This window comes from Bradyrhizobium sp. USDA 372, from assembly GCF_053629095.1.
This window is the reverse complement of sequence record NZ_JBRJHR010000001.1, coordinates 7,017,278-7,074,162: the sequence shown is the minus strand read 5'-3', so window position 1 is coordinate 7,074,162 and position 56,885 is coordinate 7,017,278. Positions and strand designations below refer to the sequence as shown.

Here is a 56,885-nt window from a genome sequence, read left to right as displayed (position 1 = left end):
CGCCGCCGAGAGCGCGAGGATGGCGACGAAAGCGACCAGCGGCGGGACGCCCCAGCGCTCGATAGCCAGCGCGACGAATACGGTGGTGAAGCCGATCACCGAGCCGACCGAGAGGTCGATGCCGCCGGAGATGATCACGAACGTCATGCCGGTCGCCACGATCCCCAGGAAGGCATTGTCGGTGAGCAGATTGCCGACCACGCGGGTGGAGGCGATGTTGGGGAATTGCATGGCGCAGAGCGCAAAGGCCGCAACGAGCACGATCGCCGTGATCAGGACGGGCGGCAGGCCTTTCATGCTTTGGCCCTCCGCAGCCACGTGACGATTCCGGCGAGACCGGAGAATTTCGGCGATTGCAGCAGCAGCACCGCGAGCACCACCACCGCCTTGACCAGCAGATTGAACTCCGGCGGGTAGCCCGACAGCAGGATGCCGGTGTTCATGGTCTGGATGATCAGCGCACCCAGCACGGCCAGCACGAGACTGAATCGGCCGCCGAACAGCGAGGTGCCGCCGATCACCACGGCGAGGATCGCATCGAGCTCGAGCCAGAGGCCGGCATTGTTGGCGTCTGCACCCATGATGTCGGCCGCGGCGATCACGCCGGCGAGCGCGGCGCAGACGCCGCACCAGACGTAGACGGCCAAAATCATTGCGCGTGTGCCGACGCCGGCGAGCTCGCTCGCCCGCGCGTTGCCGCCGGTTGCCTCGATCAGGAGACCTAGCGCGGAGCCACGCACGACCGCGCCGGTGAGGATGAGCATGCCCAACGCAATCACGACCGGCACCGGCAGGCCGAGCACCGAGCCATTGCCGAGCCACACCAGATCCGGCGAGGAGAACGTCACGATGCGTCCTTCGGTGATGAGCTGGGCGATGCCGCGCCCCGCGACCATCAGGATCAAGGTCGCCACGATCGGCTGCATGCCGAGCACGGCGACGAGAAAGCCGTTCCAGAGGCCGCAGACGAGGCCCGCCCCAAGTGCAGCCGCCAGCACGATCGGGAGACTATGACTGTCGGCTAGGCTCGCGGCGATCGCACCGCAGATCGCCATCACGGCACCGACCGACAGATCGATGCCGCGCGTCGCGATCACCAACACCATGCCGAGGGAGAGCAGCGCCACCGGCGTGCCGCGGTTGAGCACGTCGATAAGGCTGCCGAACAGACGGCCATCCTGCAGGCGCAGGTCGAAGAATTGCGGCGAGACCACGCGATCGACCGCGAGGATGACGATCAGCGCCAGGATCTGGGCAAGGCCGCGGCGCGGCAACAGCGCTGTCATGTGTGGGCCTCAAGCGCAACAGCGACGCTATCGGCGGCAATGGCGGCGAGAATGTTGCCAACGTCGATCGCCTCGCCCGTGAGCTCCTCGACATGGGCGCGGTCGCGCAGCACGACCACGCGATCGGAATACGTAACGATCTCATCCAGTTCGGAGGAGATGACGAGCAGCGAAAGCCCGTCGTCGCAGAGCTCGCGGATCAGGCGGATGATCTCGGCATGCGCGCCGACATCGATGCCGCGGGTCGGCTCGTCCAGCACGAGCAGCCGCGGCGAGGTCGCGAGCCAGCGCGCCAGCAGCACTTTTTGCTGGTTGCCGCCGGAGAGCAGGCCGACCGGGCGCTCCGGATCGGGCGGGCGGATGTCGAGCATCTTGACGTAACGGCGCGCGATCTCGTCCTGCTCGCGGCGCGACAGCGGCCGATGCAGCCCGCGCTTGGCCTGGAGCGCGAGCACGATGTTCTCGCGCACGCTGAGCTCGGCGACGATGCCGTCGGTCTTGCGCTCCTCCGGGCAATAGCCAAAGCCGTGACGAACGCCGTCGCGCGGCGACTGCAGCCGAACGGCTGCGCCCGCCACCCTCGCCTGCCCACGATCCGCGCGCTCGGCGCCGAACACCAGCCGCGCCGTCTCGGTGCGGCCTGAGCCGAGCAGCCCGGCCAGACCGACCACCTCGCCGTGACGCAGCTCGAGATCGAACGGCGCGACATAGCCGGCCTTTCCGTAACTCTCGAAGCTCGCACACACCTCGCCGGCCTGGCGCTCACGCGTTGCCGCCCGCGCGGTGGTTTCCGCCAGCTCGCGGCCGAGCATCATCCGGATCAATTCCAGCCGCGGCAGCGAGGCGGTCTCGCGCTCGCCGACGAGGCGGCCGTTACGCAGCACGGTGATGCGGTCGGAGATCTCGTAGACCTGGTCGAGGAAGTGGCTGACGAAGACGATGCCGATGCCGCGCCCCGCGAGCTGGCGCATGATACGGAAGAGAATCTCGACCTCGTGCCGGTCGAGGCTCGCGGTCGGCTCGTCCAGGATCAGCACCCGGGCGGAGAGATCCACCGCGCGCGCAATCGCGGTGACGTGCTGAATCGCCACCGAATAATTGCCGAGCGGCGCGGCGACGTCGATGTCGAGGCCGAAATCCGCGAGCAGAGCCTTGGCGTGGCGCCGCATCTCGCCTTCGCGCACGATGCCGAAACGCATCGGCTGGCGGTCGAGGAACAGGTTCTGCGCCACCGAAAGGTTCGGCAGCAAGTTGACCTCCTGGTAGACGGTCGCCATGCCCGCTGCGAGTGCTGCCTTGGCCGAGCGCGGCGCGATCTCCTCACCGCCGAGCCTGACGATGCCGACATCGCGCGGAAACACGCCGGTGACGACCTTGATCAGCGTGGACTTGCCGGCGCCGTTCTCACCGAGCAGCGCATGGATCTCACCGGCGCGCAGCGTGAAGTCGACCTCCTGCAACGCGCGCACCGCACCAAAGCTCTTGCTGATCCCGCGCACCTCCAGCAGCGGCAGAGCAGGATCAAGGCTGTTTTCCATCGCGACGTCACTCCCACCGGCGCCCGCGGACAGCGCGGACGCCAAGCCTACTCGTTCGCGCAGCGGTTTTGAAAGGGGGTGCCGGACCGCAAGACGACGCGGTCCGGCGGAGCCCACCTCAGTAACCGAGGCCCTTCTTGCTGTCGTAGATCTTCTGCGGATCATCGGCGGCGGTATAGAGCTTCGACTCGGTCTGGATCCATTTCGGTGGCACCGTACCCTTGTCCTTGAACGCCGCGATGGCATCGAGCGCGGGGCCGGCCATGTTCGGCGTCAATTCGACGGTGGCGTTGGCTTCGCCCGCGGCCATCGCCTTGAAGATGTCGGGCACCGCGTCGATCGAGACGGTGAGGATCTCCTTGCCGGGCTTGAGGCCGGCTTCCTTCATCGCCTGGATCGCGCCCACCATCATGTCGTCGTTGTGGGCATAGACCGCGCAGATCGACTTGCCGCCGCCTTCGGCCTTGATGAAGCTCTCCATCACCTCCTTGCCCTTGGCGCGGGTGAAGTCGCCGGTCTGGCTGCGCACAACCTTCAGGTTCGCGTGCTTGGCAATCGCAGTGTCGAAGCCCTTCTTGCGGTTGGCCGCGACGCTGGCGCCGACCGTGCCCTGCAATTCGACGATGTTGCAGGCCTTGTTGCCGACCGTCTTCGCCAGCCAGTCGCCGGCGACCTCTCCTTCATGCACGCTGTCGGAGGTGACGGCGGTGAGATAGAGCTCCTTGCCGGAGGGATCGATGTCGCGGTCGAGCAGCACGACCGGGATCTTGGCCTCCTTGGCTTCCTTCAGCACCGAATCCCATCCGGTCGAGACGACAGGCGCGAGGAAGATCGCATCGACATTCTGTGCGATGAAGGAGCGGATCGCCTTGATCTGGTTCTCCTGCTTCTGCTGGGCGTCGGCGATCTTGAGGTTGACCTTCCGCTTGGCAGCTTCCTGCTTGGACACGGACGTCTCGGCCGCGCGCCAGCCGGATTCCGATCCGATCTGCGAGAAGCCGATGGTGAGCTCGCCGGCGCTGGCCGGGGTCGCGAGCAACAAGGCGGCCATCGCGCTGGCCACAAAGAGGGCTTTAGGGGTCATCAGGCGTGTCTCCCAAAGATGTTATCCGGGGCGCCCATTGGTATCATGGCACCCACAGGCCGGCCTTCGGGCCAGCGGTGGGCACTATTTCACGGAAGTGCAGTTCCGACTAGTCATATTATTTGACTATTTGGATGAAAACGCACGTAGGTGGCGGCGAGCTCATTATGACACGCTCAGCGCGATTTTGTTCCCCTCATGCAACGAGGAGATGAAAAAATATGGCGGGCTCGTTTGAGCTTCAGCTGTCAGCACGGCGAAGATGCGACCTTCGCCCGCTTGCGGGAGGCGAAGGGCAGCAGCGCTAAATCAGCTTCCGTTGCGCCAGGTTCTTCATCAGCGCGCCGATGCCGAACGTCCAGGGCTCGCACTCGTCGCTGGTGCGCATGCGGTTGACGAGCTTGCCGAGCTGAGGCGCCGCGATCGTGACGATGTCATCGCGCTTGTGGGTGAATCCCTGCCCCGGCGCATCGCGATCTTTCACGGGCGCGAACATGGTGCCGAGGAACAGCACGAAGCCATCGGGATATTGATGCACCTTGCCGATGGTCTGCGCGACGAGATCGGTCGGATCGCGGCTGATCTTGCTGATCGAGGAATGGCCGTCGAGAACGAAACCGTCCGTGCCCGTGACGTTCAGGCTGATGTCCAGCCTGCGCGCGTCGTCGAGCGTGAAGGTGTCGTCGAATAGACGCAGCAGCGGGCCGATCGAACAGGACGCGTTGTTGTCCTTGGCCTTCGACAACAGCAGCGCCGAGCGACCCTCGAAGTCGCGCAGGTTCACGTCGTTGCCGAGCGCGCCGCCGACGATCTTGCCGCGGCTCGAGACGAACAGCACCAGCTCGGGCTCGGGATTGTTCCAGGTCGATTTCGGATGCAGGCCGGCGTCCATGCCGGTGCCGACCGACGACAAGGTGGGCGCCTTGGTGAAGACCTCGGCATCCGGACCAATGCCGACCTCGAGATATTGGCTCCAGGCGTTCTGATCGATCAGCACCTGCTTCAGGTGCATCGCCTGGTCCGATCCCGGCTTGAGCTTCGACAGATCGTCGCCGATCAGGCGCGTCACTTCTTTCCGGATCGCTTCGGCCGAGGCCGGATTGCCCTTGGCGCGCTCTTCGATGACACGTTCCAGCATCGAGATCGCGAAGGTGACGCCGGCGGCCTTCAACGTCTGGAGATCGACGGGCGCGAGCAGCCAGGGTTTTTGGGGATCGCGACGGTCCGGCGGGGTGTTGGCCACGATCGCCTCGAGATCACCGATGCGCTCGCCCTTGGTGGCGGCAAGCGCCTTGGCGGGATCGTCCACCTCGCAGAGCGCGCTGATGGTCGGAAACTTCGCAGTGACGTCGAACACGCCGTCGTCGCGCACGGCGACCACGGCCGGCCCATTCACTTGCGGCAGCCAGACGCGGCCAGCCAATGTTCCCCGCGTGGCGTCCTCGGGGAGAAGGTCTTTTACCGTCAATGTTGTCATGGCCGCGTCCTCGCTGTTTTTAGGGATCGGCCGCGTTCGCAGCGGCCGTTCCCGTTGGCGAAGACCAATAAACGTCTGGCGGGGGAAGTCCAGAGCGGCGACCCGCCGTGCAATTATGCCCCTGCCCGCGCCTTTCGTGCCGCAATCTGGTGCAGTGCCCAGCGCGCATTCTTACGGACATCGGGATCAGGATCATCGGCGATTACGGCGAGGAATGCCTCGCCGTCGGGATGGGCAATCTCGCCTAGCGCGGCGGCGGCCTCTTTGCGTAGGTTCGCCTGGTCGTGATTGATGCAACTACCAATCGGCCGCACCGCGCGCTCGATCTTCATCTTTCCAAGGCTGCGGATCGCCTTGAGCCGCACCTGCCAAAACTCGTCCGCGAGACAAGCGACGAGCTGATCAGCCGCGATTGCACCGTTCACGTTCAGACCCAGCGTCTCCGCGGCCATCTCACGGACCATCCAATCCGGATCCTTCAGCGCGCGGGTGATGGTCTCTGCCGCCGGCTTCATCTGAGAAAAGGCTAGCGCACTCACGGCGGCGCGGCGCACATGGGCATCGGGATCGTTGATCAGCGCGGTCAGCGCCGGAATCGATTCCTCCAGCTTGAGGAAGCCGATCACGCCGATCGCCTGCACACGTACGGCGGCGTCGGTGTCCTGGAGCGCTTCCAGAGCGGGCTTGAGTGTATCCCTGCGGCGCAGTTCCTTCAGTGCGCGCAGAGCGCCCATGCGGACGAAGGCGTGGGTATGCCTGATCAGCGGCAGGATCGCGTCGGCGCAGGCGGGATCCTTGAATTCAGCCATGCTGTCGGCCGCAGCCGCCGCGACGATCCTCTCGGGATCGACCAGCAGCTTGACCAGCGCGCTTGCCGCCTCCGGCCCGTCGAACTCCCCGAGCGCCATCGCGACCTGCTGGCGCACGCCGGCATCGGGATCGGCGACCATGTCGGCGAGATGAGCGACCGCGGCCGGGTCTCCGGAATGGCCGAGCGCGATGATGGCGACGCGGCGCTCGGCGGGATCGGCTGCCTGCAGCCGCTCGTCTGCATCTTCAAGGTCGTCGTAGGATTCGAACGGGCTCGACATGCTCACCTCAACAGATAGGGAATGTTGACGGTGACGGCGCCGGTCGGACAATCCGCTTCGCAGGGCATGCAGTACCAGCACTCATCATAGGCCATGTAAGCTTTTTTGGTCATGTCGCTGATGCGCAGCACGTCGAGCGGGCAGACGTCGACGCACACCGTGCAGCCCTTGTCCGCGATGCATTTGGCATCGTCGACGACCACCGGAACCGATGTCTGATAGGACGCGAGAGGCATTTGATGTCTCCTATTGCTGTGTTCTGGTGGTCAGGCGGAGGCGCGAATGCGCTGCTTGTCGTAGAGGTCTTTCTCGTCGTCCGCGATCGGCACGACGTAGGGCTCGACCGCCCGCTTCTCGCTGGTCATCTTGCCGTCTCGCTTGGAGAGCAGCGTGTGACAGAACCAGTTCTCGTTGTCCTTCTCCGGGAAATCCGTGCGCCAGTGATAGAGGCCCCAGCGGCTCTCCTCGCGGTAGAGCGAAGCGTGCGCGGCCATATCGGCGCAGTCCATGATCGATTGCACCTCGAGCGCGCGCAGCAATTCGTGCGCATTGCGCGCGATCATGCGCTCCTGCATGTCGTCCCTCGCCTCAGCGAGCCGGCGCATGCCGAGTTCGTACTTGCGCGTGACTTTCGGCGGCTGGAGATAGTCGTTGACCAGACGGCGGGTCTTGTACTCGATTTGGTTCGGCGGAATGCCGTCCTCGCGCTTGGTCGGCGCCATCACGCGGTCGCGCTCCGTCGCGACGTCGGCCGTGTCGAATTCCGCGAAGTCATGGCTGTCGGCAAACTCCATCGCGTCGATGCCGGCAACCGAGCCGTTGGTGAAGGCGCCGAGCATATAATTGTGCGGGACGCTCGCCATGTCGCCCGCGGCATAGAGGCCGGGCACTGCGGTACGGGCATTGTCGTCAACGAACACGCCTGAGGCGCTATGCCCGGAGCAGAAGCCGATCTCGGAGATGTGCATCTCGATGGACTCGCTGCGGTAGTCGACCCCGCGCCCCTGCTGGAACAGGCCGCGCGTCGGACGCTCGACCTTGTGCAGCGTGGACTCGATCTCGGAAATGGTGTCGGGATGGAGATGCTTGAGCTGGAGGAACACCGGGCCCTTGCCTGACAGCAGCTCGTTGTAGAACTCCAGCATCATCTGGCCGGACCAGTAGTCGCATTCGATGAAGCGCGATCCCTCATTGTTCGCCGTGTAGGCGCCGAAGGGACCAGCGACATAGGCGCAGGCGGGGCCATTATAGTCCTTGATCAGGGGGTTGATCTGGAAGCATTCGAGGTTCGCGAGCGCTGCGCCGGCGTGATAGGCCATGGCGTAGCCGTCGCCGGAATTGGCGGCGTTCTCGTAGGTGCCGAACATGTAGCCGGAGGTCGGCAGACCTAGCCGACCGGCGGCGCCCATGCAGAGGATCACGGCCTTGGCCTTGATCACCAGGATCTCGGCAGTGCGGGTGTTGACGCTGATGGCACCGGCAATCCGGCCGTCGGTCGACTTGAGCAGCCGCGTCGCCATGTAGCGGTTGGAAATGAGGATGCGCGCGCGGCGGAGCTGGCGGTACAGCGCCTTCTTCACGGTTTCGCCGTTCGGCATCGGCAGCACATAGGTGCCGATGTGGTGCACCTTCTTGACCGCGTAGTCACCGTTCTCGTTCTTCAGAAAGCGGATGCCGAAGCTGTCCAGCTCTTCGATGATCTTGTAGCAATTCTGCGCGTATTTATAGACCGCCTTCTGGTCGACGATGCCGTCATTAGCAATAGTGATTTCCTTGGTGTACTGCTCCGGCGTGGCGTAACCGGGAATGACGGCATTGTTCAGCCCGTCCATCCCCATCGAGATCGCGCCGGAGCGCTTGACATTGGCCTTTTCGAGCAGAACGACGTTGGCCTTCGGGTTTTTCAGCTTCGCCTTCAGCGCCGCCATCGGGCCGGCCGTGCCGCCGCCGATCACGAGCACATCGCAGGAAACCTCCGAAAGTCCGTCGACGATCTGATCTAGTGACATCACTTGCTCCTGGTTCGCCGACCCGCGGCGCCTGTGCATCAGATTTGTTCAGGTGGATGTCCGGCGATAGCAATTAGTTGTCGCCGGACAGCGATTTGGCCTCAGCGCTCGACAAAAGCCTTTTCAATCACGAAATGGCCGGGCTGGCTGTGGTTGCCCTCGACGAAGCCGCGCGCGGAGAACATCGCGTGGAGTTCCTCGAGCATCGCCGGGCTGCCGCACAGCATGATGCGGTCGCTCCCGATATCGAGGGCGGACTGACCGATATCGTCGAACAGCTGGTTCGAGGCGATCAGGTCGGTGATGCGGCCGCGGTTGCGGAACGGCTCGCGGGTGACGGTCGGATAGTAGACGAGCTTGTCGCGGATCAGTGGCCCGAAGAATTCGTGATCGCGCAGACCTTCGACGAGATGCTCGCCGTAAGCGAGTTCGGAGACCTGCCGGCAGCCATGAGCGAGCACGATGGTCTCGTAGTTCTCATAGACATCCGGGTCCTTGATCAGGCTGGCGAAGGGGGCAAGGCCGGTTCCGGTCGAGAGCAGCAGCAGGCGCTTTCCCGGAATGAGATTGCCGGTGATCAGCGTGCCCGTCGCTTTGCGGCCGACCAGGATGATGTCGCCCTCCCTGATCTTCTGCAGGCGCGAGGTCAACGGGCCATCCTGCACCTTGATCGAGAAAAACTCGAGCGCCTCCTCGTGATTGGCGCTGGCCATGCTGTAGGCCCGCATCAACGGCTTGCCCTCGACCTCCAGTCCGATCATCGCGAACTGGCCGTTCTGGAAACGAAAGCCGGGATCGCGCGTCGCGGTGAAGCTGAACAGGGAGTCGGTCCAATGCCTGACTGACAAAACCGTTTCCTTCTGAAATGAACTCATGGTCTCTCCTTGTCGATGACGCCAAGGTCATGGAGAGAGGGGGGCCCGGCAATTCAGAAGTGAAATTCCCGGTCGATTAGTTTCACATTTCGCGCGTTGTGATCGAAGACCAGGCACGCGGTCATGCCGGCGCCGGCAATTAGTTGCTATTCGCCGCGCCGGTGCCGGCATAGATAGAAGTCGGAGGTTCGTCATGACCATGACCTTGGTCGCACCGACCGTTGCCAACTATGAAGCCAGCGCCGATCTCGCCGCGCTTCTCGTCCGCACCACGCAGGACGACGCGCTCAGCGTGCCCGCCGAGAAACTCCGCCTCTCATGCAAATGCGCCCACTGCACCCGCGCCCGTTTCGACGGCCGCTTCCCGGAAGCATTTCCCGGGATTGCGATCACCGGGATCGGCGATCTCGGCTATGGGCTGAACATCTCGTTTTCGGACGGGCACAGCCGGGGGATATATCCGAAGCCGTATTTGCTCAGTCTGGCGGGGCGGTGACCCATCGACGGTCGTCATTCCGGGGCGCCCGAAGGGCGAGCCCGGAATGACGAAGAGCGTCAATCTCGCTCCATCTGGCACAGACATTGCTCCTCTTTAGAACAATTTGAACGTTCCGGAGGCAGACGATGTTGCAGGCGGCAAATGTGGTTCGTGGGACCGCCCCCCCGGCCCGGCCTGCAGGCAGTTCCTCCCTGCTGCTCACCGAGAACCAGCAATGGATCGGCGGTCCACCACCGCTGATGGACAAGCTCTCACCGCGCGAGCGGGAGTTGGTGCTGAAGCAGGGCCGCCGCAAGGTGCTCAACCGCGGCCAGACGCTGTTTAGCCAGGGTGGCAAGCATGATGGCATCTGGCTGATCGAGAGCGGCCGCATCCGCGTATTCTATACCTCTCCACTCGGGCGCGAGATCACACTCGCCTATTGGCACGTCGGCAATTTCGTCGGCGGCCCCGAAGTGTTCGAAGGCACCGTGCATCAATGGTCCGGCGTCGCCTCCAGCAATTGCAGCATCGTGCACTTGCCCGGAAAGGAGTTGCGGTCGCTTGCCGCAGAGATCCCGAACCTCGCGATCGGCCTGATCGAGGGCCTCACGTTCAAGGGAAAGTGCTATTCGGCGCTCGCGCAGATGCTGGGCACGCGCTCGATCACCCAGCGCCTTGCGCATCTGTTGCTGCACCTCGTTGAGCTTTACGGCGTCGAGGATGCTGACGGCACCGTCATTGCCGCCGCCTTCACTCACGCCGACATCGCCCACATGGTCGGCGCCACCAGGCAATGGGTCACGATCAGCCTGAAGCGCATGCAAGAGAAGGGAATCGTGTTGACCAAGCGGTCGCAGATCGTCGTCTGCCGTACCGACGTGCTGGAGGAGATGCGCGGTCACGCATCCGATTAGGAGAATTTGCAGCCAAGACCGATGCACAGGCAAGCGGCTTTATAGTGCAGAACTGCTCAAGGAGTATGCAATCACCTTTTCCGGGCAACTAATCGACCGCTGTCGTCATTCCGGATTTGCCCCGCCGGTGCCCTCAACCAATCATGGCAACCACAGCACATCCAACCGAAAGAGGATGAGAATGGTCCGCCATCTTCCCACGCTCTCGATCGCGATGTCAGTGACGTCGCTGGCGCTTCTCACCGCGCAGCCGGCCGCCGCGGAAACCGTCACGCTCGGCATCGGAACCCAGGACACCACAACCAACACGGTGACCGCCGGGGTCGTCATCCGCCAGTTGCGTCTGCTGGAAAAATACCTGCCGAAGGACGGCAAATACGCCAACATCAAGTTCGAGCTGGAGTGGCAGAACTTCACCTCAGGTCCGCCCGTCACCAACGCGATGATGGCGAACAAGCTGCAGATCGGCATGATGGGCGACTATCCGCTGATCGTGAACGGCTTCACTTTCGAGAGTAACCCCGAGAGCAAGAGCCGCCTGATCGGCATCGCCGCCTACAGCCTGTCCGGCTCAGGCAACGGCCTCGTCGTCCACAAGGACTCGCCCTATTACGACCTCGCCGATCTCAAGGGCAAGTTGGTCAGCGTTCCCTTCGGCTCCGCCGCGCACGGCATGGTGCTGAAGGCTATGCAGGATCGCGGCTACGCATCTGACTTCTTCCAGCTCGTCAGCCAGAGCCCGGAAGTGGGCTCAACCAATCTGCAGGAGAAGAAGATTGACGGGCATGCCGATTTCGTCCCCTTTGCGGAATTGCTGCCGTTCCGCGGCTTCGCGCGAAAGATCTTCGACGGTGTCGAGACGAACTTGCCGACCTTCCACGGCATCGTGGTTCGCACCGACTTCGCCCAAAAATATCCGGAGGTCGTCGTCGCCTACTTCAAGGCGCTGATCGCTGCCAATCAGTGGCTGCGCGACGATCCCAAGCTCGCCGCGGAAAAGATCCAGGAATGGACCGGCATCAGCAAGGAAGTCGTCTACATCTTCCTCGGCCCCAGCGGCAACATGACCACTGATCCCACCATCAAGCCGGCGCTGATCGATGCGGCCACGACCGACGTCAAAGTGCTGCAGAATCTCGGCCGCATGAAGGAGTTCGATCCGAAGAAATGGGTCGACGACAGCTACATCCGCAAAGCCTATGCCGATATGAAGCTCGACTATGATGCGCAGCTTGCGAGCACCAAGAACTATGAAATTTCGGGTGAAGATGGTTTCTGCAAGAAGCCGATCGCGGATCCCCGCAAGGCCGGCGAGGTCTGGGTCGATGACGCCGGTATCTTGCCGTTCTCGTCCGCGAGTTGCACACTCGGTGCCTATGCCGACTACAAGGCCAAGGGCAAAAAGATCAACGTCGCCTACGTCTTCGACACCACGCGCGGCATCAAGCTGTTCGCCGATCAGGCCTTCTTTGCGGTCGGCAATGGCGAACTCGCCCCGTTCCTGCTGAAGAAGGATGCCGAAGCCTATGCCGCCAAGATCAGCGGTAAGGTGCTCGGCTTCGACGACGCCCTAAAGGCCGCAGTCGGAGGCAAGACGTGAGCAGCCCCGCCCTCGTCAGACCTCCCGAGGACAGCATGCCGGCAACAGCACTTGCAGAGGCGGGCTCCTCGCCCGCTGCCATCACCCCGCCTACGACGCCGCCGTCCTTCGACACACTCGCCTTGCGCTGGTACCGGCTCAATCGGTCAGGTCTGCGCGCGGCCGCGATCGGCGTGATTTCGCTGTTCGCGTTCCTGCTGGTCTGGCACCTGCTCACGACCTATCGCGTCGTGTTCTTCGTGCGCTTCACCAACGTGCCCTCGCCGCTCGCGGTCTATGCGAGCTTCACCAAGGCGATCCACGATCCCAAATTCCTGATGCACATCCTGCTCAGCTGCCGGCGCATCTTCATCGGCTTCTCGCTGGCGGCGATCATCGGCGTGCCGCTCGGCCTCATTATGGGCCGCTTCAAGCTGGTTCATGAGGTAATCTTCCCGGTCGCGGAGGTGCTGCGGCCGATTCCGGCGATCGCCTGGGTGCCGATGGCGATCATGCTGTGGCCGACCAACGAGCAGAGCATCGTCTTCATTACCTTCCTCGGCTCGTTCTTCCCGATCCTGGTCAACACGTTGCACGGCATGTCGCTGGTCGACCCCGTGCTGGTGCGCGCCGCGCAATGCCTCGGCGCGCGCGAGCGCTCGATCTTCCGCGAAGTGTATTTTCCGGCATCGCTGCCTCACATCTTCACCGGGCTTACTGTCGGCATGGGCGTCGCCTGGGTCTCGCTGATCGCCGCCGAGATGATCTCGGGCCAATACGGCATCGGCTATTTCACGTGGGAGGCCTATTCGCTGGTCCAGTACGCCGACATCGCCCTCGGCATGATCGCGATCGGGGTGCTCGGGCTCGGATCGAGCCTGCTGATCCTGGGTGCAGGGAAGCTGGTAATGCCGTGGAGATCGACATGAGCGAATTAGTTGCGAGTCCGCCGAAGGGCCACATTGAGGTCAAAAACTTCTCCCTCGCCTACGAGACGATCGAGGGAGCGGTCCAGGCCGTGACTGACACGCAGATCCATGTGAAGCCGGGCGAGTTCGTCTCGATCGTCGGTCCTTCCGGTTGTGGAAAATCGACGCTTCTCAACGCCGTCGCCGGCTTCCTCAAGCCGACTACCGGCATCGTGACGGTCGACGGCGAGCGCGTGAACGGCCCTAGCGCCGAGCGCGGCATGGTGTTCCAGCAATATTCACTGTTTCCCTGGAAGACGGTGCGGGAGAACGTCGAGTTCGGGCTGAAGATGCGCGGCATGCCGCGATCGCAGCGCGAGCGGGCGGCGCGCACGCTCTTGGGGCTCGCGGGTCTGGAGGCGTTCGAAAAGCACTATCCGGAAAAGCTCTCCGGCGGCATGAAGCAGCGCGTCGGCATCGTCCGCGCGCTGGCTACGGGACCGAAGGTGCTGCTACTGGATGAGCCGTTCGGCGCCCTCGATGCGCAGACGCGCGTCATCATGCAGCAGATCCTTACCAACATGTGGCAGCGGTTGAAGATCTCGGTCTTGTTCGTCACCCACGACATCGACGAGGCGATCTTCCTCTCCGACCGCGTGTACTGCATGACCGCGCGGCCCGGTTCGATCAAGGCGGAGATCCCGATTCCGCTGGAGCGGCCGCGTCAGCAATCGATGATGATGTCGTCGGAGTTTTTGGCGCTCCGCCGCGGGCTGATGTCGCTGATTCGCGAAGAGAGCCTGAAGGCGATGGGCGGCGAGATCAACGACATGGGCATGCAGGGGCTGAACATCGAGCTGCAGGGCCATTCGCTGGCGGACGTGATTTAGCTTCCCGCTCGCAGCATTGACGGTCTCGTAGGTGGGCAAAGCGAAAGCGTGCCCACCATTCTCCGTCTGTTATAGAACTGGTGGGCACGGCGCTTACGCGCCTCTGCCCACCCTATGCCATGATCATTTGAACCAGTGCACCAGTGCGATGCTGATCCCCAGCAGCAGCATCAGCGACAGCGTCACGGCGGCCGTCACCCGGCCGCCGACATTGGCGAGCACGCGCACGTCGACGCCAAGGCCGAGGGCTGCCATCGAGACCACCGTGAGAAAGCCGGTGATCTTCGTCACGGGGCCGACCAGCGTGGCCGGCACGATCTCCAGCGAGCGCAGGGTCGCAAGCGCAAGGAAGCCGAGGATGAACCAGGGGACAAGGCGGAAGAAGCCGACGCTGGTCTTCCGGGCATCGCTCTGCCAGCGCGAGGCGACCAGCGACAGGCCGACAACGACCGGCCCGAGCATCAGGACGCGCATCAGCTTCACCAGCGTGCCGATCTGGGTCGAAACGAGGCCTGCCGGCACCGTGGCGGCAAGCACCTGCGGCACCGCGTAGACGGTGAGCCCGGCGAGGATGCCGTACTGCGTTGCGGACAATTGCAGCAGCGGGATCAGCAGCGGCAGGCCCAGCACCATCATCACGCCAAGGATCGCCGTGAAGGAGATCGAGGATGCAATCTCGTCGTTGCTTGCGCCGATGATGGGAGCCACCGCGGCGATGGCGGAATTGCCGCAGATCGAGTTGCCGCAGGCGATCAGGATCGACAGCCGCGTCGACAGGCCGAGCAGCCGGCTGAGGCCGAAGGAGACGCAGAGCGCGACCACGACGACCGCGGCAATGGAGGCGAGCAGCGCAATGCCGGAAGCCGCGATCGCAGCGAAGCTGATGGAGGCCCCGAGCAGCATGACCGCGACCTCGAGCAGCTGCTTGGCGCTGAAGGCGATACCCGCCTGCCAGCGCGGGGCCGGCTTCCAGAAGCTGCGCACCGCCATGCCGAGCAGGATCGCCATGACCAGCGCCTCGACATAGGGATGCTCGAACACGCCCAGTTCGGCCCGCTCGAGCAGGGCCGACACACCGGCCACGGCGATACAGAGGAGAATGCCCGGGATCAGCGCCGCAATACGGCTCGCGGCGGTGGCCGGCTTGGAATCGGCCGGGCTGGATGCTTGATTCTGCGACACAAATCTCTCCCGAAGGAGAAAGATTTATACGCAGCGCGACCCAATTGGGAAATATGTTTTCGACATATCAGGGCCGAGAGAAGTTCTGTCCTCAGCCCGGAATAAACGGCCTCAGAAGATCAGGTTCTTGGCCAGCGAGGCGACGCGGCTGAAGCCGTCATAGATGCCCGGCTCGAAGAAGGCGGCACGGGCCAGCACGATGCCGGCGACCAGCGACCAGAACAGGGTGGTGCCGGCCCGCAGCAGGAGCTTCGACGCACGCGACTTCGGCTGTGTGTCCGTTGCGGACACCAGTTGCTCGCCGAAGGGCTCAAATCCAGTGCGTTCCATGGCTGCCGATCCACCAATTTCTGGCGCAAATGTCGTCGTTTCGGCTCCAAACAGCAATGGAAGCGATTGGCGTTTTTGCCCTCGTAAGGGGAAACTCCTTCCTCCTGACAGGACCGCGGCAATAGTTTTCTTCTTCCCGCCGATTTGGATACCGCCACTCCAGTCACAACGCCCTTCCCGCGCCGGGATTCCCGGCCCGGGGCAAGGCGGCAGCGCCATCTTCCAGTCGATTGATGGCACCGCATTGGCGGTAGCCCATCTCGCTAAGCCGCCAGCCCGCTGTCTACTGGCGCAAACTCCAGCCCCAGACTCTCGGCCACCGCCTTGTTCGTCACCCGGCCGCGATGCACGTTGAGCCCGTTGCGCAGATGCGGATTCTCCAGGACCGCCGCAAAGCCCTTGTTCGCGAGCATCAGGCCGAACGGCAGCGTCGCGTTGTTCAGGGCCTGGCTCGAGGTCACCGGCACCGCTCCCGGCATGTTGGCGACGCAATAGTGCACGACGCCGTCGACCTCGTAGGTCGGCTCCGCGTGCGTGGTCGGGTGCGAGGTCTCGAAGCAGCCGCCCTGGTCGATCGCGACGTCGACCAGCACGGCTCCCGGCCGCATCGATTTCAGCATCGCGCGCGTGACGAGCTTCGGCGCGCTGGCGCCGGGCACCAGCACTGCACCGATGACGACGTCGGCGGCGAACACCTCGTCCTCGACCGCCTCGATGGTGGAGAAGCGGGTGCGCACGCGTCCGACGAAGAGATCGTCCAGTTCGCGCAGGCGCGGAATCGAGCGGTCGATCACGGTGACTTCGGCACCTAAGCCGGCGGCCATGCGCGCCGCCTGCGTCCCGACCACGCCGCCGCCGAGGACGACGACGCGAGCCGGCTGCACGCCGGGCACGCCGCCCAGCAGCAGACCGCGGCCGCCGGCCGAGCGCTTGAGGGCGGCGCCGGCGGCCTCGATGGCGAGGCGGCCGGCGACTTCGCTCATCGGGGCGAGCAGCGGGAGGTGACCACTCGCGTCCGTGACGGTTTCATAGGCGATTGCGGTGCAGCCGGAAGCAAGCAGGCCCTTGGCCTGCTCGGGATCCGGCGCAAGATGAAGATAGGTAAAAAGGATCTGGCCTTCGCGAAGCTGAGCCCATTCGCTCTTCTGCGGCTCCTTCACCTTCACGATCATGTCGGACTTTGCAAAGATCTCGCGAGCCGTCTCGGCAATGGACGCCCCAGCCCGCCGGTACACCTCGTCGGACGCACCGATGCCGCTGCCGGCGCCGCTCTCGACCATCACCTGGTGCCCGGCGGCGACATATTCGCGGACCGCCCCTGGGGTGAGCCCGACGCGATATTCCTGCACCTTGATCTCCTTCGGCACCCCGACGCGCATCTTGCTCTCCTTCGCCAATGCTTTGATTCCATTGTTGATCGTAGCGAGAGCGTCGGTTTGGTTTCGTGCAAATATCCGCTACCTTGGCGGCACCCGCGCCGGTTTCAGGCGCGAAAACGTCCTTTGGCGCTGGAAACGAAACCTTGGCCCTCGACCGGAAAGACCTCGCCATCCTCGCGGAACTCACGACCAATGCGCGAGCCAGCCACACCGAGCTTGCCAACAAGATCGGCTTGTCGAGCACGGCGCTGGCGCGGCGGCAGAAGGCGCTGGAGGATGACGGCTACATCCAGGCTTACCAGGCCGCGCTCGACCTCGGCCAGTTCGGCCTTACCACCACGGTGCTGGTTCGCATCGCGCTGGAAAGCCAGAGCGACGAGGCGCTGAAGGCATTCGAGGCAGAGGTGACGAAATGTCCCTCTGTCGTGCGCTGCTTCCTGATGTCGGGGACGGACGACTACATCCTCATCGTGCTCGCCCGCGACATCCAGGATTTCGAGCGCATCCATCGCACCGAGCTGTCCCGCCTGCCACGCGTGGCGCGGGTGCAATCGAGCTTCGCGCTGCGCGAGATCGTTAACCGCGCGGTGCCGACCGTCGTGTTCGGCGAGACGAAGCGCTGATCTCGTCGATCCAGATCGGGAGAACCGGTCAGGAACCAAGCAACTCCTCATCCGTTGGGCGCTATTGGCCAGCGGCGGCAACGCATTCTCGCGTCACTTGCCCAATTTGCCCGACTCGGCCTTTCCGCAGGGAAACCGACCATGGCCGACCTTACGATCCCCGAACGCATTCCGATCAACCTCGTCGTTAATGGCGAAAGGTACGCGCTCGAAGTCGTGCCTTGGACCACGCTTCTGGATGCGCTGCGTGATCGCCTGGAGCTGACCGGCAGCAAGAAAGGCTGCGATCACGGCCAATGCGGTGCCTGTACCGTGCTGGTCGACGGAAGACGGGTCAATTCCTGTCTCACCCTCGCCGTTATGAAGGATGGCGCTGAGATCACGACGATCGAAGGCTTGGCCGCGGACGGCGCGCTGCATCCCCTGCAAAAGGCCTTCATCGACCACGATGCCTTTCAGTGCGGCTATTGCACGCCGGGACAGATTTGCTCCGCCGCAGGCCTGTTGGCCGAAGGCCGTGCGCGCGATGCGGACGAGATCCGGGAGCTGATGAGCGGAAACCTCTGTCGCTGCGGTGCCTACCCCAACATCGTGGCTGCGATCCAACACGCAATGAGCCGGTCATGAACAACTTCCAATATTCCCGCGCAAGCGATGTGGCCGACGCCATCCGCCTGCTCGCCGCCGATCCCGGCGCGAAGCTGATTGCCGGCGGCACCAACCTGATCGACCTGATGAAGGAGAATGTCGAACAGCCCTCCCGGCTGATCGACATTTCCCGCTTGCCGCTCCGCGACTTCGCGGAGACCGCCGACGGCGGCCTGCGTATCGGCGCTTTGGTGCCGAATTCGGACCTCGCCTACCATCCGTTGACCGAGCAGCGCTATCCCCTGCTTGCCAGCGCCATCCTGGCCGGCGCCTCCGCGCAATTGCGCAACATGGCCTCGGTCGGCGGCAATCTGATGCAACGAACGCGCTGCCCCTACTTCTATGACACCACGACGCCGTGCAACAAGCGAACCCCCGGCACGGGCTGCTCGGCCATCGACGGCCTCAACCGCAACCACGCCATCCTCGGCACCAGCACGTCCTGCATCGCGACCAATCCATCCGACATGAGCGTGGCGCTGGCCGCGCTCGGCGCGCTCGTGCACATCGCAGGCCCCTCGGGGCAGCGCACCATCGCGCTGACGGATTTCCATCGGCTTCCCGATGACAAGCCTCATCTCGATACCAATCTCGGCAGCGGCGAGATCATTACCGCCATCGAGCTGCCGCCGCACGGCTTTGCCCGGAACTACAGCTATCTGAAGATCCGCGACCGGCTCTCCTACGCCTTTGCTCTGGTCTCCGTCGCGGCCGCGCTCGAACTGGAGGGCAACGCAATCGGCGAAGCGCGCCTTGCGCTGGGCGGCGTGGCTCACAAGCCCTGGCGAAGCCTCGAGGCCGAAGCCGCATTGCGCGGCCAGGCGGCAACACCGGATCATTTCGGGCGCGCCGCCGACCTGCTGCTGCAGGGAGCGACTGCCCGCTCCCATAATGGATTCAAAATCGAGCTGGCGCGCCGAGCCGTCCTGCGTGCGCTGATGCAGGCCGCAAGCGCCACGCCGCAGTCACAAGCTTACAAGAAGATCGCATGAGGTCCCGATGAACGCCTATGTCGGAACACCAACGTCGCGCGTCGACGGCCGGGCCAAGGTCACCGGGGCCGCCAAATATGCCGGCGAATTCGCAGCAGAAGGTCTTCTTCACGGCTTCGTTGTCGAGGCCGCCATCGCGCGCGGGCGCATCGCTCGTCTTGACACCAGCGAGGCTCTGAAGGTGAAGGGCGTGGTCGACGTGCTCACCCATGCACATCGGCCGCCCCTCGCCGACAAGGACGAAGCCTGGAAGGATGAGGTGGCGCCGGAGAAGGGCTCGCCCTTCCGTCCGCTCTATGACGACAGGATCAAGTTCAACGGCCAGCCGATCGCACTGGTCGTCGCGGAGGACTGGGAGACCGCCAAGTTCGCCGCAACCCGTGTTCGCGTCGAATATGAGCAGGAGGCGTTTGCGACCGATCTCGAATCCGAACGCGGCAAGGCTTCCAAAGTGGATCAGCCACACAAGCCGCGTGGCGATGCGGCAGCAGCCCTGACGCGCGCGGCCGTGCGCCACGAGGCGGACTACGTCATTCCGAGCGAGCACCACAATCCGATGGAGCTCTATGCGACGACGGCGGTCTGGGACGGCAGTGGCGGGCTTACGGTCTACGACAAGACGCAAGGCGTCCAGAACGTCCAGAAGTTTCTCTGCGGCGTTTTCGGCAAGAAGCCCGACGACATCCGCGTGATCTCGCCGTACGTCGGCGGCGCCTTCGGCTCAGGCCTGCGGCCGCAACACCAGGTCGTGCTGGCAACCCTTGCCGCGCTCGCACTGAAGCGATCTGTTCGCGTCGTGCTGACGCGGCAGCAGATGTATGGCCTGGGCTATCGTCCCATGACAATCGAGCGCCTTGCGCTCGGCGCAAAGCCGGACGGCACCCTCGATGCGGTCAGCCATGAAGCGATTGCCGTGACCTCCCGCTACGAGGATTTCTCTCGCAATGACACCGGCTGGGCCGAGCAGCTCTACAAGAGCCCCAACAGCCACTATTCCCACAAGCTGGTCGACCTCGACGTCTCGACGCCCTGCGACATGCGCGCACCGGGTGCGGCAACGGGCGTGTGCGCGCTCGAATGCGCCATGGACGAATTGTCCGTCGCGCTGAAGCTCGATCCGCTCGAATTGCGCCTGAAGTGCTATTCGGATCGCGACCAGACCGAAGACCTCCCTTACACCAGCAAGCAGTTGCGCGAATGCTACGCCCGCGGCGCGGAGGCGTTCGGCTGGAGCAGGCGCAATCCGGCACCGCGCTCCATGCGCGACGGCAAGGAACTGGTCGGCTGGGGCATGGCGACAGGTGTATGGGAAGCGCTGCAGATGCCGGTCGCCGTCCGCATCGTGCTGACGGCCAACGGCCATGCCGAGGTCTCCTGCGCTGCGTCCGATATCGGCACCGGCACCTACACCATCGTGGCGCAGGTCGCGGCCGATGCCCTCGGGCTGCCGATCGAGAACATCAGCGTCAAGCTCGCGGACTCGAGCCTGCCGCAGGCACCGGTGGAAGGCGGCTCATGGATGGCCGCCTCGAGCGCGCACGCCGTGCTGGGAGCAGCCGAAGAGATTCGCCGCGAGCTAGCGCGATACGCCAAGGCGATGCCTGCCTCGCCGCTTGCCGGGGTCGATGTGCCAGACATCATTCTCCTCGACGGCACGGTTGCTAAGGCCGCCGACCGCAGCCGCTCAGTTTCGATTGCTGATGCGATGCGCCATGGCCAGGTCGAGCGGATCGAGAAGGAGAAGCTGAACGAGTTCCCCGAGGACAAGTCGCACGCGCGCAACACCCATTCGGCCGTGTTCGTCGAGGTCAAGATCGATGAAGAGCTCGGCGTCATTCGCGTCACCCGGGTCGTGAGTGCGGTCGCGGCTGGACGCATCCTGAACACCAAGACGGGCCGCAGCCAGATCATGGGCGGGGTAGTCTGGGGAATTGGAATGGCGCTGCACGAGGAGACGGTGATGGATCACCGCTTTTCGGCCGCATCATGAACGCGAACATCGCCGAATACCACATCCCCGTGAACGCCGACGTCCACGACATTGACGTCATTTTCGTCGACGAGCCCGACGACCGCATCAACCGGTTGGGCATCAAGGGGCTCGGCGAAATCGGCACCGTCGGCGTGCCGGCCGCGATTGCGAACGCCGTCTATCATGCCACCGGCAAGCGCATCCGGCGCTTCCCGATTACGCTGGACAAGCTGCTGGAGTGAGGCGGCAGGCTAACCCTGTCGCAGCACTCGGGCATGTCATCCAAATGTCATCGAATGTGTCGAGAGCTGTATCTTCCTGCACATTCGGGATCCGACATGGACTATTTCAAACGCTTCAACTTCCTGTTCGCCGCACCTGTGTTCGACGCCGACGATCTCGAAGGCGTCCGCTTCAACCAGATCATCGAGGAAATCCAACGCTCCGGCTTCGAGGTAGTCCGCGCCCGCAAGCTGGAGGATGCCGAGATGGCGGTGCAGACCGATGCCGCGATCGGCTGCATGGTGGTGGACTGGGGCAAGAAAGGGCTTGAGGGCAAAACCTCGGCGCTGATCAACCTGATGCGCCGCCGCGGCCTCGACTTCCCAATCATTCTCCTGATCCGTCGCAAGCGGTTCGAGGACCTGCCGGTCGAAGTGCTCGACTTCATCGACGGCTATGTCTTCCTCTCCGAGGAGACGCCGACCTTCATCGCCAAGAACCTGATCAGCCGGCTCAAGCAATATGCCGAGACGCTGAAGACGCCCTTCTTCGGCGCGCTGGTCGACTATGCCGAGGAAGGCAACCAGCTCTGGACCTGCCCGGGCCACAATGGCGGCGTGTTCTACAATCGCAGCCCGATCGGGCGCGTGTTCGTCGAGCATCTCGGCGAATCCGTGTTCCGCGACGACCTCGACAATTCCGTGCTCGACCTCGGCGACCTCCTCACCCATGAGGGCCCGGCGCTGAAGGCGCAGAAGGAAGCGGCGGCGATCTTCGGCGCGGAAAAGACCTATTTCGTGCTCAACGGCACCTCGACTTCGAACAAGGTCGCGCTGGGCGCCCTCGTCACCGACGGCGACCTCGTGCTGTTCGACCGCAACAACCACAAGGCCGCCCATCACGGCGCGCTGATGATCAATGGCGGCATCCCGGTCTATGTGCCGACCGTCCGCAACGCCTGGGGGCTGATCGGCCCGATGCGCTGGGACAGGCTCGACGAGAAGGCTCTGCGCGAGGCGATCCGCAACCATCCCCTGGTGAACGATCGCGACGCCTGGCGCAGGGAGCGGCCGTTCCGCGTCGCTGTGGTCGAGCAGTGCACCTATGACGGCTCGATCCACAGCGCCGAGATGATCATCAAGCGCATCGGCCATCTCTGCGACTACATCCTGTTCGACGAGGCCTGGGCCGGGTTCATGAAATTCCACCCGCTCTATGCCGGCCGCTTCGCCATGGGGCTGGCAAATCTTCCGCCCGACGCCCCCGGCATCATCGCGACGCAGTCGACCCACAAGCAGCTGGCAAGCTTTTCGCAGGCCTCGCAGATCCACATCAAGGATCGCCACATCCGCGGCCAGAAGCGTCGCGTCGAGCACCGCCGTTTCAACGAGAGCTTCATGCAGCACGCCTCGACTTCGCCGTTCTACCCGCTGTTCGCCTCGCTCGACGTCGGCGCGCAGATGATGAAGGGCCGCTCTGGCGAAGTGCTGTGGGACGACACGATCCGGCTCGGCATCGAGCTGCGCAAGAAGATCCGGGCGATGCGCCGGGAGTTCGAGGAGAAGGAGCAGAATCCGGATCGCCGCTGGTTCTTCGAGCCGTTTGTTCCCGATCGCGTCGCCATTGCCGATGTCAGCCGCCCCGGCGCGGCGCATAACGTCGCCTGGGAGACCCTCTCGACCGACGAGCTCGCCACCAATCCCGCGCTGTGGCAGCTCTCTCCGGATACCAACTGGCACGGCTTTCCCGATCTCGCGGAAGGCTTTGCCATGACCGATCCGAACAAGCTGACGCTGCTCACCCCCGGATTCGATCGTACGACCGGGGCCTATGCCGAGCACGGCATTCCCGCGCCGGTCGTCGCGCAATATCTGCGCGAGAACCGCATCGTCCCAGAAAAGAACGACCTCAACTCCCTGCTTTTCCTGCTGACGCCCGGCGTCGAGGCGAGCAAGGCGGGCACGCTGATCTCCGGCCTCGTCGCGTTCAAGAGGCTGCATGACGACAATGCGCTGCTGGCCGATGTCATCCCCGAATTCTATCAGCGGCGGCAGGCGCGCTACGCCGGCGCGCGGCTGCGCGACCTCTGCGGCGAGATGCACCGTTTCTTCCGCGCCGCCGATGTCAGCGCGCTCCAGGCCCGGCAGTTCATGCCCGAGCATATGCCCGAGATCGCGATGTCGCCCCGCGATGCCGCGCGCTATCTGTTCAAGAACGACGTCGACTACCTCCCGATCGAGGCGATCGCCGGCCGTATCGCGACCACGCCCTTCGTGGTCTACCCGCCCGGCATTGCCACCATCGTGCCCGGCGAGCGACTGACGGAACGGGCCAAGCCCATGATCGATTATCTCAAGATGTTCGAGACCTGCTTCAACACATTCCCGGGCTTCGACGTCGAGATCCAGGGCGTCTACAAGGAGGTCGACGCGAACGGGCGCATCGGGCTCTACACTTATGTCGTGACCGAGTAGGTGCCGATGAACGAGACAGCTGCGCGCGCGAGCGACGAAGCGGTCCTGGTGCGCACCTCACGCGAGAGCGACGTCGAGGCGATGCTGGCGATCTACCGCCATCACGTCCGCAATGGCGTGCCGCGCGATGTCGAGGGAACCGGTGCGCCGGAGCCGGACGATCTGCGCGACCGGCGCAAGAACCTGAAGCAGACCCGCCTGCCGCATCTGGTCGCGACCTGGCGCGGCGAGGTCGTCGGCTATGCCTATGCCGTGCTGTTCCGCAAGCGGCCGGCCTATCGCTACGCCGCCAAGCACTCGATCTATGTCCACCACGCCCATCTCGGCCGCGGGGTCGGACGGCTGTTGCTGCAAGAATTGATCGACGCCTGCGCGGCGGCCGGCTTTCGCCAGATGATCGGCTATATCGATGCCGACAACGCGCCCTCGCTGGCGCTGCACGAGCGGTTTGGCTTCGCGCGCGCCGGCCTGCTCAGCGGCGTTGCCTATCGCCACGGCCGCTGGTCCGACACCGTCATGGTGCAACGCTCGCTCGGCGCGGGGACGACGACGCCCCCGCCTGTCACGGCACCCGGGCGTTAGGCCCTACGACGGGAAGTCGGCCGCTTTGACATGGATGCGGTCGGCATGCAGCGACCAGTGATGCAACGCCTGGTCCTTGCAGAACCTCGCTTTCGCACGTTCCCTGGCCTCGTCCTCGTCGGCGGCGTCGATCTCAAGCGTGCCCTGGCAGACCTCGCACTGCCGGCCGTATTCGCCGAGCACGTCCTTCATGAACCTGACGACATAAGTTGACATGGGACCTCCCTGCCTGCCCGCCGGCACTCTAGTCCCATTTAGGCCGGACGGGGAAAGGAGATTTTGACGCGGATCAAGGCCGGGGGTCAGTTCCCGGCCGTCATCCAGAGCACTTGGTGCGCCCCTACCCCGGCGTCACCCCGAAGGCCTGCTTGAAGCGTTCCGCATAGCGCGGCCAGGCTTCGGGGTTGATGATGCGCGGCGGGCGCTTACCGTCGAGCACATCCAGCACCTGCTCGGCGGCGATCCGGCCCATATTCTGGCGCGCCTCGATGGTGACGCCCGCGGTGTGTGGGCTCGCCAGCACGTTGTCGAGCTGGAGCAGCGGATGCTCCGGCGGCGGCGGCTCCTTGGACCAGACGTCGAGGCCGGCACCGGCGATGCGCTTGTCGCGCAGCGCCTGCAGCAGCGCATCCTCGTCGTGGATGAAGCCGCGCGCGGTGGTGATGAAATAGGCATGCGGCTGCATCAGCGCGAATTCGCGCGTGCTGATCATGTTGCGGCTGCCTTTATTGAGAGGGCAGGAGATCGAGACGAAATCGGCGCGGCGCAAGAGCTCGTCGAGCTCGACCTTCTCCCCGCCCCGCTCGGCCATCACCTCGGCCGACAAATAGGGATCGTAGGCCAGCACCGTCATGCCGAGCAGACCCTTGCACAATGCGGCGATGCGCCGGCCGACATTACCGAGGCCGATGATGCCGACGGTCTTGTGCTCGACCTCGTTGCCGACGAGATCGTTGCGGTTGACGTCGCGCTCGCGGCGCAGCCGGCGATCCGACTGGATGATGCGCTTGGACAGCGTCAGCATCATCGCCAGCGCGTGCTCTGCGACCGAATGGGCATTGCCGCCGGACTGGTTGACGACCACGACCCCGGCGGCCGTGCAGGCCTCGACGTCGACCGGGTCGAAGCCGGCACCGTTGCTGGAGACCAGCAGCAAGTTCGGCGTGCGCTTCAGGAAGGCGGCATCGACATGGAAATGCGGGGCGAGCTCATCGCGGGCGGCACCGACCTGGTAGACGTGGGCAGCGCCGAGGAGCGGCCCATAGACGTCCTCGGGGCTTGCGTTCTCGATGCGATCGAGCCGCACGTCGGGCCGCGCCTTCAGGATGTCGATATAGATCGGATTGGCCAAGTAATTGGAGTAGACGACGCGCTTGTTGTTGACGGACATCAGGACCCTTCCGGCTCTTGCGAGGGAGAGCCGCAAGGTCAGCGCGATGCGCGCCCGCCCGTGCCCCCCCGTGTTCTGGTTATCGCCGCTTATGCCATGGCGGTGCCGGCCACGGCAGGCCTGCTGGCGCAGATCATGGTGACGGCGCGGACATGTTGACAATCCCGCTGTTCGCGTCAAGTTCGGCAGACTGCCGCGACGGCCAGAACCAAGAAGCATGTGCGGCCGCAGGGAGAGCGCAATGGCGATTGCGGAACAGCAGACGCAGGGGAGCCGCGACGGAAGCTGGCACGGCATCGTCCTGCAAACGTTGAAGCGGAACGAGATCAGCCTGATTCCTTACGTGCCTGACCGCGTGCTCAAGCCGCTGATCAAGAACCTGCACGCCGATCCCTTCTTCACCACCTTCGCGACCGCCCGCGAGGAAGAGGCCGTCGGCATCGTCTCCGGCGCCTGGATGGGCGGACGGCGCGGCGCGGTGCTGATGCAGACCTCCGGCTTTGCCACGCTCGCCAACGTGCTGGCCTCGCTCGCGGTGCCCTACCAGATTCCGCTGATCATGTTCGTCTCCGAGCGCGGCACGCTCGGCGAGTTCAACTACGGCCAGTCGCTGGTCTGCCGCACCATGCGACCGGTGCTGGATTCGCTGGCGCTGGAGCACCACACCATCACCCGGCTCGACGAGCTCGAATTCATCACCGACCGCTCGATCAGGCAGGCTGTCACCACACAGGCGCCGGTGGCGTTGATCCTCAACCCGCTGCTGACGGGCGGCAAGGTCTTTGACAAGTGAGGCCGGCGATGAACACTGGCAATACCAAGGTGATGAACCGGTTCGACGTGACCTCGCGGCTGATCGCAAAGCTCGAGCACGAGGAAGCCGTGATCGGCGGCATCGGCAACACCAATTTCGACCTCTGGGCCGCCGGCCACCGGCCACAGAATTTCTACATGCTGGGCAGCATGGGCCTCGCCTTCCCGATCGCGCTCGGCGTGGCGCTGGCACAGCCCGACCGCCGCGTCTTCGCGCTCGAAGGCGACGGCTCGCTATTGATGCAGCTCGGTGCGCTCTCGACGATCGCGGCTCTGAAGCCAAAAAACCTCACGATGATCGTGATGGACAACGGCATCTACCAGATCACCGGCGCGCAGCCGACACCGGCAGCCAGCGTCGCCGACATCGTCGCCATCGCCATCGGCTCTGGTCTTGCGAGCAGCGCCTGGGCCGCGGACGAGGAGGATTTCGAGCGACTGGTCGACGATGCGATGGCGGCCTCCGAGCCCTGCCTGATCGCGGTCAGGATCGACGACAAGCCCGGCGTAGGCACCACCCGTCGCGACCCCGTGCAGATCCGGGAACGTTTCATGCATGGCCTTGGCGTGCGCGATCCGCTTTAACATTTTGTCATTAACTACACGGCGATCTGATACGAGCCTCGCGACAACCCGACCAAATTCGTGCTAAGCGACCCAGATGTCGCTTTTCATTCGTACCTTTGCCTGGCTGCTCGCCGCTGCCGTTACGTTCGCCACTCTCGGTCCTCCCGGCCTTCGCCCCCATTCCACCCTCGGTCAGGACGGCGAACATGCGCTTGCCTTCATCATGGTGGGGTTGGCCTTCGGCCTCGCCTATCGACGCCGGCGTCTGCTGATTGCGGCGGCTGCGGTCATCCTGATCGGCGTGCTCGAGCTGATGCAATTTTGGGCACCCGGCCGCCATGCGCGGCTGGAGGATTATCTGGTCGACGCCGCCACCGCCTGCCTCGGCTTTGCGCTCGCCGCCACGGCCGACCGGCTGCTCTCGCGCTTTTGCACCAGCTCCGCCGTGGCAAGCGAAGGCCCCGCGGAGTGACACTCCGCAGGGCCCTGCTCGGCACAGAGGATTGCGTCGATCAGTCGATGATCTTGACCACGCGGCGCGTGCGCGGCTCGACGATCACGCGGCGATCGTTCACGACCGCATAGCGATACTCGGTGTAATTCGGCACCGGGCGGAGCACCACGGTGGGTGGCAGGGGCTCGCCAACCACGACGCGCTCGTGGACTACGACGGAGTCGCTGCGCGGAATTCCGCCCAGGACCGCATTCGGAATTTCAAGACCGGCGCCGACGGCTGCACCCACGGTGCCGCCGACCATCGCTCCGATCGGGCCGCCGATGTCGCCACCCGCACGCGCGCCGTCCCTGGCGCCTTGTTCGGTCGTCGACTGGGCAAAGGCTGCGCTCGACGCCAGCAGCGACGCTGCAGCCAACGTAATCGCAAGACGGGTTTTCATGGTGTTTTGTCTCCAGTGATTGTCCTGCGCCTTCAACCGCGGGGCCAGATCATTGTTCCGGTTCCCCTGCGGCGAAAGTCACCCCGCATCTGGAGACTGTTACGGCGTAACAGTTCAGCTAGCTGCGATCTCGTGGCCGGCCATCAGTTCCAGCGCCCGAACCATCGCCGAATGATCCCATGCTTTGCCGCCATGTGCGGTACAGGACGAGAACAATTGCTGCGCCACGGCCGTGCTCGGCAGCGACAGGCCGAGTGAGCGAGCGCCTTCGAGCGCGAGATTGAGATCCTTCTGGTGCAGCTCGATGCGGAAGCCCGGATCGAAATTGCGCTTCACCATGCGCTCGCCATGCACCTCCAGAATGCGCGAAGAGGCAAAGCCGCCCATCAGCGCCTTGCGCACCAGCGCGGGATTCGCACCGGCCTTGGATGCGAACAACAGCGCCTCGCTCACAGCTTCGATGGTGAGCGCGACGATGATCTGGTTGGCGACCTTCGTCGTCTGTCCGTCGCCGTTGGCGCCGACATGGGTGACGTTCTTGCCCAACTTGTCGAAGATCGGCTTCATGGTGCCAAAGGCCCGCTCCGGCCCGCCGACCATGATGGTGAGGCTCGCAGCTTTCGCGCCGACTTCCCCTCCCGACACCGGCGCATCGAGATAGTCGGCGCCGAGCGCCTCGATCTTCTTCGCGAACTCCTTAGTCGCCAGCGGCGAGATCGAGCTCATGTCGACGACGATCTTGCCCTTGGAGATGCCGCTGGCGACACCGTCCTTGCCGAACAGCGCGGCCTCCACATGCGGCGTATCCGGCACCATGATGATGACCGCGTCCGCCTGCTCTGCGACCTCCCTGGACGACGTGCAGGCGATGCCGCCTGCGGACATCAGATCCGGCGCGATCGGCGCAATGTCATGCAGGAAAACGCGATGACCCGCGGCCAGGAGATGGCCGGCCATCGGCCGCCCCATGGTGCCGAGTCCGATGAAGCCGATATTGGTCATGTTTGCGTTTCCTCAGGTCTCAAACGTCTGTGCCGCGTGCCAGGACAGGCCTTCCAGCGTCGTCGTGCGCGGCTTGTATTCGCAGCCGATCCAGCCGCGATAGCCGATCGCGTCGAGGTGGCGGAACAGGAAGGGATAGTTGATCTCGCCGGTGCCGGGCTCATGGCGGCCGGGATTGTCGGCCAGCTGGATATGGGCGATCTGAGGCAGATATTCCTGCATGGTGCGGGCGAGATCGCCCTCCATGATCTGCATGTGGTAGATGTCGTACTGGATGAAGAGGTTGTTCGACCTCACCTCGGAGATCAGCTGCACCGCCTGCTCGGTGCCGTTGAGGAAGAAGCCGGGAATGTCGAGCGTGTTGATGGGCTCGACCAGCAGCTTGATGTTCTCCCGCGCCAGCGTCGAAGCCGCAAAACGCAGATTCCCGACCAGCGTCTCCTGAAGCTCGCGCGGATCGGCATCAACAGGCGCGATGCCGACGAGACAGTTGAGCTGCTCGCAATCGAGCGCCTTGGCATAATCAATGGCGCGGAACACGCCATCGCGGAATTCGGCGGTGCGGTCGGGCAGGATCGCAATGCCGCGCTCGCCGCCGGCCCAGTTGCCAGCGGGAAGATTGTGCAGCACCTGCGTCAGCCCGTGGGCCTCGAGCTGCTCACGCAGCTGCGCCTTGTCGAACTCATAGGGGAAGAGATATTCGACCCCGGCAAAGCCCGCCGCCTTCGCCGCTGCGAAGCGGTCGAGGAACGGCATCTCGTTGAAGAGCATGGTGAGGTTGGCGGCAAACTTCGGCATGGTGCTTCTTCCCCTATTCCGCCGGCTGCAGCACGCGCGTGGTCTCGACTTCGTCGAGCGGAAGGTCCAGCACCTCCTCGAACTCCACGATGTTGTCGATCTCCGTGCCCATGGCGATGTTGGTGACCCGTTCGAGGATGAACTCGACCACGACTGGCACGCGGTGCTTCGCCATCAATTCGCGGGCGGTCACAAACGCCGCTTGCGTGTCCTTCGGGTCGGTGACGCGGATGGCCTTGCAGCCGAGACCTTCAGCGACCGCGACATGGTCGACGCCGTAGACGCCGATCTCGGGCGCGTTGATGTTCTCGAAGGAGAGCTGGACGTGATAGTCCATATCGAAGCCGCGCTGGGCCTGGCGGATCAGGCCGAGATAGGAATTGTTCACGACGACGTGGATGTAGGGCAGATTGAACTGCGCGCCGACTGCGAGCTCCTCGATCAGGAACTGAAAGTCGTAATCGCCCGACAGCGCGACGATCTCGCGCTCCGGACAGGCCGCGCGCACGCCGAGCGCGGCCGGCAGCGTCCACCCGAGCGGCCCCGCCTGCCCTGCATTGATCCAGTTGCGGGGCTTGTAGACGCCGAGGAATTGCGCGCCGGCGATCTGCGACAGGCCGATCACCGTAACATAGGTGGTGTCGCGGCCGAATGCCTTGTTCATTTCCTCATAGACGCGCTGCGGCTTGATCGGAACGTTCTCGAAATGGCTCTTGCGCAGCATCGTCTTCTTGCGGTCGCGGCAGGAAGCGGGCCAGGCCTGGCGCTCGCGGAGCCTGCCCGACCGCCGCCACTCCCTGGCGACGGCGACGAACAGCTCGAGCGCGGCCTTGGCGTCCGAGACGATGCCGAGATCGGGATTGAACACACGCCCGATCTGCGTCGGCTCGATGTCCACGTGAACGAATTTGCGACCCTTGGTGTAGGTCTCGACCGAGCCGGTGTGGCGGTTGGCCCAGCGGTTGCCGATGCCGAGCACGAAGTCGGATTCCAGCAGGGTGGCGTTGCCATAGCGGTGGCTGGTCTGAAGCCCGACCATGCCGGCCATCAGCACGTGATCGTCAGGGATCGCGCCCCATCCCATCAGCGTCGGCACCACCGGCACGTTGGCGATCTCGGCGAACTCGACCAGCAGGTCAGAGGCGTCGGCGTTGATGATGCCGCCGCCTGCCACGATCAGCGGCCGCTCGGCGGTGTTGAGCATCTCGAGCGCCTTCTCCACCTGCTTGCGCGTCGCGGCGGGCTTGTAGACCGGCAGCGGCTCGTAGGTCTCGTCGTCGAACTCGATCTCGGCGAGCTGCACGTCGAGCGGCATGTCGATCAGCACCGGCCCCGGGCGCCCTGAGCGCATCACATGAAAGGCCTGGCTGAACACACGCGGCACCAGCGCCGGCTCGCGCACCGTCACTGCCCATTTGGTCACGGGCTTGGCGATCGACTCGATGTCAACCGCCTGAAAATCCTCCTTGTAGAGCCGCGCGCGCGGCGCCTGACCGGTGATGCAGAGGATCGGGATGGAATCGGCGATCGCCGAATAGAGTCCGGTGATCATGTCGGTGCCGGCCGGCCCGGAGGTGCCGATGCAGACCCCGATGTTGCCGGCCTTGGCGCGCGTATAGCCCTCGGCCATGTGCGAAGCGCCCTCGACATGGCGCGCCAGGATGTGGCGGATCGAGCCACGCTTCTTCAGCGCGGAGTAAAGCGGATTGATCGCAGCGCCGGGAACTCCGAAGGCCGTCGAGATACCTTCCCTCTCCAGGATACGCACGGCCGCATCGACAGCTCGCATCTTCGCCATATCGGACCTCGCTCAAATTGCGTCAGCGAACGAGATCATCAGGTGCGCAGAAGCCGATCTCAACGAGATCGATTTTATTTTCCACGATGCGGCAGCCGCGAGAAAATCGTGGGCGTCTCAATCGGTTAGATCAAGAGATGCGTGAAAGCAGGTCACTCGAACAGTGGCGCCAGCTGCATCTGCGGCACCAGCACGAGGCCCTTGTCGGTGATGCGAATTTCCGGAATGACCGATAGCGGAATCAAATTGAAGCCCATGTACGGGATGGTGCAGCCAGCCTCGGCCCATTGTTTCTTCAGCACCTTCACCTCTTCCGCCACTTCGGTGACACGCTTGTCGGAGAGGAGTCCTGCGATCGGCAGCGGAACCAGCGCCCTTACCTCGCCATCGGCGACGACGCAAACGCCCCCCTGCTGCTCCCTAATCGCTGCAATCGCGACCTGCATGTCGGCCTCGTTGGTACCGGCGACGATGATGTTGTGGCTGTCGTGACCGACGCTGGAAGCGACCGCGCCGCGCTTCAGGCCGAAATCCTTGAGAAGGCCGTGGGCGACATTACCGGCGGACTTGCCGTGGCGCTCGACCACCGCGACGAAGCAGAGGCCATAGCGCGCGAACAGCGACGGCCAGTCCTTGGCCGGCTCGATCGTGACCTTCTCATGGATCAGCGTGATGCCGGGCAACGCGGTCCTGATGGCGTTGACGGTGCAGGCCTTGGTCGGCAATTCCGGCGTCAGCTTCATCGTCTGCGGCAGCTTGACGGTCGCATAGGCTGCCCTCGGATATTGATAGCGCTGCGACAGCGCCTGATCGAGACGCGGCGTGATCTTGCCGCGCTCGACCACGAGCTCGCCACCATACCAAGTGCATTGCGGCTTGAGCTGATCGTCCATGAGCACGAGATCGGCGCGGCGGCCGCCGCCGAGGCCGCCGATATCGCCCTCCATGCCGAAGCGGGTCGCGCCATGCAGCGAGCCCATCGACCAGGCCTGCTCCGGCGACATCCCCGCCTTCACGGCTTCGCGCACCACCCAGTCGAGGCCGAACAGCAGGAGATCGTCGGCGTCACGGTCGTCCGTGCACACGGCGGTGCGCTTGTGCGAAGCCCCGAGCTCGGTGATCGTCCGGATCGCTTGCGGCAGCGAATGCCACGGCGTGGTCGGCGGTCCCCCGCGCAAAAACACCCAGACGCCGGCATCGAGCAAGTCATCGGCAATGTCGCGGTCGATCGCCTCGTGGGTGTCGGTGACGCCGGATGCCGCATAAGCCGCGACGAATTCGCGGCCGTAGACATGGCCGGACACGGGACGCCCCCGCTTCAAGGCGGCGGCGAGGATGGCGTGGCTGCGCTCGTCACCCATCGTGACGGGCACGAAATCCATCTTCTCGCCAAGCGCCACCGCTTCGGGCCAGCGGTCGAAAAGGCCGGCGATCTTGTCCGGCGTGAGGTCGCCGCCCGCCGTCTCCAGCTCAGCCGAGGTCGCAGGAACGGTGCTCGGCACGGTCAGGAAGATCGAGAGCGGCGCCTCGCGCGCATCTTCCAGCATCGCCTCCACACCGGCGACGTCCATGACGTTGCCGATCTCGTGGCTGTCGCAGAAGATCGTCGTGGTGCCGTTGAGCAGCGCGGCCTCGGCATAGGCACAGGCCGTCACCATCGAGGATTCGATGTGAATGTGCGGATCGACGAGGCCCGGCGCGATGATGCCGCCGGCCGCGTCATAAAGCGGAACATCGCCCCACGCCTTCTTCGCTGTACCGGCCGGCTTCACCGCCGCGATGCGGCCGCCTGAGATCCAGACCTCCCGCCCCGGATGGATACGCTCGGAATAGGTCGAGAGCACGCGCGCGCCCGTGATGACGAGATCCGGCGTCACACGCGCCGAGGCGACGTCAGCCAGACGCCGCGTCATGCTGTGCAGCGGCGCGACGGAGAAGCGGGTGAGCTTGGTCATCGGGGCTCTCGCGTGGGAATGGACAGCGCCGCGATGGTTGCCGCCGCTGGCGGCGAGAGCAACTCAAATAATACGTCACCGGTGCTTACGCATTAGGCAGACGCGCTCCGCCTTCTTAATTTCCGCTAGGGCATGTGCTTAAAAATCATACGCTGAGTTTGGGCGCGCCAGATGTCGGCTCGTCTCTCAACAGTGCACAACGTTGAAGGCGCCGATGGGCCCAGGCTGTGTGAAAACGCAGCGCCGAGCAAATTGCAGAGAAAAGTATTCCTTCGGAAGCCCGCTCCGGGAGCGTGAGGAGCATACTGAACTGCGGCGCCGCGGTATCTGGGAAGCGGGTTCTCTGCGCTTCGCGAGATTTCACGTTTTCACGCAGCCTGGGTCATAACCGGACTTTGCCTAGACGCCGCCAATGCGCCAATTGCGTTCGCCTGCCATGCTGCGCTTATCGATTTTAAAGCCGCCAAACCTGAGGCCTTGTTCTCTCGCAGAGCTGAGGGCCGAAAGGGCCCCCGACGTACTTGAGGCATCGGGCCCCAAACTACCCACTGAGGTAAGTCGCAGATGCGGCGGCTTGGTCGCCCCTTTGCAAGCGGTGCCAAGCTTGAGCTCGAGGGCTCAACGGGAACCAGCTTGCGGCGCAATCGCCCCAATTTACGCATCACTGATTGTGGCGTTTGCCACGCGCCGAAATTGGAACCCTTATGATGTTACCCATACCCATTTTGCAATTGTCTGCGCGTGGCGCCCGGATCTAGTTGAATGATCCTGCACCAGCAGAATTCGCCTGCTTGGAGTTTCATTTTTGCGATTAAGAGCTTTCGCATCTGAATTGGATTTCGAGGCGACACGCACAGGCGAATTCAAACAAAGTTTGAGGCTGTTGCCGTTTGTCGCTCGAAATGCGATGGGGCGGACCGTTCGCATCGGGCTGCAGTGATGCTTGTAAGCGAAGTTGGCAACCGGCTTCTGTCAGCACTGCCGATCGCTGATCTCGATCTTTTGGCACCCGACCTACAGATGGTAACCCTCGATCGGGAAGAGGTCGTCTCGCGGGTGGGGGATCATACCGAGCACGTCCTCTTCCCTCACAGTGGCGCCGTTTCGGTGATGGTCGACATGGCGAATGGGCAGACGGTCGCCAGCGCCGCAATAGGGCGCGAGGGGGCAGTGGGCACTCTTTCCGTGCTGGGACCGTCCCCTGCGGCCGTTACGACTATCGTTCGTGCCGCGGGGACGGCCTCGCGGATCCCCGCGGCGCGATTCCATGCCGCTTTCAGCCGGAGTCCCGCGATCCGCCACGTAGTCCAGCTTCACTTCAAGGCGGTGCTGATACAGTTTCAATTGGGCGGGGCTTGCAATGCACTGCATCCGGTCCAAGCGCGTATGGCACGCTGGCTGCTTCAACTTCACGACCGCATCAACCACGACGTCCTGCCCCTCACGCAGGACGCGCTTTCGCAGATGTTGGGTGTGCGACGAACGACGGTGACGCTCCTGATGCGCAATCTGCGCGCTTCCGGAGCGATCAGATCTGAGCGGCGAGGCGAAATCGAGATCGACTCATCGCGGCTCGCTGCGGTGGCGTGCGAATGCCACGACACCATGCGGCTCGAACTCGAGAAGATCTTCTCTACGGGTACAGCGCCATCTCGCGTTTTCGATCTGCCGATCCGGTAGATGAAACGAGGCGATGCTAGCCGATTCGGCGCGTCCGGGTAAAGCCGGCGGGCACGATGCTCGAATAGCATCGCCGGATGCGCATCCTTCTGACCGGGCTGCGGCCCAATGCGGTGAGGATCTCCCAGCCAACGTCCGTAACGGGTCAAAAGCGCTGGTCAATGACCCGCCGGCGCAGCGACTCAAGCGCTGAATTGGTCCATCTCGGATGCGCTATTCGAACACTGCGCGTTGAGGTCGGCTATGGGTCCAAAAGCAGCAGTTAACGCAGCCACCTATGAGGATCTCCGGCAGAGAGTCGAGATGGCAGCCGCTGCTGCGGTGTTCGGCTCGGGGACATGAGCCGACGCAGTCCATTTGAGAAACGAGCCTTTCACTTCGGCTGAAATCGATCAAATGAAAGATTGATCAGATGAAAGAGTGATGCGGCGTTGGGACAGCGTGACTGTCGATTCACATCGGTTGCGCGAATAGAAGTTTGAGCATTGAATCAGCGGGGATACCCACAACTGCAAGTGGTTTCTCGGGTATGCCGGCCGCTCTCGCAGGAGCAAGGCGATGCAGAGATTCGCCTAGGCTTCGGGCGCGTGATGGCTTCATGCGTAGCTGAACCGGAGAGGTACGCCTAGTCGGTCCTGCCAACTGATTGGGAGTAGCCATACGCGTCTCATGCCCGCCTGCCACGGTCGGCCAACAAACGGGGAGGAGAACAATGAGCACCTGGCTTAGTGAGCGAGAACAGCGTCTCGTCGCGGGCGCGGAGGCGGCATCGGCGGCAACGCCTATCCCGACCCAGATTGTTTCCAATGGCGAGTATCTCCCGCCCCCGCAGAGCGATACGCAAAAGAAAGTCGAGGCACGGATCAACGAGCTCGCTGATGTTAACGGCAGACACCTCGGCTTGAGCCGCAGGCAGTTCTTACACACGAGCTGCGGCATGGCAGCAGCTTTCCTCGCCATGAACGACATCTACGGCAATGTTTTCCGGGTCGCGCCCGCTGAAGCCCGCGAACCCGAGCTGATGCTGGCCCGCGCGCAGAGCCTTGCAGGCCAATTCATCTTCGACGTCCAGACTCATTTCGTGCGGGACGACTTCGATCATAAGGAGCTGTTGGGGCTGGCGGACTTTGCGAGCCAGCACTGGAATCCGAAGATGAAGGAGGAAGGCGTCTCTTCGCTAGCCCGCTACAAGTTCCAAAACTATGTGAAAGAGATCTACTACGACAGCGACACCAACATGGCGCTCCTGAGCGGCGCGCCCTTCGACGACCCGAGTTGGTGGCTGCTGTCCAATGAGCAGATCGTCAAGGCGCGAGAACTGATCAACGACTTCGCCGGTTCGCGCCGCCTGCTGGCGCACAGCGTCATCACTCCCAAGCAACCCGGCTGGATGGACGAGGTGGACAAGGCAATCGAAGTCTACAAACCGGATTCCTGGAAGTCCTACACGATTGGCGATCCGCTGGCGCCCTCGAAGTTCCCATGGCGGCTCGACGACGAGCAGGTGATGTATCCGTTCTACGATAAAGCAGTGAAGGCCGGCATCAACACGCTGTGTATCCACAAGGGGTTGCTGCCGCCCGATTATGAGAAGTCGTTCGCCGGCGTCTGGGAATACGCAACGGCGTGGGACATCGGAAAAGCCGCGAAGGATTGGCCGCAGATGAACTTCGTGATCTATCACTCGGCGCTGCGGCCGTTCCTCGAACTACCTGATCACGCGTGGGCGGATTTCGAACAGACCGGCCGTATCCAGTGGGCCACCGATCTCGCGGAAGTCCCGCAGAAGTTCGGCGTCGCCAACGTCTATGCCGAGCTCGGCACGTCCTTTGCCAACTCGGCGGTCGCGCATCCGAAGTTCTGCGCCGCGCTGATCGGCACGCTGATAAAGGGGATGGGTGTTGACCACGTCATGTGGGGCACCGACTCGGTCTGGTACGGCTCACCACAGTGGCAGATCGAGGCGCTGCGCCGGCTCGAAATCCCCGAGGACATGCAGAGGAAGTACGGCTTTGCGGCGCTTGGCGATGCCAACAGCGCTACCAAGCAGCTGATCTTCGCGGGCAACGCAACCAGATTCTACAAGATCAAGCTGAAGGCGGCTGAGAATACCAGGATGCCGGCCTTTTCCGAGGACCGCCTCGCGGCGCTCAAGAACGAGTACACGCAAGCTTCGAAGCAACCGTCGAACCTGCGCTACGGCTACGTTCGCGCCGCCTAGGAACGATGCCAACGGCTTGGGCAACTCCGCCGGCAATGGATGCGCGGCTGCCGCAATCCGACTTCGGCTCAGTGTCACCAATGCTCTCGCCGATCAGAGATGTCCGCTCAGCCTCAGGAGCCGACATGACTTATGAGTACACGCCCTAGTCCTCGTTTGCCTTGAACCGTCCCAACCCCTTCAGCACAAAGGGCGCCACCAGCGCGATCAGCGCGACGCCGAGAAGCGTTGCCGAAATCGGGCTCTGCAGCAGCGTCATGGGATCGCCGAGGCTGATGGCGAGCGCGCGGCGCAGCTGGCTCTCGGCAATCGGGCCGAGGATCAGGCCGACGACGACGGGCGCGATCGGGAAATCGAACCGGCGCATCAGGAAGCCGAGGACGCCGAAACCGGCGAGCATCGACAATTCCACCACCGACGGCTTTGCCGCGATGGTGCCCATGGTCGCGAACACGAGGATGCCGGCATAGAGCCAGGGCTGCGGGATCGCGAGCAGCCGCACCCACAGGCCGACCAGCGGCAGGTTGAGCACCAGCAGCATCATGTTGGCGATGAAGAGGCTGGCGATCAGGCCCCATACGAGGTCAGGCCGCTCGGCGAACAGCAGCGGGCCCGGGTTGAGGCCATATTGCTGGAAGCCCGCCAGCATCATCGCGGCGGTGGCCGAAGTCGGCAGGCCCAGCGTCAAGAGCGGCACCAGCGTGCCGGCTGCGGAAGCGTTGTTGGCGGCCTCGGGGCCGGCGACGCCTTCGATCGCGCCCTTGCCGAACTCTTCGGGGTGCTTCGTCAGCCGCTTCTCGGTCGAATAGGACAGGAAGGTCGGGATCTCCGCGCCGCCTGCCGGCAGCGCACCGATCGGGAAGCCGAACATGGTCCCGCGCAGCCATGGCTTCCAGGACCGCTTCCAGTCCTCCTTGGTCATCCACAGCGAGCCGCGCACCGGCTCCAGCTTCTCTTCGGTGTGGTGGCGGCGCGATGCGACATAAAGCGCCTCGCCCACCGCGAACAGGCCGACGGCAAGCGTTGTGACTTCAACGCCATCGAGCAGTTCGGGGACGCCGAATGCAAGCCGCGCCTGACCCGTCAGCTTGTCGATGCCGACGAGGCCGAGCGTCAGACCGATGAACAGGCTGGTCAGGCCGCGGATCGGGGAATCGCCGAAGGTCGCCGACACCGTGACGAAGGCGACGCACATCAGCGCGAAGTAATCCTCGGGGCCGAAGCGTACGGCGACATCGACCAGCCATGGTGCGAGGAAAGCCAGGCCAATGGTGGCGATGGTGCCGGCGACGAAGGAGCCGATTGCGGAGGTCGCGAGCGCCGGCCCGCCGCGGCCCGCCTTGGCCATCTTGTTGCCTTCAAGCGCGGTGGCCATCGAGGCACTCTCGCCGGGCGTGTTGATCAGGATCGCGGTGGTCGAGCCACCATACATGCCGCCATAATAAATGCCGGCGAACATGATCAGCGAGCCGCCGGGGTCGAGCTTGTAGGTCACCGGCAGCAGCAGCGCGACCGTCAGTGCCGGGCCGATGCCGGGCAGCACGCCCACGGCCGTGCCGAGGAACACGCCGATCAGCGCGTAAAGCAGGTTCATCGGCTGGACGGCGACCGCCATGCCGTGAGCCAGCGCGGCAAAGGTATCCATCACAGCAGTCGCTCCAGTGGGCCGGCAGGCAGGCTCAGCGTCAACAACCGGTCGAACGCCAGGTAAATGAGGGTCGACATCACGAGGGCGATGATGGCGTCGATGAGGATGGCACGGCGTCCGAAGGCCGCCGAGGTCGTCACGAACAGCGCCGAGGTCGCCAGGATGAAGCCGCCGCCAATGCCGATGATGGCGATCAGCAGCGCAAGCCCGACGAGGATCAGAACCACAGGCACGGGATCGGCGCTCTCGCGTGCCGGCAGATTGCCGTGCAGCGCGTCGATGAAGTTGCCGATCGCAAGCAGCCCAAGGCCGCTGGCGACCACGACCGGCATCGCCTCCGGTCCCATCCCGTACATCGCCGCAGATTGCAGGCCGCGCGCGTCCCAGACCAGCACGACGGCGAGCACCGCAAGCAATGCCGCGATGACGAGACCGGCACGGTCGACGCGCCGCGGCGGCTGGACGGGATCGCCTGAGGTCATGACTTGACCAAGCCGACCGATTTCAACACGTCGGTGACGCGGGCCGTTTCCTTCTTCAGGAAGTCGGCGAAGGCGTCGCCGCCGAGATAGGCGTCCTCCCAGCCCTTCTGCTTGAGGATCTCCTTCCAGGCGTCAGACTTCACCATCTTCTCGACCGCATCGCTCAAGGTCTTGCGCTGCTCCGGCGTGATGCCGGGAGGCGCGACCACCGAACGCCAATTGGCGATTACGAGGTCGATGCCCTGCTCCTTGAAGGTCGGGAGATCGCTGCCTGCGATTCGCTTCTCCGAGGTCACGCCGATCGCACGCAGCTTGCCGGACTTGATCTGCCCTTCATATTCGCTGAGGCCCGAAATGCCTGCGGTGACCTTGCCGCCGAGAATCGCCGCGAGCGACTCGCCGCCGCCGGAGAACGGGATGTAGTTGATCTTCTTGGCGTCGGCGCCGACCGCGCCGGCGAACAAGGCCGCCATCACATGGTCGACGCCGCCGGCCGAGCCGCCGGCGAAAGTGACCTTGGCGATATCGGCCTTCACCGCCGCGGCCAGATCCTGCGCATTTTTGATCGGCGAATTTGCGGGAACCACGATCACCTGGATTTCCTCGGTGAGGCGCGCGATCGGCGTCACCTGCTCCAGCGTCACCGGCGACTTGTTCATGGCGAGCGCGCCGACCATGACGAAGCCGTTGACCATCATCTGGTTGCCGTCACCCTTGGCGCCATTGACGAACTGCGCGATGCCGACACTGCCGCCTGCACCGGGAACGTTGGTGACCTGCACGCTGCGGGCGATGCCCGCAGCCACCAGCGCCTGCTGCATCGAGCGCGCGGTCTGGTCCCAGCCTCCGCCCGGAGCCGCCGGCGCCATCAGCTTGAGCTCGAGCTGCTGGGCAAAGCCCGGATTGGCTGCCGCCAGGGTGAACGCGACGGCTGCGCCGACAAGGCGCGCGGGAAATCGGAACATGGGGGCATCTCCAGGGCTCATGCGGACGTTCGCCGCATTGTGTCGTTTGGTCGCATATCAACCAAAACGGCCGATGCTGTCCAGTGACATGCCTCAGGGTTTTTGGTCAGCGGGGCGCCGGGATGACCCCACCGAGCGCAGCCGTCAGTTCGGCCGCCACTTCCCGGACGATTTGTCCGATCTCCGGCAACCGCTCGTCGGTGACCCGACTGGTCATGCCGGATACGGAGATCGCGGCAAGCGGTTCGGCCAACGCATTGTATACCACCGCCGCGACGCAGCGCAGGCCGATCTGTGCCTCCTCATCGTCGACGGCAAAGCCCTGCTTGCGGATTTTCTCGAGCTCCCTGAACAGGTCGCTCGGGCGCACGATCGACTTCTCGGTCAGGCGGGGCATGCCGTGATGGCGGATGACGGCGCCGACGTCCTCGTCTGAATAGGTTGCGAGCACCGCTTTGCCGACTCCGGAGGTCACCATGGGGACGCGGCCGCCGACCTTGGTGAGCGAGCGCATGATCTCGCGGCTTTCCATGCGGGTCAGCACGATGATGAACTCATCGTCGACCACGGCGAGATTGGCCGTCTCGCGGGTGAGATCGCGCAGCTTGCGCAAATATGGAATGGCCTGTGCGGAGAAATTGCGTCGCCGCGCAAAGCTGGCGCCAACCGTGAAGCTGCGCACGCCGACGTGCCATTTGGACTCGCCACGGTCGAACTGCACGAAACGGCGACTTTCGAGCGTTGCGAGAAGCCGGTGCACGGTGGACGCCGACAGGCCGGTGCGGATCGCGAGATCGCTGAGACGATAACCTTCGTCGTCCTCGGCCAGCGTCTCGATGATCGACAGCGCGCGGTCGACCGACTGCACGCCACCGTCGCGGCCCTCGTGATCAGCCTCCGCGGCCGATTTAGGCTCGAACGATTTGCGCCGGATCACGTTCTTGCTCATCGCGACCTGCATTTGCCAATCAGACAAGACGCGAGCCGCCTCTTCTCCCTCTCCCCGTTCTTACGGGGAGAGGGCGGGGGTGAGGGGCTATCTCCACAAAGACGGTGAGACACAGACTCGTGGAGAGTCCCCCTCACCCGGAATTTGCTGCGCAAATTCCGACCTCTCCCCGCAAGCGGGGAGAGGCGAACGCAAGCTCAGAGCAGCCCTGCCCCGCGCGCCCACTTGTACTTGGCGCCGAGGACCTCGACCGGCAGCTCGGTCGAATAGGCGTAGGCCGGGATGCCGTTCTGGTAGAGATATTCGGCGGCTTCCTCGACCTCGACGTCGCCGGCGAGAGAGGCGACCATCGGCTTCACAAAACCCTTGGCCTCCATCTCCTTCTTCACCTCGACCATGTTGCGGGCGAACACCATCGGCGGGGTGACGATGGTGTGCCAATAGCCGAGGATCAGCGCGTGGATGCGCTCATCCGACAGCCCGAGCTTCACGGTGTTGACATAGGTGATCGGCGGCTCGCCGCCGGTGATATCCACGGGATTACCGGCAGCTCCAAACGGCGGGATGAACTTGCGGAAGGCCGCATCGAGATCCGGCGGCATCGACATCAGCGACAGGCCGTTGTCGACGCAGGAGTCCGACAGCAGCACGCCCGAACCGCCGGCACCGGTGATGATGAGCACGTTCTCGCCCTTCGGCGTCGGCAGCACCGGCACGCCGCGGGCGAATTCGAGCAGCTGGCGAAGTGAGCGGGCACGGATCACACCGGATTGCTTGAACACGTCCTCATAGATGCGATCGTTGCCGGCAAGCGCGCCGGTGTGGGACGATGCCGCCTTCGCGCCAGCCGAGGTGCGGCCGGCCTTGAGCACCACGACAGGCTTCTTCTTGGAGACGCGCTTGGCGGCTTCCGCGAAGGCGCGGCCGTCCTTGAGGTCTTCGCAATGCTGCGCGATCAGATTGGTGTTCGGGTCCTGCTCGAAGAAGGCGAGTAGATCGTCCTCATCGATGTCGGACTTGTTGCCGAGGCCGACGATCGCGGAGACGCCCATCTTGGCCGAGCGCGAGAAGCCGATGATGGCCATGCCGATGCCGCCCGATTGCGACGACAGCGCCGCATGGCCCTTGACGTCATAGGCGGTGCAGAAGGTCGCGCAGAGATTGGCGGGCGTATAATAGAAGCCGTAGATGTTCGGCCCCATCAGGCGGATGTCGTACTTCTTGCCGACCTCGACGATCTCGGCCTGCAGCTCAGGCGCGCCGGCTTCAGCGAAGCCCGACGGGATGAGCACAGCGCCCGGGATCTTCTTCTCGCCGCATTCGGCCAGCGCGGCGGCGACGAATTTCGCCGGGATCGCGAACACCGCGACGTCGATCACGCCAGGCACGTCCTTGACGCTCTTGTAGGCCTTGTAGCCGAGGATCTCGGCGGCCTTGGGATGGATCGGATAGATCTCGCCCTTGTAGCCGCCGTTGATGAGGTTCTTCATCACGGAATTGCCGATCTTGCCGTCCTCCGCGGAGGCGCCGACCACGGCGACCGCCTTGGGCTGCATGATGCGGTTCATCGCCGCGACGATCTCTTCGGTCGGACGCGGCTTCGGCTTCGGCACATAAGCGAAGTCGACGACAATACGGACGTCGGCGGCCGTGGCCCCCTTCGCGGTTGCGAACACTGGGTTGAGGTCGAGCTCGACGATCTCGGGGAAATCGGTGACGAGCTGCGAGACCTTGACGATGACATCGGCGAGCGCGTTGCGGTTCACCGGCTCGCCGCCGCGCACACCCTTGAGGATCTCATGCGCCTGGATGCCGTCGAGCATCGAGAGCGCATCCTCCTTTGTGGCAGGCGCAAGGCGGAACGTGATGTCCTTGAGCACCTCGACGAGCACGCCGCCGAGGCCGAAGGCGACCAGCTTGCCGAACGAGCCGTCGGTGATCGAGCCGACGATGACCTCGGTGCCGCCGGCCAGCATCTGCTGGACCTGGACGCCTTCGATCTTGGCCTCGGCCTTGTACTTCTTGGCGTTGCCGAGAATGGTCTCGTAGGCCTTCTCGGCCTCTTCAGCCGTCTTGAGGCCGACGATGACGCCGCCGGCTTCGGTCTTGTGGAGAATGTCCGGCGAGACGATCTTCATCACCACCGGGAAGCCCATGGACGAAGCCATCTTGCCGGCCTCGCCCGCCGACTTGGCCACGCCCTCCTTCGGCACCGGAATGCCGTAGGCGTCGCAGACCAGCTTGCCTTCCGGCGCTGTCAGGCTGGTGCGGTTGTCCGCCTTGACCTGGTCAAGCACCTTGCGGACGGCATCTTTGGAATTGGACATGTGGCTTCTCCCTTGACCTGAGTTCGTTCTTTTCAAAGCGCGCGCGAGTTTGCGGCTGCCCGTGATGCTTGCCATTCGCCGCGCTCTGTTCCATGCGGCGGAACGGAGTGGCATAAAGCCAAGACTACTCCGCCGGCTTGGATCAAAAATGGCTGGCGATGGCATTTGGTATGCCAGAAGCCAACTTGTCAAGCTGGTGCACGCCCCAGAACGCCGCAAAAAATAGCCAGCTTGACATTCTGGCATGTGGTATGCCAAAAACTTTCCCGTTAATATTCCTGTAAAAGACGACTCCCACTGGAGGAGATTCGTCGTGTCACTACGGAAACCAACCAAGGCGTTGCCGAACATGGCCGAGGCAGACATCGCAATCGTTCGTATTGCCCCGGAGAGCAGCTTCAAGAACAAGGCGTATGACGCCTTGAAGGAAGCCATCCTCAAGATGGACATCTATTCGACGCCCGAGCCGGTGATGCTCGACGAGCGCGCGCTGTCCGAACGCCTCGGCGTTAGCCGCACCCCGATCCGCGAAGCCATCGCGATGCTCGAGCAGGACGGTTTCGTGAAGACGGTTCCGCGCCGCGGCATCATGGTGGTGCGCCGGACCAAGAGTGAGATCGTCGACATGATCCGCGCCTGGGCGGCGCTGGAGAGCATGGCGGCGCGGCTCATCACCACCACCGCGCGGAAGAAGGACATCACGGCGCTGCGCGACTATTTCAAGGATTTCGGCAAGGACCGCCTGCCCGAGGATCACGTCGAGGAATATTCGCGCGCCAACATCGCCTTCCACCAGGCGCTGATCTCGCTGTCGGAATCGCCGGTGCTGGTCGATCTCACCAACGACCTGCTCTTGCACGTGCGCGGCTATCGCCAGCTGACCATCGGACGCAAGGACCGCACCGCGACGTCACTGCCCGAGCATCTCGGCATCATCGAAGCGCTGGAGGCGCGCGACACCGAGCTCGCCGAGAAGCGCGCCCGCGATCACACCCTCGGCCTTGCCGCTTACGTCGAAGCGCACGGCCAGGAACTGTTCACGTAACTAGCAACGTTCACCAGAAGGGCGAACAATTCGCCCCAACGACCTTGAGACCAGGGAGACAAGGCCCATGCTGAATACCGCGACCAAGTCCGAAGCACCGGGCACCGAGCAGGAACTGACGGATGGCTTCCATCTCGTCATCGACGCGCTCAAGCTGAACGGCATCAACACCATCTATAATGTGCCGGGCATCCCGATCACGGATCTGGGCCGCATGGCGCAGGCCGCCGGTATTCGCGTGATCTCCTTCCGTCACGAGCAGAACGCCGGCTACGCCGCAGGCATCGCCGGCTATCTCACCAAGAAGCCCGGCGTCTGCCTCACGGTGTCGGCGCCCGGCTTCCTCAACGGTCTCACCGCCCTCGCCCACGCCACCACCAATTGCTATCCGATGATCCTGGTCTCGGGCTCTTCCGAGCGCGAGATCGTCGACCTCCAGCAGGGCGATTACGAGGAGATGGACCAGCTCGCGATCGCCAAGCCGCTGTGCAAGGCGGCCTATCGCGTGCTGCACGCCCAGGACATCGGCATCGGCTTCGCCCGCGCCATCCGCGCGGCGGTCTCGGGCCGTCCGGGCGGCGTCTATCTCGACCTGCCGGCAAAGCTGTTCGGCCAGGTGATGAACGCCGAGGCCGGCCAGAAGTCGCTGGTCAAGGTGATCGACGCGGCGCCGGCGCAGATCCCCTCGCCCGCTTCGGTCAAGCGCGCGCTCGACGTGCTCAAGGGCGCCAAGCGTCCGCTCATCATCCTCGGCAAGGGCGCGGCCTACGCGCAGGCCGACGAGGAGATCAAGAGCTTCGTCGAGAAGAGCGGCGTGCCGTTCCTGCCCATGAGCATGGCCAAGGGCCTGCTGCCCGACACCCATCCGCAATGCGCCGGCGCCGCCCGCTCGACCGTGCTGAAGGAGTCCGACGTCGTCATGCTGATCGGCGCACGGCTGAACTGGCTGCTGTCGCACGGCAAGGGCAAGAGCTGGGGCGAGGCGCCGAAGAAGTTCATCCAGGTCGACATCGAGCCGAAGGAGATGGACTCCAACGTCGAGATCGTCGCGCCCGTCGTCGGCGACATCGGCTCGGTGGTCTCCGCCTTCAACCAGGCGATGGGCTCCGGCTGGACCGCGCCGCCCACCGAATGGACCAAGGCCGTCTCGACCAAGCGCGAAGAGAACGTCGCCAAGATGGCGCCGAAGCTCATGAACAACAAATCGCCGATGGATTATCACGGCGCGCTCGGCGTCCTGAAGAACGTCATCAAGGAGTATCCCGAGGCTATCCTGGTCAACGAAGGCGCCAACACGCTCGACCTCGCCCGCGGCGTCATCGACATGTACAAGCCCCGCAAGCGTCTCGACGTCGGCACCTGGGGCGTGATGGGCATCGGCATGGGCCAGGCGATCGCGGCTGCACTCGAGACCGGCCATCCCGTGCTCGCGGTGGAGGGCGACTCGGCGTTCGGCTTCTCCGGCATGGAGGTCGAGACCATCTGCCGCTACAACCTTCCGATCTGCGTCGTCATCTTCAACAATGACGGCATCTATCGCGGCACCGACGTCAACGGCGCCAACGACGATCCGGCGACGACCGTGTTCGTCAAGGGCGCGCGCTATGACAGGATGATGGAAGCCTTCGGCGGCGTCGGCGTCAACGCGACATCGCCGGACGAGCTGAAGCGTGCCGTCAACGACGCCATGAAGTCCGGCAAGCCGACGCTCATCAACGCGGTGATCGATCCGGCCGCAGGCTCGGAGAGTGGCCGCATCGGCAACCTCAATCCGCAGAGCGTCCTGCAGAAGAAAAAGTAAGTCCACCCCTTCAACCCTTATTCCCTGTGGTTAGCAGGGGCAGACAGAGTACGGAGCAATATGATGACCAAAGCGCTCGAGGGCGTTCGCATTCTCGACTTCACCCACGTCCAGTCCGGACCGACCTGCACGCAGTTGCTGGCCTGGTTCGGCGCCGACGTGATCAAGGTTGAACGCCCCGGCGTGGGTGACATCACCCGCGGCCAGCTGCAGGACATCCCGAACGTGGACAGCCTGTATTTCACCATGCTCAACCACAACAAGCGCTCGATCACGCTCGACACCAAGAACCCCAAGGGCAAGGAAGTCCTGACCGAGCTGATCAAGAAGTGCGACGTGCTGGTCGAGAATTTCGGCCCCGGCGTGCTCGACCGCATGGGCTTCCCCTGGGAGAAGATCCAGGCGATCAACCCGAAGATGATCGTCGCCTCGATCAAGGGGTTTGGCCCCGGACCGTACGAGGACTGCAAGGTCTATGAGAACGTCGCCCAGTGCACCGGCGGCGCCGCCTCCACCACCGGCTTCCGCGACGGCCTGCCGCTCGTCACCGGCGCGCAGATCGGCGATTCCGGCACCGGCCTGCACCTCGCGCTCGGCATCGTCACCGCGCTCTATCAGCGCACCCACAGCGGCAAGGGCCAGCGCGTCACCGCCGCGATGCAGGACGGCGTGCTCAACCTCTGCCGCGTCAAGCTGCGCGACCAGCAGCGCCTCGCCCACGGCCCGCTCAAGGAATACAGCCAGTTCGGCGAAGGCGTGCCGTTCGGCGACGCCGTGCCGCGCGCCGGCAACGACTCCGGTGGCGGCCAGCCCGGCCGCATCCTGAAGTGCAAGGGCTGGGAGACCGATCCCAACGCCTACATCTATTTCATCACCCAGGCCCCGGTCTGGGAGAAGATCTGCGACGTGATCGGCGAGCCCACCTGGAAGACCGATCCGAATTACGCCAAGCCGGCCGCCCGCCTGCCGCGCCTCAACGAGATCTTCGCCCGCATCGAACAATGGACGATGACGAAGACCAAGTTCGAGGCGATGGAGATCCTCAACAAGGACGACATCCCCTGCGGCCCGATCCTGTCGATGAAGGAGATCGCCGAAGACCAGTCGCTGCGCGCCACCGGCACCGTGGTCGAGGTCGACCACCCCACCCGCGGCAAGTACGTCTCGGTCGGCAACCCGATCAAGCTGTCGGACTCGCCGGCGGACGTGACGCGTTCGCCGCTGCTCGGCGAGCACACCGACGAGATCCTGCGCTCGGTGCTTGGCTTCAGCGATCACCAGGTCGCCGAGATCCACAAGTCCGGCGCGCTCGACCCGCCGCAGAAGCAGGCCGCGGAGTAAGCGACCCCACATTGCACGAGACGAAAGGGCCGCCCGAAGGGGCGGCCCTTTTTGCTTGGAAAGGCGTGCAGCCGCAGGCTCGAAATCAAAACTCGGAAAACAACCCCATGCACAGTAGCCATCCCATTGGCACGCAACGGGATTTCTGATTCGACGAAAAAAATCCTGACCCGTCGGGCAAAACAGGGGTATTATGCCATGGTCGCCAGGCGAGTCAGTGCGAGCCGAGCAAGCATCAATGCCGAATTGAAGCCGCCTAATTGGAACCGACCGGGTTGCGCCTCGTTGTCTCCTGCACCGGAGCACGCTCGGAGCGCAGCCGGCCATCCGACGACAAGTCTAACGCTACCGGCTCGCGAGCTGGACACGCCGGCTCGGGCGTGTTTCGAGCCGCGTTCCCCTTCGCCGACATCGAGGTCGACATGACGAGAGATCATCCCGCGTCCCGGGCTCTGCGGGAGGCCAACAAGGCATTCAAGCCGGTCGAGACCAAGAAGCCGATGACCGACTATGCAAAGGCGCAACAATCCCATCACGAAAATCGCGAGCGCCTGAAGGCGGAACGGCTGGCGCGAGAGGCCGAGCAGGGAAATCGCCGCAGATAAGGGATTGCCGGTGCCCGCGTTATTACTTCGACACGGCCAGGCAATCTCTGTGGACGAAGAGAGACCGACCTTGGTAAGCTTCAGAGCATCGAGAGTACGATGACCCCGTCCTCGAGCTCCCCGGAAGCCAGCCGCGCCCGCGCGATGCGCTCGAACTCCGTCCGATATTTCTGAAGGTAGCTGAAGGCCTGCTTCTGCGTCTGGAAGGTCGTCGCAAGACGGCACAGCTGTCGGCCCGCGCCGAGCGCAAGAAAGAAGGTGATTGTGCCGCCGCCGTCCGGTTTGATCCTAGGCACGACTTGCACTCATTCGCATGTGAACGGCCCCTTTTGTCTGCACTGTCGAATTCGGCTATCTCGGCAATTTCCTCGTGCGCTTCTTCGGTGGAGGCGCCGATGCGCGAAAACTGGCATCGGCTGCTTGCTTGGCTGCTTGCTCGGCTGCTTCCTTGGCCTCACGCTGCTCGCGCAGCCGCGCCATGTTGCTGCGGATATCGACAGCGCGCCTTTCGACATCGGCGATCGCCCGCGCGCCCTCTTCGGCGGCCAAGCGTTGACGCTCGGATCGCGCGATGGATTCGGGAGACGGTTCGGCCGATTTCCTGGCGCTCATCGCGTCGCGCTCGTCTTTCGCCTACTCGGCAACGGATAGAACCCGCTCAATCCCTTACGATCGAGCGGGTCACATAGCCGTTTCAGTACATCCGTGAAACGGCCGTACAGAGCTCAAGCCAGCGAGAGATTCTCTGCGCTGACCTTGCCCCGCATTTTATCGGTCTTGGTCTCGAAGTTGACCTTCTGGCCCTCGGCGAGACCCGCAAGACCAGCCCGTTCGACCGCGCTGATGTGAACGAACACGTCATTGCCGCCGTCGTCGGGTTGAATGAATCCAAAGCCCTTTTGGCCGTTGAACCACTTCACAGTACCTGTCGTCATTCTCTTCTCCAAAGCGCATAGGCGCGCATTCCGCGTGACGTTCACGCAGATCGATTCAATTCGTCGATGTCTCTGGAAAAGGAGCCCGCAGGCGCATTCAACAAGCACAGCGGCTGAACGAATAGATTGAAGGTATACCTCATCGCAAGCACTTACAAGGCTCGAGCCGTATATAATTGCGCCCGCCTGCGGTGGAACGTTTTCGCGTTTGAGGATTCGCCTCCTGATCTCTGGCGCAGGTGCCAGACGAGATCGTCACAATGCGCGCGCGTCACTTCGACGCGGCGATGATCTCCTCCGGAGTTCCAGGCAGATGACAAGTCTAAATGATCGATCCTCTCGCGATCTGTGGTAGACTTCGTCATCACCGCCCGGCTCGTGGCATCCATCGGTGATGAGAACGCATAGCGCTCCCGCCTCCTCCAGCATGGAGCAGCGCCATGGGACGGCGTCAAAACGACATCAAGCGAACCGAAAGTCTCAAGCAACGTCTGACAGACGACGCCAGACGCTCGCGAGATGAAGCCCACTTGCTTCCTCCCGGTCAGCATCGCGAAAGGCTGCTACGAAGGGTACGGCAGGACGAGACGGCCATCGAGATCGAGGCATGGCTGAACTCTCCTGGCCTGAGAGCTCCGACATGACGGAACACCTGGACCGGGTGCTCAGCGATCTCCGCTGACGAGCTGCCCGCGAAAGAACTGCACCACGGCCGCATTGAAGTCGCGGTGAAGGGCTGCCCTGTCGAAGCCTGCCGGCACATCGGTGCAGATGCGCGGAACGGCCGCGGCGAGATCGGCCGAGCATCGGGAGCCTGATCCAGCTGATCGTCTGTTCCGCGGACGGGTCGATTGCTTCCGCGCAACCTCCTGAAGTTCGCTGACGTGGACGTGCGGCCGCTGCTATCGGCCGACAGCGTAAGTCAAACCCACTGGAGTTGATCCAGTGGAGGCGGGCGAACGGGGCGCGAACTCTTCGCCGATTCTCCGGGAAGTTGAAGCGGTAGCGTTGAACGGGGAGCGCTCCCGCTGTTCTGCCGTCGATTTGCTCTTGAGCGGGGATTGGCCCGGGCCTAGCCTCGTGCCCGCGTTTCTTCTCGTCGGGGTCCTCTGCCCGTTGGCCGCTGCGGCCTTTACGCTGGTGAAGCGTCCGGGGCTGCCGGCTCCGGCATAACGGGCGCTCGGACTACACTTGAGCGACCCGCCAGCTTCGACCGCGTCATGGCTCGGATGAGCCGTTGGCGATCAGAAGAAACGAAGCGGCCGCAACCCCACTGGAATGGCACTGGCTTTGCTTGTCGATGAACCATCGCGCCGAGAGAGGTGGTCGATGAAAGTCTGGAACACCGAAGAGTTGCCCGACCACGAACAGTTCGTCTATTGGCGCGAGGTCCTCTGCGAAGCCTTCGTGACGCTGAGACCGGAGCGGCCTCGAGACCATAACAGAGGCCGCTTTCCCAGTCGCGTCACCGCGCATCCGCTGTCAACCATCAACGTGACGACGGTCCAGTCCAAAGCGCACCACGTCATCCGTGATGAGGCGGAAATCCGCAGGTCGCCGCAAGAGGTCTATTTCCTCAATCTTCAATTGAGCGGCCGATGCCGTTACGAGACCGAAGGCCGGGAAACGATCGTCGGCCCGAACCAGTTTGCGATCGTGGATTCGACGCGGCCCTACTTCCTCGACTTCATGGACGACTGGAACGTATTCTCATTTCGTATCCCGCGCCACATGTTGCGGCCGTTGCTGCAGACGCCCGACTGTTCGACCGGTATATGCGTGTCAGGTGATCAGGCACTGGGCGAGATCACGATCGGATTCCTGAAATCGATCGCAATGCGCGTGGCCGAGCTGCCATCGGAGGCCATCGAGCCGCTCGCGGCCGATGTGGTCAACCTGGCTGCACTGTCCCTCGGTGCCACCGAGGCGACGCGGATTGGGCAGCGCCAATCCGCGCAACGCGCCCTCTACGCGGCCATCGTGAAGTTCGTCGAAACGAATTTGGCCGATGCCGGACTATCGGCATCGTCCGTTGCCGCGCATTTCGGGATTTCCGTTCGTTATCTTCATCGGATCTTCGAGGAAAAGGGCAGATCGTTCGGTCAGGTCGTGCTGGAGCGCCGACTGCTCCGTTGCGCAGGCGATCTCGATATTTCAGCGCAATCGCGGATCTCCGATGTCGCATACCGCTGGGGTTTCAACGACATCTCCCATTTCAACCGAAGTTTCCGCCAGCGCTTCGGAGCTTCGCCGCGCGCATATCGACTGAGGCAACGGCAGGAATAGATTCCGGCGACGTCCCGCGCGATCCCGCGAGAAGTGCACTCCAGGTCAACTCTTTCGTCACTCCCAGCCAAGATCGAACGCCGCCGTGGCGTTAGCTTCGGCGCGCATTCATTTCTCGCGGGGAGAGATCGCCATGGCAATCGACTTCAGGCTCAGCGAAGATCAGATCGCGCTTCGTGACGGCGCGCGTGCCTTCGCGCAAACAGCTCTCAAGGACGTCCGAGCGACCATTCGCAACTACGCCAAGCCGGATGACCGCTTCTATGCGATCAGGCCGTTCCACAAGATGGGCGTCGACGCCGGTTTCGTGAAGGGATTGTTTCCCAAGGAGGTCGGCGGCACCGACGTTTCGACGCTCGATTTCGCGCTTGCGGCGGAAGAGTTGTGCGTCGTCGACGTCAACGTTCCCAGTGCGATGCTCGGAACCGGCCTTTGCGTCAAGCCCGTCATCATGTTCGGGACCGAGGAGCAGAAGCAGCGCCTGCTTCCCGATTTCATGCAGGACGGATCCCTGCTCGGCGCACTCGCCTTCACCGAGGTGACGGGTGGCGCGAATTTCGATGCCCCGGATCCGCGCTTCGGCGTGAAGACCTTCGCCATTCGCGAAGGCGATGAGTGGGTGATCAACGGTGAAAAGCACTACACCACCAACGGCACCGGCTGGGATGGCAAGAATTGCCATCTCTTCGCAGTGGTCTGCCGGACCGATCCGAGCAAGGGCGCACAGGACTCCCTGGCCGTGATCATGGTTCCGGGCAGCACGCCGGGCGTCAAGGTGACGGGGATTCTGGATACGGCCGGGCATCGGGCTACGATCTCGCCGCGAATGAAGTTCGAGAATGTCCGCGTTCCCGCCGGCAATATCATCGGCAAGCCGGGAGACGGGATCGAGATCGTCTCGACCAATTTTGCGTGGACTGCGGCGCTGATCGGGGCCGCCTGCGTCGGGGTCATGCGCGCCGCGTTCGACCATGCGGTCGCGTTCGCGCGGAAGGATGCCCGCTCCGGGCCGCATCCGATCATCGAATATTCCACGGTGGGCTACATGCTGGCCGACATGAAGATGAAGATCGAGGCCTGCCGGTACCTGACCTGGAAGGCCTGCCAGCAATTCGACCTGTCCAAAGGCAGGGAGCACGAACTTGCCGTGATGACGAAAGTGTTCTGCTCGGAAACCTGCGTCGATGTCGTCTATGACGCCATGCGGCTGGTCGGTGTCGACAGCTACACCGACATGCACCCGCTGGCGGAATTGATGAATGATGCGATGTGCTTCCCGCTCTACGATGGCGGCAATATGGGGGCTCGCCGCAGGAACCTGCACAATATCATCAAGAGTCCGTCCTACAGTTCGCTCACCGCGCCATACGGCATGTTCGGCGCATAGGTGGCCTCTGAGGTCGCTTGTGAGCCGCGCGGGATGGAGAGGCGCGTTTGGCTGACTGCCGAGCGCCGCCGGCCAGCGGGGGAAGCACGGCGAAATGCCATCGACAGCGCGTCAGCCGATTACCGAGCCAAGTCGCCTCATCCTCGCTCCTCGCGAATGCCCGATGCTCACTGATCTCCACCGGCGAGCTGTCGATGAAAGTACCCCACCACCGCCGCGTTGAACTCGCGATGAAATCCGGCCCTGTCGAAGCCTGCCGGCACATCGGTGCAGATGCGCGGAACGGCCGCAGCGAGATCGGCCGAACACGGTGCGAGGAACGCATAGTGGCCGGCCGGCACGACGTGAATGTCAGGCTTACCCGGCAAGCTTTCAGCAACGCGTGCGTTGCCCGAACCGTCGCCGACGCCGGGTCCGCCGAACTGCGATCGCCAGAACTGGAAAGGCACTTTGACGAGAGCGAGGTTCTCCCGCGTCAGGGTAGCCGGCGCAGGATCAACGATGACGGCTGCACGAATGCGCGCATCCCGTATCGGCTCAGGCGGCGTCTCGCCATTGTGAAGCTGCGCGCACGCGCCGGTCGTCTCCCTGCACAGGCTGGCGACCCTGGCGAAATCCGGCGTGGTCCCCATCAGCACGAGACCAGTCGCCCCTCCGAGCGAGAAGCCGAAGAAGCCGACCCTGGTGGGATCGATCGCCGCCCGGTCCTTCCAGTCGTTCAACAGAAAATCGAGCAGGCGCACAATATCCGCCGGTCGCGATCCCCAAACCGACAGGGTATCGCGCCTTGAGGAGTCGCCGACCGTATCGCCGGGATGATTGATGGCGGCGACGATGAAGCCGGCATCGGCCAGCGCCTCCGCCGTGTCGTGCTGCTGACCGAAAAATCCGCCCCGGCCGTGCGAGTAGATGACGAGCGGCAGCTTCGCGCCCGTGACAGGACAATCCTTCGCGCCCTTCAGGTCGAAATCGGCGCCGACCGACAAACTGCCGAGCGCCACATGCGTCGGCTCACTCGTGCACGGATACCAGATTGCACCTGACAGCGCCGGATCGGACTGAAGAAGCTGAATCCCCGCAGCCTGCACAGGCGGGCCGAGACAGCAGATGATGACGGCAAAAGCCCAAAGCGTGCAGCGCAACGAGAGTCCCCCGATTTCGCGCAGAAGCTGAGCGGGGAACGATAGCGGAATTGTGGCTGATTGATCGGGAGCGCATCCTGAAGCAATCTGCCGGACAACGAGAGGGAGATCAGCATGTCACTGCTCGGCAAGGCCGCCGTTGCAATGTGGTGGAGCGTTCACCCCGAGCAGCGCACCGAGTTCGGCGACTGGCATTCGCATGAGCACTTTCCCGAGCGGATGAGCATTCCAGGCTTTCGGCGCGGGTCGCGATGGACCAGCACGACCGACGCCGAAGGCTTTTTCGTGCTCTATGAACTCGAGCATTACGACGTCCTCACATCGAAAGGCTATCTCGACCGGCTCAACGCGCCGACGCCATGGTCGACGGAGATGATGCCGCATCATCTCGGCATGATCCGCAGCCAGTGCCGGATCGTCGCCAGCTTTGGCGGGGGTGTGGCGACTTCGCTGGCCACCATCAGGCTATCGCCGGAGGCCCGACGGGAGGCGGCGCTGCAGGCGCGCCTTTCGGACATGCTCGGCGCGTTGGCGCAGAAGCCGGGGCTGACCGGTGCCCACCTCCTCCTCACCGACACACCCCGGACGAGTGCGCCCACCACCGAACAGCAGATCCGCGGCAAGGACAGCACCGCCGACTGGATCGTGCTGCTGTCGGGTTACGATGCCGATGTGGTCGAGGACGTGATCGCCGGCCAGTTTTCGGCGTCATCGCTTCAGGCAGCCGGCGCTCGCGAGAATTTCATCACTGGCCGCTACAGGCTGGCATTCACGATGACCCCGCAAGATGTCGCTGCGGTCTAGCGGAGAGGGCTATCGCATTTGAGAATTTTCCCTGTGGCCATCCTTCGAGACGCCCGCTTTAGGCGGGCTCCTCAGGATGAGGACGGAGTGCGTGGCTGCAGTTTCAAAGGGCTCTGACGCTGATTAGCCTCATCCTGAGGAGGCGCGTAAGCGCCGTCTCGAAGGACGAGGCGTGCGCACCGGCCGTTGCCACAAGGCATATGCGATAGCCCTGCGTCTAGCGGACAGGGCCCCAAAAAAATCCAAACCACCTGTCGGATCGGCGGCTTGCCCGTCGTCCTCGTGACATCAATGGGCCATAGAGGCCAACTCGGGCCCATCAATCACTAGGGATAACAACCATGCCCAATACCGTCCGCCTGCACCGCGTTCTCGCCACCAGCCCGCATAAGGTCTATCGCGCCTTCCTGGAAGCCGACGCGATGGCGAAATGGCTTCCGCCGAACGGCTTTACCTGCACGGTGCATCATTTCGAGCCCAAGGTCGGGGGCACGTTCAAGATGTCGTTCCGGAATTTCACGACCGGCAACGGCCATTCGTTCGGCGGCGAATTCGTCGAGCTCGTGCCCGGCGAGCGCCTCCGTTACACCGACAAGTTCGACGACCCCAACCTGCCGGGCCTGATCGAGGTGACCGTGAGCCTGAAGAAGGTCTCGGTCGGCACCGAGGTCGAGATCACGCAGTCGGGCCTGCCCGACGTCATTCCCGTCGAGGCCTGCTATCTCGGCTGGCAGGAGTCGCTGCGGAATCTGGCGCGGCTGGTCGAGCCGGAGATCAACCAGTAGCCGTAGCATCCACGGGGTCGATCTGTTCGATTGCATGCGCAGATCGACCCATATCGTCATTGCGAGCGCAGCGAAGCAATCCAGAGTCTTGCCGCGGAGGGATTCTGGATTGCTTCGCTGCGCTCGCAATGACGGCTGTTGCTGCGCGATCGCCGCAGCCCTACATCCCCGACTTCGCGTCGCGCCCCCCACCTGCGGTCCACCTGTCCGGATCCGGACTGTGCCCGATCAGCGCCAGGCCATAGGCGATCGACTCGAACTGGTCGCCCGACATCAGCCGCTCGTTGCCGAAGCGGTCGGCGAACAATTTCCGGACCGCGGGCACGAACGAGGTGCCGCCGGTCAGAAACACCTTCTCCACCTCGCGCGAGGCGATACGGGCCTCGGCCAGCACCTTGTCGACGGTGGCGCCGAGCCGGGCGATGTCGTCTGCAATCCAGGCTTCGAATTTCTTGCGCGTGATGGCCGCGCCGATGTCGACGCCGCCGCCCTTGAAGCGGAAGTCCACCTCGTCCTGCGCCGACAGCGCGACCTTGGCGTCGGACACTGCGCGGAACAGCGCAAAGCCGAGGTCGAGATCGACGATGGTGATGAAATCCTCGAGCAGCTGCGGCTTCAGCGCTGTGCGCTGGAGCTCGCGGAGCTCGCGCAGATCGCCGTTGCTCTTCATCATCGCCAGCTGATGCCAGCGCGCGAGGTTGGTGTAATGGCCGGTCGGAACCGGCAG

51 protein-coding genes and 2 pseudogenes (2 of these 53 running past the window's edge) are annotated in these 56,885 nt (G+C 63.7%); 24 read left to right on the top strand and 29 right to left on the bottom strand.

What is annotated here, in order from left to right:
• The 9 genes and pseudogenes from yjfF to AB7M16_RS32955 form a co-directional block, all read right to left on the bottom strand.
• Positions 1 to 297: pseudogene (gene yjfF, locus AB7M16_RS32995) on the bottom strand (galactofuranose ABC transporter, permease protein YjfF) (its annotated part extends 675 nt beyond the left edge of the window); the annotation flags it as partial.
• A complete protein-coding gene (locus AB7M16_RS32990) occupies positions 294 to 1,286 on the bottom strand; it encodes an ABC transporter permease (RefSeq protein ID WP_453946513.1) in 993 nt (330 codons plus the stop codon). The gene AB7M16_RS32990 and the pseudogene yjfF, both read right to left, overlap by 4 nt.
• Positions 1,283 to 2,824 carry a sugar ABC transporter ATP-binding protein gene (locus AB7M16_RS32985; protein ID WP_453946512.1) on the bottom strand — a complete coding sequence of 514 codons (1,542 nt, stop codon included), beginning with the start codon at positions 2,822 to 2,824 and terminating at the stop codon, positions 1,283 to 1,285. Before AB7M16_RS32985 ends, AB7M16_RS32990 begins: the two co-directional genes overlap by 4 nt.
• A gap of 118 nt (positions 2,825 to 2,942) precedes the next feature.
• Positions 2,943 to 3,908 (bottom strand): galactofuranose ABC transporter, galactofuranose-binding protein YtfQ, encoded by a 966-nt coding sequence (gene ytfQ / locus AB7M16_RS32980; protein WP_453946511.1) that lies wholly within the window; start codon positions 3,906 to 3,908, stop codon positions 2,943 to 2,945.
• Positions 3,909 to 4,212: 304 nt separating this feature from the next.
• Positions 4,213 to 5,385: a fumarylacetoacetate hydrolase family protein gene (locus AB7M16_RS32975; protein ID WP_453946510.1), complete on the bottom strand. Its 1,173-nt coding sequence runs from the start codon at positions 5,383 to 5,385 to the stop codon at positions 4,213 to 4,215.
• 113 nt (positions 5,386 to 5,498) lie between these two features.
• Positions 5,499 to 6,476, bottom strand: coding sequence for a HEAT repeat domain-containing protein (locus AB7M16_RS32970; RefSeq protein ID WP_212256869.1), 978 nt, complete (start codon positions 6,474 to 6,476; stop codon positions 5,499 to 5,501).
• Between the two features lie 2 nt (positions 6,477 to 6,478).
• Positions 6,479 to 6,712 carry a 4Fe-4S dicluster domain-containing protein gene (locus AB7M16_RS32965; RefSeq protein ID WP_024339914.1) on the bottom strand — a complete coding sequence of 78 codons (234 nt, stop codon included), beginning with the start codon at positions 6,710 to 6,712 and terminating at the stop codon, positions 6,479 to 6,481.
• A gap of 30 nt (positions 6,713 to 6,742) precedes the next feature.
• Entirely contained in the window at positions 6,743 to 8,485 is a 1,743-nt protein-coding gene (locus AB7M16_RS32960; RefSeq protein WP_453946509.1) for a fumarate reductase/succinate dehydrogenase flavoprotein subunit, read from the bottom strand.
• Between the two features lie 101 nt (positions 8,486 to 8,586).
• Positions 8,587 to 9,360: a ferredoxin--NADP reductase gene (locus tag AB7M16_RS32955; protein ID WP_453946508.1), complete on the bottom strand. Its 774-nt coding sequence runs from the start codon at positions 9,358 to 9,360 to the stop codon at positions 8,587 to 8,589.
• A gap of 199 nt (positions 9,361 to 9,559) precedes the next feature.
• Between AB7M16_RS32955 and AB7M16_RS32950 the strand changes: the two genes are divergently transcribed.
• The 5 genes from AB7M16_RS32950 (at position 9,560) to AB7M16_RS32930 (ending at position 14,132) form a co-directional block, all read left to right on the top strand.
• Positions 9,560 to 9,856: a gamma-butyrobetaine hydroxylase-like domain-containing protein gene (locus AB7M16_RS32950; RefSeq protein ID WP_172784631.1), complete on the top strand. Its 297-nt coding sequence runs from the start codon at positions 9,560 to 9,562 to the stop codon at positions 9,854 to 9,856.
• A gap of 128 nt (positions 9,857 to 9,984) precedes the next feature.
• Positions 9,985 to 10,755 (top strand): Crp/Fnr family transcriptional regulator, encoded by a 771-nt coding sequence (locus AB7M16_RS32945; protein ID WP_453946507.1) that lies wholly within the window; start codon positions 9,985 to 9,987, stop codon positions 10,753 to 10,755.
• Between the two features lie 181 nt (positions 10,756 to 10,936).
• A complete protein-coding gene (locus tag AB7M16_RS32940; RefSeq protein WP_260382983.1) occupies positions 10,937 to 12,355 on the top strand; it encodes an ABC transporter substrate-binding protein in 1,419 nt (472 codons plus the stop codon).
• A complete protein-coding gene (locus AB7M16_RS32935; protein WP_453946506.1) occupies positions 12,352 to 13,263 on the top strand; it encodes an ABC transporter permease in 912 nt (303 codons plus the stop codon). Before AB7M16_RS32940 ends, AB7M16_RS32935 begins: the two co-directional genes overlap by 4 nt.
• Positions 13,260 to 14,132: an ABC transporter ATP-binding protein gene (locus tag AB7M16_RS32930; protein WP_172784304.1), complete on the top strand. Its 873-nt coding sequence runs from the start codon at positions 13,260 to 13,262 to the stop codon at positions 14,130 to 14,132. The genes AB7M16_RS32935 and AB7M16_RS32930 overlap by 4 nt, the downstream gene beginning before the upstream one ends.
• A gap of 123 nt (positions 14,133 to 14,255) precedes the next feature.
• On the opposite strand, the gene AB7M16_RS32925 is transcribed toward AB7M16_RS32930, so the two are convergent.
• The 3 genes from AB7M16_RS32925 to ald form a co-directional block, all read right to left on the bottom strand.
• Complete coding sequence (locus tag AB7M16_RS32925; protein WP_453946505.1) at positions 14,256 to 15,314, bottom strand: YeiH family protein; 1,059 nt, start codon at positions 15,312 to 15,314, stop codon at positions 14,256 to 14,258.
• Positions 15,315 to 15,425: 111 nt separating this feature from the next.
• Entirely contained in the window at positions 15,426 to 15,644 is a 219-nt protein-coding gene (locus AB7M16_RS32920) for a hypothetical protein (RefSeq protein WP_027546306.1), read from the bottom strand.
• A gap of 263 nt (positions 15,645 to 15,907) precedes the next feature.
• Entirely contained in the window at positions 15,908 to 17,023 is a 1,116-nt protein-coding gene (gene ald / locus AB7M16_RS32915; RefSeq protein ID WP_453946504.1) for an alanine dehydrogenase, read from the bottom strand.
• A 143-nt stretch (positions 17,024 to 17,166) separates the two neighbouring features.
• Between ald and AB7M16_RS32910 the strand changes: the two genes are divergently transcribed.
• The 6 genes and pseudogenes from AB7M16_RS32910 to AB7M16_RS32885 all read left to right on the top strand — a co-directional run bounded on the left by AB7M16_RS32910 (position 17,167) and on the right by AB7M16_RS32885 (position 24,536).
• Positions 17,167 to 17,646: an Lrp/AsnC family transcriptional regulator gene (locus AB7M16_RS32910; protein WP_036035057.1), complete on the top strand. Its 480-nt coding sequence runs from the start codon at positions 17,167 to 17,169 to the stop codon at positions 17,644 to 17,646.
• A 141-nt stretch (positions 17,647 to 17,787) separates the two neighbouring features.
• Complete coding sequence (locus tag AB7M16_RS32905) at positions 17,788 to 18,273, top strand: (2Fe-2S)-binding protein (RefSeq protein ID WP_453947289.1); 486 nt, start codon at positions 17,788 to 17,790, stop codon at positions 18,271 to 18,273.
• Positions 18,270 to 19,286 (top strand): FAD binding domain-containing protein, encoded by a 1,017-nt coding sequence (locus AB7M16_RS32900; protein WP_453946503.1) that lies wholly within the window; start codon positions 18,270 to 18,272, stop codon positions 19,284 to 19,286. The genes AB7M16_RS32905 and AB7M16_RS32900 overlap by 4 nt, the downstream gene beginning before the upstream one ends.
• 7 nt (positions 19,287 to 19,293) lie before the next feature.
• Positions 19,294 to 21,500: pseudogene (locus AB7M16_RS32895) on the top strand (xanthine dehydrogenase family protein molybdopterin-binding subunit).
• A gap of 96 nt (positions 21,501 to 21,596) precedes the next feature.
• Positions 21,597 to 23,954, top strand: a complete 2,358-nt coding sequence (locus AB7M16_RS32890) for an Orn/Lys/Arg family decarboxylase (RefSeq protein ID WP_172784299.1) — start codon at positions 21,597 to 21,599, stop codon at positions 23,952 to 23,954.
• Positions 23,955 to 23,960: 6 nt separating this feature from the next.
• On the top strand, positions 23,961 to 24,536 hold the full coding sequence (locus AB7M16_RS32885) for a GNAT family N-acetyltransferase (RefSeq protein WP_172784298.1): 576 nt from the start codon (positions 23,961 to 23,963) through the stop codon (positions 24,534 to 24,536).
• Positions 24,537 to 24,539: 3 nt separating this feature from the next.
• Here AB7M16_RS32885 and AB7M16_RS32880 read toward each other — a convergent pair whose 3' ends face one another.
• Entirely contained in the window at positions 24,540 to 24,752 is a 213-nt protein-coding gene (locus AB7M16_RS32880) for a hypothetical protein (RefSeq protein ID WP_212256877.1), read from the bottom strand.
• Positions 24,753 to 24,876: 124 nt separating this feature from the next.
• Positions 24,877 to 25,926, bottom strand: a complete 1,050-nt coding sequence (locus AB7M16_RS32875; RefSeq protein WP_172784296.1) for a hydroxyacid dehydrogenase — start codon at positions 25,924 to 25,926, stop codon at positions 24,877 to 24,879.
• Between the two features lie 241 nt (positions 25,927 to 26,167).
• Between AB7M16_RS32875 and AB7M16_RS32870 the strand changes: the two genes are divergently transcribed.
• The 3 genes from AB7M16_RS32870 to AB7M16_RS32860 all read left to right on the top strand — a co-directional run bounded on the left by AB7M16_RS32870 (position 26,168) and on the right by AB7M16_RS32860 (position 27,778).
• Positions 26,168 to 26,719, top strand: a complete 552-nt coding sequence (locus AB7M16_RS32870) for a thiamine pyrophosphate-binding protein (RefSeq protein WP_453946502.1) — start codon at positions 26,168 to 26,170, stop codon at positions 26,717 to 26,719.
• Between the two features lie 8 nt (positions 26,720 to 26,727).
• Entirely contained in the window at positions 26,728 to 27,324 is a 597-nt protein-coding gene (locus AB7M16_RS32865) for a thiamine pyrophosphate-dependent enzyme (protein ID WP_271511217.1), read from the top strand.
• Between the two features lie 76 nt (positions 27,325 to 27,400).
• Positions 27,401 to 27,778 (top strand): VanZ family protein, encoded by a 378-nt coding sequence (locus AB7M16_RS32860; protein WP_453946501.1) that lies wholly within the window; start codon positions 27,401 to 27,403, stop codon positions 27,776 to 27,778.
• 40 nt (positions 27,779 to 27,818) lie between these two features.
• Here the strand turns inward: AB7M16_RS32860 and AB7M16_RS32855 are convergent, their stop codons facing one another.
• The 5 genes from AB7M16_RS32855 to AB7M16_RS32835 form a co-directional block, all read right to left on the bottom strand.
• Complete coding sequence (locus tag AB7M16_RS32855; protein ID WP_172784292.1) at positions 27,819 to 28,202, bottom strand: DUF1236 domain-containing protein; 384 nt, start codon at positions 28,200 to 28,202, stop codon at positions 27,819 to 27,821.
• A gap of 114 nt (positions 28,203 to 28,316) precedes the next feature.
• Positions 28,317 to 29,204 carry a 2-hydroxy-3-oxopropionate reductase gene (locus AB7M16_RS32850; protein WP_172784291.1) on the bottom strand — a complete coding sequence of 296 codons (888 nt, stop codon included), beginning with the start codon at positions 29,202 to 29,204 and terminating at the stop codon, positions 28,317 to 28,319.
• A 12-nt stretch (positions 29,205 to 29,216) separates the two neighbouring features.
• A complete protein-coding gene (gene hyi / locus AB7M16_RS32845; protein WP_453946500.1) occupies positions 29,217 to 30,002 on the bottom strand; it encodes a hydroxypyruvate isomerase in 786 nt (261 codons plus the stop codon).
• Positions 30,003 to 30,015: 13 nt separating this feature from the next.
• Positions 30,016 to 31,800, bottom strand: coding sequence for a glyoxylate carboligase (gcl, locus tag AB7M16_RS32840; RefSeq protein ID WP_453946499.1), 1,785 nt, complete (start codon positions 31,798 to 31,800; stop codon positions 30,016 to 30,018).
• Positions 31,801 to 31,952: 152 nt separating this feature from the next.
• Entirely contained in the window at positions 31,953 to 33,755 is a 1,803-nt protein-coding gene (locus tag AB7M16_RS32835) for an adenine deaminase (RefSeq protein WP_453946498.1), read from the bottom strand.
• Positions 33,756 to 34,694: 939 nt separating this feature from the next.
• On the opposite strand from AB7M16_RS32835, the gene AB7M16_RS32830 reads away from it, so the two are divergent.
• A complete protein-coding gene (locus AB7M16_RS32830) occupies positions 34,695 to 35,435 on the top strand; it encodes a Crp/Fnr family transcriptional regulator (protein ID WP_210268167.1) in 741 nt (246 codons plus the stop codon).
• Positions 35,436 to 36,147: 712 nt separating this feature from the next.
• Positions 36,148 to 37,656: an amidohydrolase family protein gene (locus tag AB7M16_RS32825; RefSeq protein WP_453946497.1), complete on the top strand. Its 1,509-nt coding sequence runs from the start codon at positions 36,148 to 36,150 to the stop codon at positions 37,654 to 37,656.
• Between the two features lie 145 nt (positions 37,657 to 37,801).
• On the opposite strand, the gene AB7M16_RS32820 is transcribed toward AB7M16_RS32825, so the two are convergent.
• From AB7M16_RS32820 to AB7M16_RS32800, 5 genes are all read right to left on the bottom strand, one after another.
• Positions 37,802 to 39,301 carry a tripartite tricarboxylate transporter permease gene (locus AB7M16_RS32820; RefSeq protein ID WP_036023341.1) on the bottom strand — a complete coding sequence of 500 codons (1,500 nt, stop codon included), beginning with the start codon at positions 39,299 to 39,301 and terminating at the stop codon, positions 37,802 to 37,804.
• The gene (locus AB7M16_RS32815; protein ID WP_453946496.1) at positions 39,301 to 39,786 is read right to left on the bottom strand and encodes a tripartite tricarboxylate transporter TctB family protein; all 486 of its coding nucleotides are present in this window, start codon (positions 39,784 to 39,786) and stop codon (positions 39,301 to 39,303) included. The genes AB7M16_RS32820 and AB7M16_RS32815 overlap by 1 nt, the downstream gene beginning before the upstream one ends.
• The gene (locus AB7M16_RS32810) at positions 39,783 to 40,751 is read right to left on the bottom strand and encodes a Bug family tripartite tricarboxylate transporter substrate binding protein (protein WP_172784285.1); all 969 of its coding nucleotides are present in this window, start codon (positions 40,749 to 40,751) and stop codon (positions 39,783 to 39,785) included. The genes AB7M16_RS32815 and AB7M16_RS32810 overlap by 4 nt, the downstream gene beginning before the upstream one ends.
• Before the next feature lie 106 nt (positions 40,752 to 40,857).
• Positions 40,858 to 41,700 (bottom strand): IclR family transcriptional regulator, encoded by an 843-nt coding sequence (locus AB7M16_RS32805; RefSeq protein WP_212256887.1) that lies wholly within the window; start codon positions 41,698 to 41,700, stop codon positions 40,858 to 40,860.
• A gap of 197 nt (positions 41,701 to 41,897) precedes the next feature.
• Positions 41,898 to 44,027: an acetate--CoA ligase family protein gene (locus tag AB7M16_RS32800; protein ID WP_453946495.1), complete on the bottom strand. Its 2,130-nt coding sequence runs from the start codon at positions 44,025 to 44,027 to the stop codon at positions 41,898 to 41,900.
• 349 nt (positions 44,028 to 44,376) lie between these two features.
• Between AB7M16_RS32800 and AB7M16_RS32795 the strand changes: the two genes are divergently transcribed.
• The 4 genes from AB7M16_RS32795 (at position 44,377) to AB7M16_RS32780 (ending at position 48,819) form a co-directional block, all read left to right on the top strand.
• A complete protein-coding gene (locus AB7M16_RS32795) occupies positions 44,377 to 45,072 on the top strand; it encodes a GntR family transcriptional regulator (protein ID WP_157282741.1) in 696 nt (231 codons plus the stop codon).
• Between the two features lie 67 nt (positions 45,073 to 45,139).
• On the top strand, positions 45,140 to 46,873 hold the full coding sequence (gene oxc, locus AB7M16_RS32790; protein ID WP_453946494.1) for an oxalyl-CoA decarboxylase: 1,734 nt from the start codon (positions 45,140 to 45,142) through the stop codon (positions 46,871 to 46,873).
• 63 nt (positions 46,874 to 46,936) lie between these two features.
• Complete coding sequence (gene frc, locus AB7M16_RS32785; RefSeq protein ID WP_172784281.1) at positions 46,937 to 48,214, top strand: formyl-CoA transferase; 1,278 nt, start codon at positions 46,937 to 46,939, stop codon at positions 48,212 to 48,214.
• A gap of 422 nt (positions 48,215 to 48,636) precedes the next feature.
• Positions 48,637 to 48,819, top strand: coding sequence for a hypothetical protein (locus tag AB7M16_RS32780; protein ID WP_025035185.1), 183 nt, complete (start codon positions 48,637 to 48,639; stop codon positions 48,817 to 48,819).
• An 80-nt stretch (positions 48,820 to 48,899) separates the two neighbouring features.
• Here the strand turns inward: AB7M16_RS32780 and AB7M16_RS32775 are convergent, their stop codons facing one another.
• From AB7M16_RS32775 to AB7M16_RS32765, 3 genes are all read right to left on the bottom strand, one after another.
• Complete coding sequence (locus AB7M16_RS32775; RefSeq protein WP_172784280.1) at positions 48,900 to 49,124, bottom strand: hypothetical protein; 225 nt, start codon at positions 49,122 to 49,124, stop codon at positions 48,900 to 48,902.
• Positions 49,125 to 49,170: 46 nt separating this feature from the next.
• A complete protein-coding gene (locus tag AB7M16_RS32770; RefSeq protein ID WP_453946493.1) occupies positions 49,171 to 49,431 on the bottom strand; it encodes a transcriptional regulator in 261 nt (86 codons plus the stop codon).
• Positions 49,432 to 49,544: 113 nt separating this feature from the next.
• The gene (locus tag AB7M16_RS32765) at positions 49,545 to 49,754 is read right to left on the bottom strand and encodes a cold-shock protein (protein ID WP_172784278.1); all 210 of its coding nucleotides are present in this window, start codon (positions 49,752 to 49,754) and stop codon (positions 49,545 to 49,547) included.
• A gap of 1,329 nt (positions 49,755 to 51,083) precedes the next feature.
• Between AB7M16_RS32765 and AB7M16_RS32760 the strand changes: the two genes are divergently transcribed.
• Entirely contained in the window at positions 51,084 to 52,040 is a 957-nt protein-coding gene (locus tag AB7M16_RS32760) for a helix-turn-helix domain-containing protein (RefSeq protein ID WP_453946492.1), read from the top strand.
• Between the two features lie 133 nt (positions 52,041 to 52,173).
• On the top strand, positions 52,174 to 53,427 hold the full coding sequence (locus AB7M16_RS32755; RefSeq protein WP_453946491.1) for an acyl-CoA dehydrogenase family protein: 1,254 nt from the start codon (positions 52,174 to 52,176) through the stop codon (positions 53,425 to 53,427).
• Positions 53,428 to 53,594: 167 nt separating this feature from the next.
• Here the strand turns inward: AB7M16_RS32755 and AB7M16_RS32750 are convergent, their stop codons facing one another.
• Positions 53,595 to 54,569, bottom strand: coding sequence for an alpha/beta hydrolase family protein (locus AB7M16_RS32750; protein ID WP_453946490.1), 975 nt, complete (start codon positions 54,567 to 54,569; stop codon positions 53,595 to 53,597).
• A 114-nt stretch (positions 54,570 to 54,683) separates the two neighbouring features.
• Between AB7M16_RS32750 and AB7M16_RS32745 the strand changes: the two genes are divergently transcribed.
• A complete protein-coding gene (locus AB7M16_RS32745) occupies positions 54,684 to 55,373 on the top strand; it encodes a hypothetical protein (RefSeq protein WP_453946489.1) in 690 nt (229 codons plus the stop codon).
• Positions 55,374 to 55,714: 341 nt separating this feature from the next.
• The gene (locus AB7M16_RS32740) at positions 55,715 to 56,158 is read left to right on the top strand and encodes an SRPBCC family protein (RefSeq protein WP_453946488.1); all 444 of its coding nucleotides are present in this window, start codon (positions 55,715 to 55,717) and stop codon (positions 56,156 to 56,158) included.
• 160 nt (positions 56,159 to 56,318) lie between these two features.
• Here the strand turns inward: AB7M16_RS32740 and AB7M16_RS32735 are convergent, their stop codons facing one another.
• Positions 56,319 to 56,885, bottom strand: the 3' portion of a protein-coding gene (locus AB7M16_RS32735; protein WP_453946487.1) for an Hsp70 family protein. The gene runs 765 nt beyond the window's last position; only the last 567 of its 1,332 coding nucleotides appear in the window; its start codon lies beyond the right edge, outside the window — the gene reads right to left on this strand; it ends in the stop codon at positions 56,319 to 56,321.

Bases quoted from the DNA above. Each gene is read 5' to 3' on its own strand.
- AB7M16_RS32990 (WP_453946513.1), bottom strand. From the start codon at position 1,286: ATGACAGCGCTGTTGCCGCGCCGCGGCCTTGCCCAGATCCTGGCGCTG.
- AB7M16_RS32985 (WP_453946512.1), bottom strand. From the start codon at position 2,824: ATGGAAAACAGCCTTGATCCTGCTCTGCCGCTGCTGGAGGTGCGCGGG.
- ytfQ (WP_453946511.1), bottom strand. From the start codon at position 3,908: ATGACCCCTAAAGCCCTCTTTGTGGCCAGCGCGATGGCCGCCTTGTTG.
- AB7M16_RS32975 (WP_453946510.1), bottom strand. From the start codon at position 5,385: ATGACAACATTGACGGTAAAAGACCTTCTCCCCGAGGACGCCACGCGG.
- AB7M16_RS32970 (WP_212256869.1), bottom strand. From the start codon at position 6,476: ATGTCGAGCCCGTTCGAATCCTACGACGACCTTGAAGATGCAGACGAG.
- AB7M16_RS32965 (WP_024339914.1), bottom strand. From the start codon at position 6,712: ATGCCTCTCGCGTCCTATCAGACATCGGTTCCGGTGGTCGTCGACGAT.
- AB7M16_RS32960 (WP_453946509.1), bottom strand. From the start codon at position 8,485: ATGTCACTAGATCAGATCGTCGACGGACTTTCGGAGGTTTCCTGCGAT.
- AB7M16_RS32955 (WP_453946508.1), bottom strand. From the start codon at position 9,360: ATGAGTTCATTTCAGAAGGAAACGGTTTTGTCAGTCAGGCATTGGACC.
- AB7M16_RS32950 (WP_172784631.1), top strand. From the start codon at position 9,560: ATGACCTTGGTCGCACCGACCGTTGCCAACTATGAAGCCAGCGCCGAT.
- AB7M16_RS32945 (WP_453946507.1), top strand. From the start codon at position 9,985: ATGTTGCAGGCGGCAAATGTGGTTCGTGGGACCGCCCCCCCGGCCCGG.
- AB7M16_RS32940 (WP_260382983.1), top strand. From the start codon at position 10,937: ATGGTCCGCCATCTTCCCACGCTCTCGATCGCGATGTCAGTGACGTCG.
- AB7M16_RS32930 (WP_172784304.1), top strand. From the start codon at position 13,260: ATGAGCGAATTAGTTGCGAGTCCGCCGAAGGGCCACATTGAGGTCAAA.
- AB7M16_RS32920 (WP_027546306.1), bottom strand. From the start codon at position 15,644: ATGGAACGCACTGGATTTGAGCCCTTCGGCGAGCAACTGGTGTCCGCA.
- ald (WP_453946504.1), bottom strand. From the start codon at position 17,023: ATGCGCGTCGGGGTGCCGAAGGAGATCAAGGTGCAGGAATATCGCGTC.
- AB7M16_RS32905 (WP_453947289.1), top strand. From the start codon at position 17,788: ATGGCCGACCTTACGATCCCCGAACGCATTCCGATCAACCTCGTCGTT.
- AB7M16_RS32900 (WP_453946503.1), top strand. From the start codon at position 18,270: ATGAACAACTTCCAATATTCCCGCGCAAGCGATGTGGCCGACGCCATC.
- AB7M16_RS32890 (WP_172784299.1), top strand. From the start codon at position 21,597: ATGGACTATTTCAAACGCTTCAACTTCCTGTTCGCCGCACCTGTGTTC.
- AB7M16_RS32885 (WP_172784298.1), top strand. From the start codon at position 23,961: ATGAACGAGACAGCTGCGCGCGCGAGCGACGAAGCGGTCCTGGTGCGC.
- AB7M16_RS32880 (WP_212256877.1), bottom strand. From the start codon at position 24,752: ATGTCAACTTATGTCGTCAGGTTCATGAAGGACGTGCTCGGCGAATAC.
- AB7M16_RS32875 (WP_172784296.1), bottom strand. From the start codon at position 25,926: ATGTCCGTCAACAACAAGCGCGTCGTCTACTCCAATTACTTGGCCAAT.
- AB7M16_RS32870 (WP_453946502.1), top strand. From the start codon at position 26,168: ATGGCGATTGCGGAACAGCAGACGCAGGGGAGCCGCGACGGAAGCTGG.
- AB7M16_RS32865 (WP_271511217.1), top strand. From the start codon at position 26,728: ATGAACACTGGCAATACCAAGGTGATGAACCGGTTCGACGTGACCTCG.
- AB7M16_RS32860 (WP_453946501.1), top strand. From the start codon at position 27,401: ATGTCGCTTTTCATTCGTACCTTTGCCTGGCTGCTCGCCGCTGCCGTT.
- AB7M16_RS32855 (WP_172784292.1), bottom strand. From the start codon at position 28,202: ATGAAAACCCGTCTTGCGATTACGTTGGCTGCAGCGTCGCTGCTGGCG.
- AB7M16_RS32850 (WP_172784291.1), bottom strand. From the start codon at position 29,204: ATGACCAATATCGGCTTCATCGGACTCGGCACCATGGGGCGGCCGATG.
- hyi (WP_453946500.1), bottom strand. From the start codon at position 30,002: ATGCCGAAGTTTGCCGCCAACCTCACCATGCTCTTCAACGAGATGCCG.
- gcl (WP_453946499.1), bottom strand. From the start codon at position 31,800: ATGGCGAAGATGCGAGCTGTCGATGCGGCCGTGCGTATCCTGGAGAGG.
- AB7M16_RS32835 (WP_453946498.1), bottom strand. From the start codon at position 33,755: ATGACCAAGCTCACCCGCTTCTCCGTCGCGCCGCTGCACAGCATGACG.
- AB7M16_RS32830 (WP_210268167.1), top strand. From the start codon at position 34,695: ATGCTTGTAAGCGAAGTTGGCAACCGGCTTCTGTCAGCACTGCCGATC.
- AB7M16_RS32825 (WP_453946497.1), top strand. From the start codon at position 36,148: ATGAGCACCTGGCTTAGTGAGCGAGAACAGCGTCTCGTCGCGGGCGCG.
- AB7M16_RS32820 (WP_036023341.1), bottom strand. From the start codon at position 39,301: ATGGATACCTTTGCCGCGCTGGCTCACGGCATGGCGGTCGCCGTCCAG.
- AB7M16_RS32815 (WP_453946496.1), bottom strand. From the start codon at position 39,786: ATGACCTCAGGCGATCCCGTCCAGCCGCCGCGGCGCGTCGACCGTGCC.
- AB7M16_RS32810 (WP_172784285.1), bottom strand. From the start codon at position 40,751: ATGTTCCGATTTCCCGCGCGCCTTGTCGGCGCAGCCGTCGCGTTCACC.
- AB7M16_RS32805 (WP_212256887.1), bottom strand. From the start codon at position 41,700: ATGAGCAAGAACGTGATCCGGCGCAAATCGTTCGAGCCTAAATCGGCC.
- AB7M16_RS32800 (WP_453946495.1), bottom strand. From the start codon at position 44,027: ATGTCCAATTCCAAAGATGCCGTCCGCAAGGTGCTTGACCAGGTCAAG.
- AB7M16_RS32795 (WP_157282741.1), top strand. From the start codon at position 44,377: ATGGCCGAGGCAGACATCGCAATCGTTCGTATTGCCCCGGAGAGCAGC.
- oxc (WP_453946494.1), top strand. From the start codon at position 45,140: ATGCTGAATACCGCGACCAAGTCCGAAGCACCGGGCACCGAGCAGGAA.
- frc (WP_172784281.1), top strand. From the start codon at position 46,937: ATGACCAAAGCGCTCGAGGGCGTTCGCATTCTCGACTTCACCCACGTC.
- AB7M16_RS32780 (WP_025035185.1), top strand. From the start codon at position 48,637: ATGACGAGAGATCATCCCGCGTCCCGGGCTCTGCGGGAGGCCAACAAG.
- AB7M16_RS32770 (WP_453946493.1), bottom strand. From the start codon at position 49,431: ATGAGCGCCAGGAAATCGGCCGAACCGTCTCCCGAATCCATCGCGCGA.
- AB7M16_RS32765 (WP_172784278.1), bottom strand. From the start codon at position 49,754: ATGACGACAGGTACTGTGAAGTGGTTCAACGGCCAAAAGGGCTTTGGA.
- AB7M16_RS32760 (WP_453946492.1), top strand. From the start codon at position 51,084: ATGAAAGTCTGGAACACCGAAGAGTTGCCCGACCACGAACAGTTCGTC.
- AB7M16_RS32755 (WP_453946491.1), top strand. From the start codon at position 52,174: ATGGCAATCGACTTCAGGCTCAGCGAAGATCAGATCGCGCTTCGTGAC.
- AB7M16_RS32745 (WP_453946489.1), top strand. From the start codon at position 54,684: ATGTCACTGCTCGGCAAGGCCGCCGTTGCAATGTGGTGGAGCGTTCAC.
- AB7M16_RS32740 (WP_453946488.1), top strand. From the start codon at position 55,715: ATGCCCAATACCGTCCGCCTGCACCGCGTTCTCGCCACCAGCCCGCAT.